The organism is Bacillus sp. DWP3-1, assembly GCF_049896565.1.
Taxonomy (GTDB): Bacteria; Bacillota; Bacilli; order Bacillales; family Bacillaceae; genus Bacillus.
The window spans coordinates 114733-172403 of the sequence record NZ_JAFCUN010000008.1 but is presented as its reverse complement, the minus strand read 5'-3'; the positions used below and the strand labels follow the sequence as shown (position 1 = coordinate 172403).

Sequence of the window (57671 nt, the reverse complement as noted above, 5' to 3'; positions counted from 1 at the left end):
TTCAGAAGATGAGAGATTGTCCTTTCTTGATTAAACGTTTGTTTAACAAAGAAAAACCAGCTGCATGCGGGCAGCTGGTCGTTGTTCACACCGTTTTTCCTTCCTCACCTGTGACGGCACGGTTCCTCTTTTTTAAATCTTCTTCAATTTCTTCAAGACTTTTCCCTTTCGTTTCAGTCACCATATATTTCACAAACAAGAAGGCGCCTACGCCGATGACCGCGTAAATGAGAAAAAGATTACTGATACCCATCGCGCTTAATAGAGCTGGGAATGTAAGCGAGATGATTAAATTCCCTGTATGAAGGAGGAAAGTAGAGACGCCTGTACCGATTCCTCTTACATGTACCGGGAACAGCTCCGGAAGCATCACCCAAACGACTGGACCCCAGCTGACAGCAAAGATGACGATGAAGAGTCCTAAACAAATAATGGTTGTCCATCCTGCAGCTGTTGACCCCTCGAAAAATCGATTGACCACTGACAGGACAATTAAACTTAGGACCATGCCAGCATTTCCAAATAAGAGCAGCGCTTTACGCCCTACACGGTCAATGATTTTAATCGCCACAAACGTCATGACGACATTCACTGCCCCAATTCCGACGGTTCCTAAAATTGCCGCTGAATTACCAAAGCCAACGCTTGTGAATGTTTTTGGTGCATAGTAAATAATTGTATTGGTTCCGATAAACTGCTGCAGAAAGGCAAGACCGACACCAGCAATTAATGCTGGGCGTACCCATGGCTCAAATAATTCCTTAAAACCGCCTTTTTCTTCACTTTCTGCCTGTTGAATATCTGAAATTTCTTCTTCAACTTCTTGCTTACTCTTTCTGAGTTTAGATAATATCTCTTTCGCACGGTCTGCCTGTCCATGGACAAACAGCCAGCGGGGACTTTCCGGCATAAACAAAATCCCACATAATAAAAGCACAGAAGGCACGACCGCAATTCCAAGCATCAGGCGCCATGCCTCTGCATCCGCTAAAGCGTAGTTCACAATATAGGCGAGAAGAATACCAAATGTGATCATGAGCTGGTTTAATGAGGACAGTGCACCTCGAGATTCCTTTGGAGCAAGTTCAGATAAATATAATGGAACAATCGTTGTCGAGCACCCGACAGCAAGCCCTAGCACAATTCGGAATAAGACCATCACTTCCGTATTCGGAGCAAGGGCTGTACCAAATCCACCGATAATAAACAAAATCGCTGCGGCGATGATGGCTTTTTTCCGCCCGAATTGGTCTGTCAGCTTTCCAGATAGAGAGGAACCGAGCATCGCCCCGATTAAAATCGAGCTGACAACAAGTCCCTCTGTAAACGCGTTTAACCCTAAATCCTCTTTCATAAATAAGATGGCGCCAGAAATGACACCTGTATCATAGCCATATAAGGCGCCGCCAAGTGCGCCGAAGAAATAAAGCCATCCATTCCGATTTTTCATGTTCATAACCCCTCTTTTGTTCTGTATGTACTGGATGTTTCTCTATGGAAAATCATTTTCCTCACTTCCTGTCATTTCAAACATTTCAATGTTTTATGACAAATATATTTCATTTGAAGTATCATTGAAACTTTTTACGATAAGGAAACGTCAATTAAGCGTTAGTGAAAAAAATGTCGCACTATATCCCGTTTTAAGGTATATTTGTTTTAGTTTGTAAGCAAAAAGAAGGACATCTTTACTATAAAAATCATAGCGAGGGTTTAAAATATATGGATCAATCAAGAAGCAAACGCAAAGGAAAAAAGCGTTTAAAGCCATGGGTGAAAGTCACTCTATTTATAGTCGGTATTCTTTTACTGACAACCGCTTCTGTCACAGGCTATGCCTACTATAAAGTGACAAGCGCTGCCAAAAAAGCGCAAGTATCTTTAGATCGCGGCGCTCAATCTGTCAAAAGGATTGAAGCATTCGATCCTGGGAAAGACAGCTTTTCTGTCTTGCTGCTTGGCATTGACAGCAGACCGGGCGAAACAGTGAAACAAGCACGAAGCGATGCAATGGTCTTAGCAACCGTCAATCGTACAAATAAAACCGTAAAATTATTAAGCATTCCAAGGGACTCATATGTGAATATTCCAGGGCATGGCTATGACAAAATTACACATGCACACGCATTTGGTGGTGCAGATTTAACCTTAAGTACAGTCGAAGATTTACTAGATATTCCGGTTGATTTTGTGATCCAAAGTAATTTCAAAGCATTTAAAGAGATCGTCAATGAACTAAACGGAGTCTCTATTAACGTCAAGGATGAATATGTGGTCAAACAGGTTCTAAAAGATACAAAGGGCAAGGTACAGCTTCAAACAGGAACTCATACACTAGACGGTGATCAAGCTCTCGCATATGTGAGAACAAGAAAGGCAGATAGTGATTTAATGCGCGGACAGCGTCAAATGGAAGTATTAAAAGCCATTTTTGATAAATCAAAATCGTTAACGTCTATTCCGTCATATGACAATATCATTGATACACTTGGTGAGAATGTCTCAACCAATCTTTCAATGAAAGAGCTAGTCGGGCTGTTCCCGCTTCTGACGTCATTGAAATCGGTCGATACCATTCAGCTTAAAGGCTCTGATTACCAGCCAAACGGGGTTTATTATTACCAATTGGATCAAAACCAGCTAAACGAAGTGAAGACTGAATTGAAGAAGCAGCTTGAATTATCATAAACAGAAAGCGTCCCTAAGGGGGCGCTTTTCTACTTGTTGACGTTGATGTAGATTTTAACCCTTTGGCTTATTCCCTTGATCATTCGGTCATTTTTGTTTAGCCTTGATAGAGAGGAACAACCATCCTATTGCTCATGAGAATGAAGGAAATCGTACATACTTTGAAGAGGCTATTGCATGCATGAAGGAGGATTTGACAGCGATGAAAAAAATGATTGCGATTGATTTAGACGGTACACTTTTAAATACAAAAAGTGAAATATCTGCTCAAAACCGGGAGGCATTGATTCGTGCGAAGGAAGCGGGATATATTGTCACCATCTGTACAGGGCGGGCGACTTTTGATGTAAAGGAACTGCTTGGCAATTTGGACATCCCCATTATTGCAGCAAACGGCGGAACCGTTCATACCGAAGGATACGAACTTTTCAGCCGTATCACACTTGACCAAGAAGCAGGAAAACGAGCGGCTAAGGCATTAGTGGAACGAAACATTTACTTTGAGGTCTATACGGACGATGCGCTCCTCTCTCCTTTTGATGGAAAAGAGAAGCTGAAAGCAGAATTTGATGTCATCAAAAGTGCGAACCCAAATGAGGATGTAGCTGATTTATGGGAAGGAGCGATGACTCAATTCAAACAATTTGGCATCAAACCAGTAGATGATATTCGCCAGATTTTTGAGTCGAATGAAGCGACCTATAAATTACTCTGCTTCTCATTTGATATGAACAAGCTACAGGAAGCACGAGATCTTCTCGCGGAAATGCCTGAGCTTTCATTGACCTCTTCTGGAAAACATATCATTGAGGTACTGCCAAAAGAGTCTGGGAAAGGACATGCTCTCAAAAAGCTCGCAGCTCATTATGGCGTAGACCGCTCACATATTTATGCGATTGGCGACAGCCCCAACGATCTATCCATGTTTGAGGAAGCAGGCCACCGCATTGCAATGGGGAATGCCGTAGATGTTATTAAAGAAAAGAGCACCTTCATCACAAAAGGCAATCATGAAGACGGTGTTGCTTACTTTATTGATCTGCTTTTACAAAATCAATTCCACGAAAAAAAGACGCTAGTCTGATCAGCGCCTAGAGAGAAGTCTAGAAGTCCGATACGAGCGTGGATCGGGCTTTTTCTTTATTTTTTGATTCTAACAGCCGTCTCATACTTATTCTTCCAGTACGTACTTGTTTTCATATTCGTAAGCACGACACCATTTGAGACGGTGACATGAATGACTTGATTTGACCCTGCATAAATCGCCGGCATCAATGACGTTCCACTAAAGAAAACGAGATCTCCCGGCTTCAGCTCCGAACGTTTCACAGGCGTACCTGTCTTGACTTGACCTGACGCATAGCGAGGCAGATCAATACCAAGCACTTCTCGATACACGTACTGTGTGAACCCTGCTGTGTCAAATCCCTCTTCTGGATTCGTCCCGCCTTTGACATAAGGAACTTCACCAATATACGTAGCGGCTTTTGAGACAACCGGATCTTCTTTTGATAATTTCAGGTCCGTTAATCGTTTCGCACCTGTCCATTTCTCGCGCCAATACGATTCAGACAAATAAGAAATCGTGACACTTTCCGAACGGCTCGCATGAATAAAACGATCGCCCCCAATATACATCCCTACATGAGAAATACCTCGCTTATATGTGTTGCTAAAAAAGACAAAATCCCCTGGACGTATATCCGCTAATGCCACTTTTTCTCCAACCATCCACTGCTGTTCAGCACTTCGAGGTAAATAAATCCCTAGTGATTTTTCAAATAAATATTGTAAAAAGCCTGAACAATCAAAGCCAACCTTAGGGTCTGCTGCACCAAATACATAAGGAATACCTAAATATTTCATCGCATCTTTCACAAGACGGTCATCAGAGATTTCCGGTGTACCGGGCAGTCGTTTGACTGCATAAAATCGGTCTGTCCAGTATTTGCTTTTGCTGACATCTGTTTTCACCACACCTTGACTGAGCGTGATGTGGATGATCTGATCGTTACCAGCGTACAACGCCACATGTGTCGGGATATCCTTTGTTTCTTCAAGGCTGCGGAAATATACAAGGTCACCGGGCTGCGCTTTGTCCCATGATACCTTTTCCCCAATCTGATACTGGTCGATCACCTTCCGCGGCAAATCAAATGCTCCTGATGTCTTGTACACATATTGAATCAATCCAGATGCGTCAAAGCCCGTTTTTGGATCGGTTCCTCCTTTATGATAAGGTGTTCCGATCAGCTTTTCCGCTTGCTCCAAAGGAGACGCTGTTTGAGCAGATACTTCTGATTGAGACATGAACATCAGCCCTACGAGCGCACACCCACCAATCAATATTTCTTTCCATTTCATGATCTTTCCCCTCCTTTCTTCTATAGTTTCGGCATGACACCTTTCATTTTACACCTTTTTTCGACAAAAAAGAGCACGCAATGCGCGCCCTCTATGCTCTTTAAAATTATTTACTTGCTTCCGTTTTTGACTGCTTTTGCTGTTCGATTTTCTGCATTTCAACCGAGATCTTTTGTTTTTCATGATCTGTGAGGCTGTCACTAAATTTAAAAGCAGACATAAAGACAAAGACTAAAATTAACGCAACAAACGGCCAGCTTGCTTTTAGGAATTTCATTTCTTCTCTTTCCCTCCGTTTTCTTTTAAGTGTTTAACTTTATCAGCGTGATCTACTTCAAAGAAAATGTGTCCGTCTTTTTCTTTCCAATCCGCATTCGTACCATTTGTCAGCATACGGATAATGGATTTTGATTCAAAAGATCCTGCTTTAACCGGAGCAGGTGTTGCTTCCTTGATGTACATTGGGACAACTTCAAATGTCGCTTTTCCATCTTCATTCAGATGATACTGAACAAGTGCAGAATCACGTGTTCTTGACCAGCCTTGGTCAAAAATAAAGTTCCCTAAGCTATAGAAGATCGCCGTACCGTTATAGACTTCCATTGGCTCAAGAACGTGCGGATGAGCACCGATAATGATATCAGCACCAGCTTTTGACATCGCTCTTGCCAATTCTCTTTGTCTATCTTTTACCTCATTGTTGTACTCCTGTCCCCAGTGAGCATGAACAACGACGATATCTGCCTTTTCAGCAGCCTGCGAGATCATCGGAATAAAGATAGATGGATCGGCTGGCAAGATACCCGCCTGGCGATTCGTTGCTTTAAAATCTTTCCCATACACATCAGTAAAACCAAGTGTAGCGATTTTGACACCATTTACTTCTTTGTACGAAATGTTCTGCTTCGCATCCTGAAGGTTACGGCCTGCGCCTGTATAATCCATGCCAGCATGTTCAAAGGCATCAATCGTATTGTTCAGCCCTTTTTCACCATAGTCTGCCGCATGGTTATTCGCAAAGTTTAATACAGAGAAATTCAAATCCTTCAATGCTTTGACAGAATCTTCGTCTGTTTTCAAATGAATATTCTTTTGTGCCGCTTGTTCTTTATCTGATGCGACTGGATGCTCAAAGTTACCTGTCACATAATCTGACACATCAAAATATGGCTTGGCGTAGCGAAAGAGATGCTGTTTTCCATAGCGGTCTGTTACTTTCTCTACGTTTCTTCCAAACATAATGTCACCGACAAACGAAGCGGTCAGGATGTTTTCTGGATTCTTTTGTACAGTTGGCACTTGTGCTTTCCCGATAAACGTAAATAGAAATGTACAAGCAATGACGATCGGTAAAGCAATCAGTACGTGTTTATTCGTCTTTTTCTTTTGGTTCTTTGTGATTTTCAGCAGCTTTTCCTGAAAGCTCAATTTTTTATTCATCATTGGACACACCTTATCTTAAAATAGATAGTAAACATACATGATGGCAAATGTTGCACCACTTAGAAGTAACGTGCTTCCAAGGGTAATCGTAAGACCCTGCTTTTGAATCGTATTTGCAATCAATCCAGGAACGATAATACCGATTCCGCGGAATTCTGCTATTTCAAATGGGACCACTGGATAGAAGAAATCAAATACAAGCTTTAAGGCGATCCCTGTAATTAGCATCGCAGCAAACTTTCTGCGTCCGTATAAAATCATAAATTTCGATAGACCAAAGCGAACGATGACATACGTAAGCAAGCTGACAGATAAGACGACTAAAATAAAGACTGGCTGGTTAAATACAAGCGCCAGATAACCTGGGACAACAAGTCCAGCTGGTACGATTCCTGTTTTTTCTGCAAAGATTAAACTAAGTAGAACACCTAAAATTAACGAGATATAAAGATCTGATCCGAACATTTTCTATATTTCCTCCTAGCTGACAAGCTGCTTAATTTTGTATTCTTGAATTTTTTCGATTAACGGTTCAGCGGCACCATGAATATTGCCGACTCCATAAACCACTCGATTATGAAGCTTTTTCTCAAGCATATTCATAATTTCTTCTGTAGATTGATATTCAAGGTTGTGTAAGTGGTCAGCCGGAATTTTCCCATCCTCATATGCCTTCACAATTGGATCTGTTGTTTCACCAATCAAGACAAGATCACTTGCTTCAATATAAGGAAGTACATCCTCCGCAAACTGGATCGTTCTATCTACACGATCCGCACGGCAGTTCATGATAATAATCGGTTCATCTGTTGGATATCCAATCTCTTTCACACGCTTCCAAATGTTCAATGTAGATGATGCGTCATTTGCCGCAAAACCATTTACAAAGTGTCCAGGTGTTTTCGCGTCCATTAATGGAAGAATTCTCATCGCTCCTGGATCAGGTGGCGCATTTAACATTCCTCTGAATGCTGTATCTTCATCAATTCCTAATGCCTGTGCAACACCAAGTGCAAGTGAGGCATTATCTGGGAAGACCATGTACTCAAATTTCCGTAAATACTCATCAGAAATCTTGGAATTATCTGCAACAATGACTTCTGTGTTGCGTTTTTTCGCAATCTCTTTAAAGAATTCCGTATATTCACTATCCGTAATAACCAAGTGTCCATTGTAAGGAATTGTCGCTGTAAAGGCTTCTGCTATTTCATCAAGTGTCGGCCCCATTACGTCCATATGATCTTCAAGAACGTTTACGATCACGCCAATATTCGCTTGAAGCAGCTCTTCCTGAAAGATAATTTGGTAATCTGGATTTACTGCCATACATTCACTGACGATGGCATTTGCTCCTCTTTCAACGGTTTCTCTCATAACTTCCTTCTGCTCACCGATATTTGGTCCTTGCGGTTTCCTTTTAATCGGTTTCTCCTCTGGCGTATCCCAATAAATCATTCTTGCATCTGTTCCCGTTGTTTTGCCGACAGTTTTATAACCTGCCTCCATTAAGATACCGGTTGTCAATCTTGTAACGGTAGACTTTCCGCGAATACCATTAATATTGACGCGCACCGGCAAGGCATCGATATTTTTCTGGTGACGCTTCTTTTCAATAAAGCCAATCCCTAACATGATGACACAGGCTATAACGATTAACCACATCGCTTATCTACATCTCCTTTTTTTATGAGTGTGATATGTAAATTCAATCAACAGTATATATGTTCAGCATAAAATCACAATCGGTATTATGTAACATAATCTTTCACTTCCTCGTATGCCAAATTCCTCTAATCAGAAGGCGGATTTGCCTAGCTCTTCTTTAAATGAAAAGGCCAAAAGGCGGACAAAAATTGGTATGAATTTCAGCTTCAATCAAGAGAAAGCGTTACCATCAAGCATCGGAAAATCTTTTGTCCTTTTCTCCCTAAATTTTTTGACAATTATTAAGATGTATTTTGAATCAATGTTTTAAAGCCCTTTAAACTCTATAACATCAGTCATATCAGCGCTTTAAATGAATAGTGCGTGTTTTGGAATGTTTTCGATTTTTGAAGGAACAGGTTAGAAAGTCATCCTCATCGGTCAGAATGCTACGCGTTGACCTATGACAAAGGTCACCTCTAAAAAAATCAAGTCATATGCTTATTTTCGGGTCACAAAAAATTGGGATAAGATGTAAACTATTGATCATTTCGGAATACCTGCTTTTTACGATATTCGCTCCTTATGACCTAAACAATGAAACATTATTCATTTGTTTTTATCAAGATTCATCATTTCTTAACATTTTTAATATGATTTTAGTTGAAAGTTGTCAATTCATGTCATGCTTTCCCCAAAGATGACGAATAAAATCAGCTTCTCCGCTTACACTAAGGTTAAAAAATCTGTGAGAGGAGGCTAAAGATGCCAAACAGCAATGAGCAAACACGGTTGCATTTTTTATCAGGCAGCTTCGAGGAAAAAATCCGAATTCTGAAAAAGACATTTCAGCAAAGCGGGGATTTTGAATACCGAGAGTTAATGGTGAATGAAACGAAATCTGTCCTGTTTTTTATTAAAACAAGAGTAGATGAAGGCAAACTAAATGATTTCATTATCGGCAACTTGTTAGGTCCTCCTGGAAAGCAGGAATATACGAAATCTCTCAGCACACTCGAAACAGGTGACTTGACGCTGATCACTGACAGTATTATTGCTGGAAGCATTGCGTTTCTTGATGAAAATTCCTCACAGATCAAATTGTTTTCTGTCGGTCAGCCGCCGCTGCGCTCTATTTCTGAACCTTCATCTGAAAGTATTATTGCTGGAGCACATGACGGATTTGTTGAAAGTCTTGATACCAACATCTACTTACTGCGTTCGCATTTAAATGATCGAAAGCTCGCCATTCAGTATCATAAGATTGGTACAAAATCTGAAACAAAGCTTGCGACTGTTTATATATCTGATATCGCTAATCAAGAAAAGGTAGAAGAGGTAAACAAACGGATTTCTTCTATTAAAGTAGACACGCTGCTAAGTCCTGGCTCTATTGTTGAGGCGATTGAGGATGATTCATTTTCTATTTTCCCGCAGCTTATTGATACAGAGCGCCCTGATAAGGTGAGATCTGCAATCCTTGAAGGGCGAATTGTGGTGATGATGGATGGCAGTCCGATGGCCATCATTCTTCCTGTCACCTTCTTTAGCTTCTTTCAATCACCTGATGATTATAATAGCCGCTGGATTCCGGCTACGTTTATCCGTGTTCTCCGCTATCTTGCCTGTATCATCGCAGTCATTTTGCCATCTTTTTATATCGCTGTCATTGGCTTTCATTATGAGGTCGTCCCAGATGAATTAGCCATAACGATGAAAAATTCAATTATCGGTATCCCATTTCCTCCTTTGATAGAAGCGATGCTAATGGAAATCACCATTGAACTCATTCGTGAGGCAGGGGTGCGTCTACCTAGACCAATTGGTCAAACCATTGGTATCGTAGGTGGTTTGGTCATTGGGGATGCTGTTGTACAAGCAGGACTCATCTCAAATGTTCTTGTCATCGTGGTCGCCGTGACCGCTGTCGCTTCCTTTGTCCTTCCATCATTTGAAATGACGGCCACCATTAGGATGCTGCGTTTCCCGCTCATGTTCATGGCATCAATGTTTGGTTTTATTGGCATTTCATTTGGATTATCCATCATTCTCATGAATTTATGCCGCCTTGAATCACTAGGGGTACCATACTTATCACCTGTTACTCCATTTAACTGGCAGGATTTAAAAGATACTGTAATCCGCCTCCCAATGTGGATGTACAAAAATCGCCCTGTTTATTTAAATCCGCAAAAGAAAAAGCAAATTGAACATTTGAGAGGATGGAAAAAGAAAAATGAAAAATAAAATATCTCCACCTCAAGCTGTCTTTTTTCTCATTCAATCTCAAATTGGTGTCGGTATTTTATCGCTCCCCCACTTTTTGATGAAAGACATGGGACACGATGGCTGGATGGCGATCATTGTCGCCTGTTTTTTTATCCAAATCATCAATACAATTTTCATTTACATCATTCATAAATATCCAGAAACATCATTCTTCCAAGCATTAATTGATGTATTTGGTCAATGGATTGGGAAATTACTGATTGCACTGTATATACTGTATTTTGCCTCCGTCTGTATTGTCGTTTTATCCATTTTCACCAGAATTATTGGTATGTGGGTTCTGCCGCTGACGCCAAACTGGGTCATCAATCTATTACTCATTACTTCCATTGTTTATATTGCGAAGGAGCAAATTACAGCCATTGTCAGGTTTAACTTTATCTTAACTCCCCTTCTCCTTTTGCTTTCCTTGCTGATGTTCTATTCATTAAAAGGGACCAATATCGATTATCTGATGCCTTTTTTTCAAACAGACATTTCTCAGTTTCAGCTTGGGCTGAAGGACGTCGTCCTATCGATGAATGGATTTGAGATGATCCTTATTCTTTCTCCCTTTATGAAAGGCACGATTAAGGAACGGTATAAAATCATGACCATTTCAAATATATGCACGACGCTTTACTACCTATTTATTACATTGATTTGTTTTATGTTTTTTAGTCCAATTGAGCTTGATGTGATTCCCAACCCTGTTCTTTACTTATTAAAAACCATTTCCTTCGGTATCATTGAGCGGACAGATTTAATTTTTCTTAGCTTCTGGGTGTTTATTATTCTTGCCACATTGAGTAACTATCTGTACTTTTGTGCAAATGGCATTTCCAGTTTACTGAAGAAAAAGGATCACAAAAAATATGTTTATTGTTTCGCCATTCTGATATATGCGTCTAGCTGTTTTTTGGCAGTCGATAACTTTCGCATTCAGCGTTTCAATGATTTTACAACGATTGCTCAGTATTCGTTCATTTACACACTTCCAGCATTCATGGCGATCGTTATCTTTATCAAACAACGTAAAAAGAAGGTGAAATCACATGCGTCATAAATATGTCCTGACTCTCCTCATGTGCGTGTCTCTCACCATGATGCCTGGCTGCTGGGATCAAAACCTATTAAAAAACATCTCCCTTGTCCTTACTTCCGCCATTGATCAAGGGGAAGATGATAACGCAAAAGTATCGATTACCTACCGAAAAGTACAACAGTCTCAAAGTATGCAGCAAGGAAGTTCAGGTACTTATTCAACCACTGTACTGACAACCAATGCTCCAACTTTACGTAAAGCGGGAACAGACTTCGGCCGAATGGTTGACCAAAAGATTGATATGTCAAAAATGAGGATTTTACTGATCGGTGATGAATTCTCTCAAAATCAACTTCTTCCCTACTTAGACATGTTCTATCGCGATCCGAAAAGTCCTTTGCTTGCCAATTTAGCCGTTGTGAAAGGCGGTTCAAGTATTGATGTGATCAACAAATTACTAAAAGAACAGCTCATTGTCAGTGACTATTTAAACAATCTCATTACAACTGCCTCAAGAGGTTCACAAGTGACCGCTGGAAATATTCAAAGCATACGCTCAAAGATGCTCCAAACAGGAGAAGACTTTACCCTGCCTTTAATTGTATTTGATCAGTCTAAACAACTAATCAAAGTAGCAGGTGTGGCTTTATTCGATAATGAGAAAAAAACTGGTGAGCTTTATGGTCAAGATGCCATGCTTCTCAATCTCATGAATAATAAAATCGGGAAATATGCAAATTTCACTAAAAAGATCAGAAATGATATGGAGTTGAAGGGAAATAACTATATTACCATCCAAGTCACCGACTTAAAACGAGATATTCGTATTCTCAATTCTGATCATCGAAACGTGACAATTGGGCTAGATTTCGAATTCAAAACAGCTGTCGTTGAATATCCGAAAGACAATTTAGATAGTACGAAAAAGATCGATGAACTAAACAAACGATTATCAGCTATTTTCACAAAGGAAGCAGAAAAAGTAATCTCTGTTTTGCAGAAATCAAACTCCGACGTGTTAAGTCTTGGAAGAAAGTATCGCGTTAAAAATTATGATGAATATGTAAAAATGAATTGGAAAACTGATTATCCAAATGTAAAAATCATCCCAAAAATCAAAGTGAATATTACAGAAACAGGGATTACTAGTTAATAAAAGGAAGATAGCATCTTTCTTTTATTTTTTTATTTTTTTAAGATTGTCATTTTAATGCTTTCATGATAATCTATCTGTGTAAACGGTTACACATTCACGAAGGGAGGCACTCCATTGGCTACAATTAAAGATGTTGCAAAAGCTGCACAAGTGTCTGTTGCCACTGTTTCACGCGTGCTTAACGATACTGGATATGTCCATACAGATACGAAAACCCGCGTGACACAAGCGATGCAGGAGCTGAACTACTTTCCCAATGAAGTGGCTAGATCCCTTTTCAAAAGAGAATCACGCTTAATCGGTTTGATTTTACCTGATATTACGAATCCCTTCTTCCCTCAGCTCGCTAGAGGCGTTGAGGACGAAATTCATGCGCATGGTTTTCGATTATTATTCGGAAACAGTGATGAAGATCGAGAGAAGGAAATGGCCTATTTACAAACCTTTAAACAAAATCAAGTGGTCGGTGTCATCGCTGTCACAAACGAACCTGAATCAGATATATACAATGATGATGAATTACCGGTTGTGTTCTTAGATCGAACCGTTCCACATGCACCTTCTGTGTTTGCAGATGCTGCAGCTGGCGGGAAAATGGCCGCAATGGAATTAATCAGACGCGGCAGCCGGCAGATCACACTGCTAAAAGGACCTGCCCACCTTCAAACAGCGAGGCAGCGATTCAAGGGCGCACTCGATGTACTGACGGAAAAAGGAGTCGACTTTCATGTGATGTCTAATGCTTCATTTTCCTTTCAAGAAGCCCGCAAGAGCGCCAAGGCTCTTTTCCAGCTGTACCCTGAAACAGATGGCATCATTGCCAGCAATGACATCGTCGCAACAGCGGTCATACACGAAGCGCTTCGGATCGGAAAAGCCATTCCAGATGATGTTCAAATCATTGGGTTTGATGATATTCCGCAAAGCGAGCTGCTCTTCCCTTCCTTATCTACGATTAGGCAGCCTGCCTATGAGATGGGAAAAGAAGCGGCACAGCTGTTAATCAAAGCGATTCAGAAACAACCTATAGATCAACCAGTTATCCAAATGCCCGTCTCTTTTATTGAACGAGAGACCACAAGAAAGGTGGATTCACAATGAGTCATATTGTCGTAGTAGGAAGCTGTTCTATGGATTTAGTCGTCACATCGGATAAACGGCCAAATGCCGGTGAAACGGTGTTAGGCGAATCATTTAAAACCGTCCCAGGGGGAAAAGGCGCCAATCAAGCAGTCGCAAGTGCCAGACTCGGTGCAGATGTATACATGGTCGGCCGAGTCGGTGATGATGCTTATGGTCAGGATATTGTCAGCAATCTACAAGATCAAGGGGTCCGCACCCCATATATGAAACCGGTTACCGAAATGGAAAGCGGCACCGCTCATATCATTTTAGCAGAAGGTGATAACAGCATTGTCGTGGTCAAAGGAGCAAATGACGAGGTCACTCCTGACTATGTTAGAGAGGCACTTTCTACAATAGATGATATTGGGATAGTTCTCGTTCAGCAGGAAATACCTGAAGAAACAGTCGAAGCTGTCTGCTCCATTTGCAGTGACAAAGAAATCCCTGTGATTTTAAACCCTGCACCTGCCCGCAAAGTATCGCAGCAGGTTTTAGACCAGGCTGCCTATATTACACCGAATGAGCACGAAGCTGTTCTCATGTTTGATGGACTCCCAATTGAAGACGCCTTGCGTCAATACCCTAACAAATTACTCATCACAGAAGGGAAAAATGGGGTTCGATTTTTTGACGGATTGAAAGAAGTGCTAGTTCCAGGCTTTCCTGTTGAAGCAGTTGATACAACAGGAGCAGGCGATACCTTTAACGGAGCCTTGGCTGTAGCAATAACAGAGGGCAAATCTCTCTATGACGCACTTGCCTATGCCAACCTTGCAGCATCAATGTCTGTCACAAAGTTCGGTGCACAAGGCGGCATGCCAACAAGAGAAGAACTGGAGAAAAAGAAATGAAAAAAAACGGCATCTTAAACAGTCATATCGCCAAGGTACTTGCTGACCTTGGTCATACAGATACAATCGTCATCGCAGACTGCGGTCTTCCTATTCCAGAAGGTCCAGTCAAAATCGACCTGGCGTTATCAATCGGCACACCGTCCTTTCAGGAGGTCACCTCTCTCCTTCTTCAGGAAATGGCGGTTGAACACATTACTGTGGCTAGTGAAATCAAAGAAGCCAATGAGCGAGATCATCTATTTCTAAAGAAAGCGTTCTCACAGCCATTACATGATGTAGACCACGAGACGTTCAAAAACATGACCAAGCAGGCAAAAGCAGTCATTCGCACGGGTGAAGCCACCCCATACGCAAACTGCATTCTTCATGCCGGTGTCATCTTTTAAAAGGAGGAGCCAGATATGAACATTGAGATGCATAACATCCATAAGGCCTTTGGAAAAAACACCGTTCTTTCCGGGGTCTCCTTTGACCTCGTCACAGGTGAGGTCCACGCGCTCATGGGCGAAAATGGCGCGGGAAAATCAACTTTAATGAACCTGCTCACAGGTCTTTATTCATTAGATCAAGGAACGATTCAAATCGACGGAAAAGAAACCGCTTTCAAAAATCCGAAGGAAGCGGAACAACACGGCATCGCCTTTATTCATCAGGAGCTCAACATATGGCCGGATATGACCGTCTTGGAAAACCTATTCATCGGGAAAGAAATCTATACGAAGTTTGGATTGCTAGACACAAAGAAAATGAAGGTTCTTGCCCAAAGCCAGCTGGACCGATTGTCTGTGAACCTCTCGCTTGATCAAGAGGCAGGCAGCTGCTCTGTTGGACAAAAACAGATGATTGAGATTGCAAAGGCATTAATGACTGATGCGAAGGTGATCATCATGGATGAGCCAACAGCAGCTCTAACAGACCGTGAGATTGAAAAGCTCTTTCAGGTCATTGAATCTCTCAAAAAAGAAGGCGTATCCATTGTCTATATTTCTCACCGTATGGAGGAAATCTTTGCGATCTGTGACCGGATTACAATCATGCGCGATGGGAAAACAGTCGATACGAAAGCCATACCTGAAACGAATTTCCATGAGGTCGTCAAAAAAATGGTCGGCCGCGAATTAACAGATCGATACCCTGAGAGATTGCCTTCTCTAGGAGATATTGTCCTTGAGGTGAAGCAAGCGACAAGAAAAGGACAATTCCATGATATCAGTTTCTCAGTCAAAGCTGGAGAAATCGTCGGTGTTGCAGGCTTAATGGGCGCTGGCAGAACCGAAATGATGCGGTCGCTGTTTGGTCTTGATCCTCTTGATCAAGGTGAAATCTGGGTCCATGGGAAAAAGGCTGTCATTAAAAAACCAAGTGATGCCGTCAAGCTCGGCATCGGCTTTATCACAGAGGATCGCAAAGATGAAGGACTCATGCTGGATGCATCCATCCGAGAAAACATTGGACTGCCAAACTTAGAAAGCTTCTCTCCAAAAGGACTGATTGATAAGAAAAACGAACAGGATTTTGTCGACCTGCTCATCAAAAGACTGACAATTAAAACGGCTTCCTCTGAAATTTCTGCTCGAAGTCTCTCTGGTGGAAATCAGCAAAAAGTCGTCATCGCCAAATGGATCGGCATCCAGCCGAAGGTCTTAATTTTAGATGAACCGACAAGAGGTGTCGATGTCGGAGCGAAACGAGAAATCTACCAGTTAATGAATGAACTGACTGATCGAGGTGTTGCCATTTTAATGGTCTCCTCTGAGCTCCCAGAAATTCTAGGGATGAGCGATCGAGTGCTTGTCATTCATGAAGGAACCATCAGCGGAGAATTAAATAAATCAGACGCAACACAAGAACGAATTATGACACTAGCTACAGGAGGGAAGTAACATGAAACCACTTACTTCAAATGGACGATTTGACAACATCATGCAAAAGCTTGGGCCATTCTTAGGACTCATCATCCTTGTCGCCATTGTTTCTATTTTAAACCCAGCCTTTTTAGAGCCATTAAACATCTTAAACTTACTGAGACAAATCTCCATTAATGCCCTCATTGCCTTTGGAATGACGTTTGTTATTTTAACCGGAGGAATTGATTTGTCTGTCGGTGCCATTTTAGCACTTTCTAGTGCTCTGACTGCCGGATTTATCGTGTCTGGTATGGACCCGATTTTAGCTATTATCGTTGGCTGTATCATCGGCGCTATTCTTGGGATGGTCAACGGTCTTTTAATTACAAAAGGAAAAATGGCTCCTTTTATCGCAACACTTGCCACGATGACCATTTTTAGAGGATTAACACTTGTTTATACAGACGGAAACCCGATTACAGGACTCGGTTCTAACTATGCCTTTCAGTTATTCGGCCGCGGGTATTTCTTAGGCATTCCTGTTCCAGCAATCACGATGCTTCTCACCTTTATCGTACTTTGGGTGCTGCTTCATAAAACACCTTTCGGCAGAAGAACGTATGCCATCGGCGGAAATGAAAAAGCTGCGCTCATTTCAGGAATCAAAGTACCGCGCGTAAAAATTATGATCTATTCACTGGCAGGTTTCATGTCTGCTTTAGCGGGTGCCATTTTGACCTCTCGCCTAAACTCAGCTCAGCCAACAGCTGGCACATCCTATGAGCTTGATGCGATTGCTGCTGTTGTACTTGGCGGGACAAGCCTGTCTGGCGGAAGAGGGCGAATTGTCGGCACACTGATCGGGGTGCTCATCATCGGTGTCTTGAACAATGGTATGAACTTACTTGGTGTATCATCATTCTATCAATCTGTTGTGAAAGGGATTGTCATCTTGATTGCAGTCCTACTAGACAGAAAGAAATCTGCTTAAGGAGGCAGCTGCTATGAAAAAATATCTCATTCTCATTCTGACTCTCTCATTATTCATGCTTTCTGCCTGCTCGCTAGAACCGCCAGAGTGGGCCAAATCAACAAAAGATGGAAAGAAAAAAGACATCAAAATCGGGCTCTCGATCTCGACCTTAAATAATCCATTTTTCGTTTCTCTCAAAAATGGTGTGACGAAAGAAGCGAAAAAGCTTGGCATCGAAGTGGTCATTGCAGATGCACAAAATGATTCAGCTAAACAAACCAGTGACGTAGAAGATTTAATTCAGCAAGGGGTTGACGCATTACTCATCAACCCAGCGGATTCATCTGCTATCTCAACCGCTGTCGAATCAGCGAATGCTTCAGATATTCCTGTCATCACATTAGACCGTTCAGCAGAAAGCGGTAAGGTAGAAGCACTGGTCGCCTCAGATAACGTCAAAGGCGGCGAAATGGCAGCTAACTTTATCATCGACAAGGTCGGTAAAGGAGCAAAAGTCGCTGAACTAGAAGGTGTACCAGGCGCTTCCGCTACACGTGAGCGCGGAAAAGGATTCCATCAAATAGCGGATAAAGATCTAAAAGTGACAGCAAAACAAGCGGCTGACTTCGACCGGACAAAAGGACTGAATGTCATGGAAAACCTCCTTCAAGGAAACCCTGACATCAAAGCCGTTTTTGCCCATAATGATGAAATGGCACTTGGCGCTCTAGAGGCGATTCAAAGCTCTGGAAAAGACATTCTCGTCGTTGGCTTTGACGGAAACGAAGATGCACTCAACTCGATCAAAGCAGGAAAACTATCTGCCACAGTCGCCCAGCAGCCAGAGCTGATCGGGAAACTGGCAGTCGGCGCTGCAAACGACGTCCTAAAAGGGAAAAAAGTAGAAAAGAACATCGCAGCTCCACTGAAACTAGAACAGAAAAAATAAACACAAAACCCCCGATAGCTCTCGGGGGTTTTTCCTATTATTCTGGTCTTTTCAGCACAAATGACGTCCCTAAATGGGCATAATCATTTCCCGCTAAACGTGCGATTGGCTTCAATTCATGAGAAGAAACATATCCTTTTTCCGCATCATAAACAGCCTCATCTAAATGCGCACACACAACCCGGCCAATGATATGATCGACTGTGATCTCCCCTTCATCATTTTGAAAGGTCAGATGTTTTTCCAGCTGACATTCAAAGCGAATGCGTGCTTCCTTGATTCCCGGCACTGAGACCACACTGCTCTTCACTTGATGAAGACCGGTGCGATTCAGCTCACTCTCTTCCTCTGGCAAAGTAGCAGCTGTTTCATTAATATCTTCAATCATCGCTTCATCACTCACATGGACAACAAATTCTTCCCTGTCGATGATATGTTTTGCTGTATCTTTCATCTCCCCTTGACGCCGTCCGATAGAAACTGCGAGGAGCGGCGGGTGTCCGCTGATGACATTAAAGAAACTAAATGGTGCGGCATTGACGACATCATCTTTAGACAGACTTGTAATAAACGCAATCGGTCGTGGAACAATAGAGCCCGATAATAATTTATATGCTTCTTTTCTTGATAGCTGATCCATTTGCAACGTAATCAATTCAGACACGCCTCCTTTTGGTGTATCGACATCATACCATACCCCTTTTTTCTATGCCTCTGATTCCGGCTCGGTGCGATGCAGGATATGGTGGACAAGATGAAATAAAGCAGGATTATGATTCTCTCGTCTATAGGAAATCGTCCATTCCGCCAGAAGCTGTTCACCTTCAATGGACCGATATACAACATCTAGATTAAATAAACGCCGGGCTGATTTTGGAATGACCGCAATACCGATACCAGCTGTGACAAGGCCAATAACCATTTGATATTCCGCTGCTTCCTGCACAATATTCGGAGAAAATCCGTACTTTTCACATAGCAGGACAAAGTGTTGATAAAGGGACGGCCATGATTCCTTTGATAAAGAAATGATCGGTTCATGCCGGATATCTTCGATCGTGACCGCCTCTTTTTTCGCCAGCGGATGATTTTTCGGAATCGCAAAAATACATTCACTTTGCTTCATCAAACGGCTGACAAGTTCTTCATGCGGAGATGTAGGATGTAAAAAACCGATATCAATCTCCCCATTTAAAAGCGCCCCTAGCTGCTGCGGAACAGAAAGCTGCTTCAGCTCAATACTGACAGAGGGATACAGCTCTCTGAATTCGCGTACAACTGGCGGCAGAATATCATACGTCGCTGTTCCAACAAACCCTATGATGATTTTCCCCAGCTCTCCTCTTGCTGTATGCCGTGCATGATCAACGGCTTTATCAAGCTGCTGCAGCACACCACGCACCTCATGTAAAAAGACCTTTCCAGCAGCTGTTAACTCCACCACTCGCTTCGACCGGTGAAACAAAGGAAACCCCAATTCTTCTTCAAACTGCTTAATTTGCTGACTAAGTGGAGGCTGTGTCATATTCAACCGTGCGGCTGCTCTGCCAAAATGCAGCTCCTCCGCTACTGTGACAAAATACTGCAAATGTCTCAGTTCCATCCTTTCACTCCTCGCGCACTTATTCGTGAAACATATTAAAACCACGTTAAACATATATTGGAAAATTTTCTTTTTGAAATGTATAGTAAATCATATCATGAAAATATATTTTCATAAAAAATTTTACTTGCCGAAAGGAGTGCGGGGTAAATGAATTCTCAAGCACAACCCCTAACAAGACGAGGAGCAGAATTGATTGTCGATACGCTGATTGCTCAAGGTGTGACCCATGTTTTTGCGATTCCAGGTGCAAAAATTGATGCCGTATTTGATGTATTAAAAGACAGAGGTCCAGAACTTGTCCTATGCAGACACGAACAAAATGCAGCCTTTATGGCAGCCGCTGTCGGCCGCTTAACCGGCAAACCAGGTGTTTGTCTCGTCACATCAGGTCCTGGCGCATCTAATTTAGCAACAGGTCTATTAACAGCCAATACAGAAGGTGACCCTGTTGTCGCAATCGCTGGAAACGTCATTCGTGCGGATCGGCTGAAACGAACACATCAATCACTCGACAATGCGGCATTATTCAAACCAGTCACAAAATACAGTGTTGAAGTACAAGACGTTCATAATATACCTGAAGCCTTAACAAATGCTTTTCGCGCGGCACAAAAGGGGCAGGCTGGAGCAGCATTTATCAGCTTTCCACAAGATGTCGTGACAGAACACACCACACAAACACCAGTGTCTGCTCACCCTTCTCCAGAACTAGGTCCTGCACCGGATGCTCTCATCAGTTCGGCCATCGCCAAAATTCAAAATGCACACTTACCTGTTGCGATTGTGGGAATGAAAGCAAGTCGTCCAGCTGCTGCAAACGCCACTAGAACATTATTGAAAACACTTGGGATTCCATTTGTCGAAACGTACCAAGGAGTCGGCGTTCTCTCAAGAGAGCTTGAGTCTCAATATGTAGGCAGAATCGGCTTATTCCGGAATCAGCCGGGGGATCTACTCATTGAACAAGCAGATGTCCTTTTGACCATCGGCTTTGATCCAATCGAATATGATCCGAAGCATTGGAATATTCAGCCGCAGCAGCGCCAGATCATCCATGTGGATGACATGCAGGCAGATATTGATCATTTTTATGAGCCAGCGCTTGAGCTTGTAGGCAATATAGCTGAAACCGTTAAACATCTAGCCCATGACAGTGTTCCACTTTCTCTATGCAAAGAACAAATTGATTTAGTCACTGAATTACAGGAGCTGTTAAGCGACATTGAAAAAGCACCAGAAAGAGACAGTCATCTATCTCACCCGCTGAATGTCATTCATACATTAAGACGCCTAATTCCTGATGACACGAAGGTCACGTGTGATATCGGATCTCACGCGATTTGGATGTCGCGTCACTTCCGCGTCTATGAGCCGAACACATTCCTGGTGAGCAACGGAATGCAAACATTAGGCGTCGCCTTACCATGGGCAATTGCGGCTTCCATACTGAATCCAGATGAAAAGATCATTTCGGTCTCAGGTGATGGCGGTTTTCTCTTCTCTGCAATGGAGCTTGAAACAGCCGTCCGCATGAAAACAAATCTCGTTCACCTTGTTTGGAATGACAGCACATACGACATGGTGGCGTTTCAGCAGGAAATGAAATATGACCGCACATCCTGCGTTGAATTCGGACAGATCGACTTAGTGAAATATGCGGAAAGCTTTGGAGCGACTGGATTACGGGTTAACTCACCTGAAGAGCTTTCAACTGTCCTTCAAAAGGGTATAAACATAGAAGGACCCGTTATTATTGATATTCCGATTGACTATCAAGACAACCCAGACCTCGCCAGTCAAAAATGGCCAGAAGTCTTTCGTGAAAAACACACATTGAACGTCAGATAAGATGTCCATACATTACATCAAAGGAGTGAGCGGATATGGGTATGATGCACCCAATGAATCAACAGAACGACACAAGACAACATGACAAACAGCAAGAGGTTTATCAAGTATCGACGATGACCTCTTTACTGGAAGCCGTATATGATGGAGATTTCTCCCTTGCACATATTCCCAAGCACGGTGATTTCGGCATTGGTACATTCAATCAATTAGATGGAGAGCTGATCGGCTTTGACGGCGCATTTTATCGACTGCGCTCGGATGGAACAGCGACACCGGTTACCGATCAAGACTATTCACCATTCTGCTCTCTAGCATTCTTTGAAACAGATATCGTTCATCGAATTGATGCAACCATGACGTCCAAAGAGCTAGAAGAAGAAATCGACCGCATTTTACCTAGTAAGAATGTTTTTTATGCGATCCGCATTGATGGATCATTCAAAAAGGTTCAAACACGTACGGTCGAAAAACAGGAAAAACCTTACGTTCCGATGGTGGAAGCAGTCAAGTCACAGCCTATTTTCGATTTCGAGGATATTCAAGGAACGATCGCTGGTTTCCGTACACCGCAGTACGCACATGGTATTGCGGTGAGTGGATATCATCTTCATTTCATTGATGATGATCGAAGTGTCGGCGGACACGTATTTGATTACACCGTTGATCAAGTGACCATCCGAATTTCTCAAAAACGTCATATGAATTTACATCTGCCAAATACGCAGGAATTCTTCCAAGCAGACATTGATCGAGCTGACCTTGCACAACAAATTGCCAGTGCGGAAAGCAGCCCAGATCAATAAAATGAAGACACCCCGTTGATTCCGGGGTGTCTTTTTATGCAAAAAGACTACTTATCACTCCATGATATTTCATTTCGTTAGTAAATTGAAATTCATTCATTCTATTCGTAATGAAATATGATAAAATACCAACAGAAGAAAGGTGGTTATACGGTGTCAAACGACTATAGCATTCCGAACCTAACATTAGATGAAAGGGATAAACAAATTTTATCCCTATTACACGAGGACGGGCGTATGTCCTATACAGATCTCGGGAAACAAGTCGGTCTTTCACGTGTAGCTGTGCAAGCCCGCATGCAGCAGCTGATTGAAGCAGGCGTCATTGAACGATTCACCACTGTGATTAACCCTGCTAAGATCGGCATTCACGTCTCTGTCTTCTTTAATGTAGAAGTGGAACCGAAATTTTTAGAAGCAGTAGCCCTTCAACTTGAGCAGGAAACAGCTGTCACAAGCCTTTATCACATGACAGGGCCAAGCAAGCTGCATATGCATGGCATTTTTCAAAATGAACAGGAAATGGAGGCATTCCTGACAAAAAAGCTATACCCGCTAGAAGGCGTCGTGAGTGTGGACTGCCAAATGCTCATTAAACGATACAAAAGCCGAATGGGCATGAAATTGTAGACAGGAGTTGAAGCACTTGCAATCATATATTGAACTCATCATCGCTATGGTGCGAACCGGTATTCTCGGTTTTGGCGGAGGCCCTTCCGTCATACCGCTCATTCGCCATGAAGCGGTGGTGAAATATCAATGGATCAATGATGACGAGTTTGGAGAAACACTCGCCATCGCCAATGCATTACCAGGTCCGATCGCGACCAAAATGTCGGCATATCTCGGCTATCGATTGAAGGGCGTATCCGGTGCAATTGTCGCAACAGCTGCTCATATTTTACCAACATGTCTCGCCATGGTGGCACTCGTCACACTTGTCAGCGTCTTAAGCTCCTCACAAATCATTCAAAATATGATTGGCGCCGTGACACCAGTTATTGCCGTCCTGCTCGGGATCATGGCATACGAGTTTGGACAAAAAACGATGAAAGGCTTTGGAATGATCTTCGGTATCGCTCTATTCCTTCTTGCCTTTATCGGACTGCAGGTGCTGTCCATTCATCCAGGAATCATTGTCATCATCTTTTTATTCTATGGCGCCTTTCATTTCAAACTGAAACAACGCTGGAATCGAACAAATAAAGAGAAAGGAGTGTCTTCATGATGCTGATTCTCTTTTTATTCTGGGCATTCTTCTTGTCCAATCTATTAGGATATGGCGGAGGGCCTGCATCCATCCCGCTCAATTATGAAGAAATCGTCAATCATTTTCATTGGATGACGAACGAAGGGTTCTCCAATATGCTTGCATTAGCCAATGCACTGCCAGGACCAATTGCTACGAAGATCGCGGCATATGTAGGCTATGACGTCATGGGCTGGCCGGGCTTTATCGTGGCACTGCTTGCAACTGTACTGCCATCAGCCATTGGATTGATTTTATTGCTCAAGTTGATTGACCGCTTTCGCCAATCCCCTGTCGTAAAAGGCATGACCTTATCCGTACAGCCCGTCATTGCGATGATGATGCTTTTATTAACATGGGAAATCGGCGGAGATGCAGTGAAAGCCATCGGCTGGACGCAATCATTCGCCATTGCCGCGATCTCCTTTTTCTTTATGACCAAATTCAAAATGCACCCCGCCTTTCTCATTGTGGCTGCCTTTTTATATGGCGGATTCATTCTGCCGCATTAAAAAAACCGATAACATGGCCTGTTATCGGTTTTCTTTTACATATAAATTGGAGAAACCGGTCTGCGCCCAATCGAATGATACTCGATCCCTGCTTGTTCTGCCGCTTCAAGCGTGTGACAGTTTCGCCCATCAAAAATAAGCGGCTGTCTCATCCATTCCTTGTAGGACGTGAGCGGAAACGTCTGAATCTCCGTCCACTCTGTTAATATACAAACTGCATGGACATCCTTTATCGCTTCTTCAATCGTTTGAGCAAACAAGACTTGATCCGGCAGTTCACGAGCGGCATGACGTGTAGCAACAGGATCATAAGCCACAAGCTCCGCGCCTAATTGATGGAGTTCATGAGCGATCGGAACCGACGGCGCCTCCCTCATATCGTCTGTATTCGGTTTAAAGGACAGGCCAAGAAGCGCAATTCGCTTCCCTTCAAGATTTGCCCCCAGTCTCTCCTGAATGCTTCGGATAAAACCAGCTCGCTGCTCATTGTTTACTTTAATGACAGCCTTTAGCAGCTCAAAATCGTGGGACACATGCCCTGCGATTTGGACAAGTGCATTTGTATCCTTTGGAAAACAAGAACCTCCGTAGCCAATCCCCGCCTTGAGAAACGAAGAACCGATCCGCTGATCGAGCCCCATTCCCCGCGCAACCCATTCAACATCAGCACCTGTTTTTTCACAAATGGAAGCAATCTCATTCATAAAGCTGATTTTAGTCGCAAGAAAAGCATTTGATGCATACTTGATCATTTCGGCACTTTTTCGGTCTGTTTTGACCACTGGCAGGTGGAAATCAGCATACATCTCCTCTAGCTGGTCTAATACGGCTTTTGTTTCAGCCCCAATGACAAGCCGATCTGCCCTCAAAGTATCTGAAATGGCAGAGCCTTCCCGTAAAAATTCTGGGTTAGATGCAATAGATAACGGCTCATTCCGTCCTAATTCTTGATGTATCATCTGATCGATTTGATCACCCGTTCCGACAGGCACCGTACTTTTCACCACAAGAACCGCACCTGATTTCGCTTTTGTGCCCATCTCCTTTGCAGCCCGAAACACATACTGTAAATCAGCTTGGCCGTCTGCCTGCTGCGGGGTGCCGACCGCAATCATTAACACATCAGCCCGCGGGTAGGCTGCCGCTCCATTTATGTAAAATTGAATTCGTCCTTGCTCAAGATTGCGTTTCAGCAATTCTTTTAATCCTGGCTCATACATTGGTGGATGTCCTTGTTTCAGCTGCATGACCTTTTTCCGGTCAATATCAATACACGCCACATTGTGCCCTGCCTCCGCTAAACACACACCTGTGACCAGCCCCACATATCCACAGCCTGCAATTGCAATATTCATGACACCATCAGCTCCCCATACGCCTTATGCTTGTAATGACATCGTATGCCGGGAGCTTTCGTTCCATTCATAAAAGCATACAAAAACCCCCTGCCATCACTAGCAGGGGGTCACTTTTATGAAACAAGACCATTTCGAATATGAGCAATCAGATTTTCAAGCATTTCTTTTGTGGTGACATCATTTGAATTCTCACCAATATCATGAGCGTACATCAAAATTTTTAAAAACTCTTCTTGATTTAAACCCTTATTGTCCATGTCTGTATCCTTTCGATTCCACTAATTTCATTATTATATGCTGTATGGTTGGTTTATGCAATACTCTAATACATCATTCGACAGCTTTTGAAATTTATGACCATTTTCATGAAAAACTTTTTTATAAATCACCATTGAGCTATAATAAAAGAATTGGAATCTTTTACTTGGTTAGGAGCGGATCAAATGCTTCAGCACAACATCAACGAAGAAGAAATCAAACAAACAGCCGAACAGCTCAAAGAACTTCTTCCTGCAACAGATGAAAACAAACAACTCATCAAAAAAGCATTGATTACTTATAGACAGGACAGTGTATATCGTCTCAAGCAAGAATCTGATACGGAATGGTCAGCTTATGTACATGATGTCGTGGCAGCAAGAGTCCACCTTCATGTGCTGTTTCCTGTGAGAAGCAGCTGCTCATGTCCGGCAGATGGACTTTGTAAACACATTCTCGCTGTCTTCTTTTCGCTATACGCTCAAGTAGAGAGTGTGACCGGATTTACAGAAAATTGGTCAGAAAAGGATGAATTACAACGTAGCAAAGAATTGATTCGCCAGCACTTCCAAGTGAAGCGCCCAGACGAACAATCACTCCAAAGCTGGCTGAATTTTTTCCAAGAGGAATTTAACCTCTGGCTGAAACGGACACCAAAGCACCAGCAAACACCGCAGCATTTGTATTACGGCTATTTATCAATCCTAAAAAAACACGCACCTCATTCACCTGAATTCAAGAGTTTGTATGCGATTCATACCTCAATCGATGTGTGGTTAAGGATTCATCAATTGATCGACCTCGACCGGCTTGATGCCGAGAAGGATTTTTATTCCATGAATCCATATGTAGAACAGCTCATGAACACCATTTTCGATTCAGTGGATCACTTGAAGACATACGCCCTTTCCTTTTCCCTCGATCCGTTTCTTGAAAACACACCAACTGCCGTTCGGGCACTTCTTCAAATAAACGGACCTTTCCAGCATGAACGAGTAGCGGTCTTTATGGAGATTTGGGGCACCATATTAAATAGAGGGAAATGGGTTAAAAAAGAAACAGAATTACTGAAGAACGCTCAGCAGCAAGAACAAACGGTTGAACGTACCATCGGGCTGATGCACATGGATTATTTACAGAAAGAAGACGAAAGCCTCTTTCAGCAATTACAGCTGCTCAATGCAGATATGCTGCCAAATGTGCTCAATTGGCTGAAGGATCTCACAAACCGCAAGGACTGGAAGCGGCTCAAGCTCTGGTATCATGAGATCACCTATATTTTAGAGGAATATTGCCAGCTCGACCTTTCCTATAGAGAACTGCGAGGAGCCGTCAGTGATTTCTTCTTTTATTTAGACGCATACTTTAAGCAGACGAAGGATCATCATTTATATGAACGCTACCTCCAAATCTGCATGCCCTATGCGTTTACTGAATATAGTCAGCTATTATATGCACAGCAGCGTTATGCAGAATGGATTGAGATTCACAGCCTTGTTGGTTTCTCCATCAGTGAACTGGAGAAGGATCTGATCAAACAAATTGCAAAAGAGGAGCCTGAAGCGCTCATTCCATCGTACCACCGTGAAATCTCACTGCTTCTCGATCAAAAGAATCGAAGTGCTTATCGAGAATCTGTGAAAATGCTAAAAAAACTACGCACCCTTTATCATAAAACGAAAAAAACCGCGATTTGGGAAAGATATGTCAAGCAGCTGCAGGATTCAACGAAACGGCTGCGTGCGTTCCAAGAGGAAATGAAGAAAGGAAAATTAATTGATGACACGCCATAAACAAATTGTCATTCATGCAGAACAAACAGAAGATTTCTCTTTCACCATTTCAGCGCAAGCAGAGGACGGACACCCTGTTCCACTTAATGAAATGAAGAGGCAGCTTTTCCAATGGCACGCATCGTCTTTTTACGGAACATTTTTAGAAGATGTGAGCTTTATTGGCACACCTGCCTTCCTGTTAAGCCCTTGGATGACCGTTGAATTGTTAGGAAAAAATTCATTTAATACCTTTAGTCATGTGACATTAACGGATGAAACGGAACCACTGATGAAGACAGCCTCCACCATTTACGAATTCATCGAGGACGAAGATTTCATTCCCGATTACGAGGCGTGGACAGAAGGTGTGCTTCGGTTTAAAGACAAAGAAGGACTATTAGATGGCTATACGGCTGATTGGTTCTCCTTTGCCGTACAGGATTACATTCAATATGATGATGCCTTGCAGCACAAATGGAACCGCATGACAGCACAATCGCCTGCGCTCTCATCCTTCCAAGGACACTTTTTAGATGAGCAGGATTTCTTGGAGACGATTGGCTGGATTGATGACGAGACGCCTTTCACTGTCGGCTTGCGCTTAAATGAACCGGATTTCGACGGAGATGATTGGAAAATCGAATTGTTTTTGCGTGATAAGAAAAACAGCGACCTTCACTTTTTTGAGGGTATCCGTTCATTGAAAAGGTCTTGGCATCCGTATCAAGATAAAATCTCAAGAGAGCTGGAGCGATTCAGTCAAATTGTACCTTGGCTCTCTTTCACATCTGGCACCACGCTCATGTCAGAAGACGAAGCATGGCTCTTCCTGTCTGAAGCAAGTGAAACACTTGTGAATATGGGCATTGAGATCCTGCTCCCATCGTGGTGGCAAATCGTCAAAGAAAGCACCATGATGCTAAAAGCAAGGATTTCCTCTACCCCGCGAGGCGAGTCGCATGTCGGAATGGATGCCTTGATGGACTTTAATTGGCGCTTTGCTACAAACGGCATCGAGCTGACAGAAGATGAGTTCAACGAGCTTGTCCAAAGTAAACGGCGCCTTGTCAACATTCGAGGGCAATGGATCAAAATCGATCCAACCTTCATCCAGCAAATGAAAAAATGGATGGAGCGCGCCGAAAATGAAGGGCTGCACATGTCTGATATTTTGTCACGCGAGCTGGCAGATCAAGAAGCATCCTCTGAATCGATACCAGAACTGCTAGACAGCTCAGCATTTGCACATATTCAATTTGAACTTTCGTCTCAATTAAGAGGACTTGTCCATCAGTTAAATGATACGCATGAGCTGCCTTCCTACGAAATGAGTGAGTCCTTCAAAGGCACACTAAGGCCGTATCAGCAGCATGGTGTCAACTGGCTGTTATTTTTAAGATCTCATGGATTCGGGGCTTGTTTAGCAGATGATATGGGCCTTGGAAAAACGATTCAAATGATTGCGTATTTCACATATCTGAAAGAGCAGAAGCAAAATGCCGCTCCATCTCTCATCATTGCGCCGACCTCTGTTTTAGGAAACTGGCAGCGAGAGCTTGAAACCTTCGCACCACATTTGAATGTCGCTCTGCATTACGGGCCATCGCGCCCTCAAGGGGAACACTTTACAAAGGCATACGAGTCAACAGATATTGTCCTGACGTCTTATGGACTCTCACATTCTGATCGTGATGAATTAACGTCAGCAAAGTGGGATACGATTTGTTTAGACGAAGCCCAAAACATCAAAAACGCCCATACGAAACAATCGAGAGCGATCAGACAGCTCAAAGGGCAGCATCACATTGCCCTTAGCGGGACACCTATGGAAAACCGTTTGACAGAGCTTTGGTCCATTTTCGACTTCGTCAACAAAGGATATCTCGGCAGCCTGACGAGCTTTCATAAGAAGTTCGTCCTGCCGATTGAAAAAGACCGTGATGAAAAAAGAATTGAACAGCTGCAGCAGCTGATAAAGCCCTTCCTATTAAGAAGAACAAAGCAAGATGAAGAGGTCGCCCTGAACCTGCCTGAGAAACTCGAAGAAAAAGAATTCATTCCGCTATCCGCTGAGCAGGCTTCTTTATATGAACAGCTCGTGAAGGATACATTCGAACACATGGCTTCGTTAACAGGAATGCAGCGGAAAGCCATTATTTTAAGTATGCTCGGCAGACTCAAACAGATTTGCGATCACCCGGCTCTCTATTTAAAAGAGAGTGGAACAGATGTGAAACTGCTGAAACGTTCATTAAAAATGGATAAACTCGCAGAGCTGTTAAAAGCAATACATGAGCAAGGAGAAAGCTGCCTCATCTTTACGCAGTATATTGGAATGGGGAACATGATCAAGCAGCTGGCGGAAAAGATGTTTGGAGAACCAGTTCAATTTTTAAATGGCAGTCTGTCAAAACAGGAGCGGGATAAAATGGTGGATCGCTTCCAGAAGAAAGAATTCAACATCTTAATTCTCTCTTTAAAAGCAGGAGGAACAGGACTTAACCTAACTGCCGCAAACCATGTCATTCACTACGACAGATGGTGGAATCCTGCTGTGGAAAACCAAGCGACAGACCGTGCTTATCGGATCGGACAAAAACGATTTGTTCACGTCCATAAGATGATCACAACGGGCACGATTGAGGAAAAAATCGATCAAATGCTCGAAACAAAACAAACGTTAAATGATCAAATTATCCAAAGTGAAAGTTGGATTACTGAGCTATCGACGAACGAACTAGAAGATTTATTCACATTAAGTGCGGCCGCTCAATCATCTTAATCCCAGCAAAAAGAGGACTTTTCTCAAACATGATGAAAAGTCCTCTTTTTTCATTTCATATGAACATAGGTTAAATGTGCAGCTTTTTCAATGCAGATTTCACGTTCATATACGTATTCAATTCACGGAAGTCCTCTCTCATTTCTCCCATTTTCATCGCAAGATTCGGTTTAATTCCTGTCACAATGAGTTCAGTACCAGTCATTAAAATTAAATCGTTCAGCTTAAAAATTGCATCTGCCACAAATGAATCCACTTCTAATAAACCAGACAGATCGACAATAAAATAATCGTCCTTGGATTGAGAGATATAGGTGGAGACTGTTGAGATAATTTTATGAAATCTTGGCGCTGTTAACGTACCAATGATCGGTAACACAGAAATACCATCTTTCACAGGAACAATTGGAACAGAAATATTCAGCACTTCATCAATCGATTGCTCAAGAAGCTCCTGCTGTTCCTTCTCTTTCGTGACATCTTTTTGCAGACCAACGAAATAAAGACGTTTTCCTTCATTTTCGTCAATCCAAAGAGGAGCCACACTTAGCTCATTCCAAAACATCTGTCCAGATTTTTTATAATTTTTCAGCTGAACAGTGACAGCTTCTTTGTTCTCAATAGCTGTTCTAATTTGATTGAGAGCGATTTGCTCGGTTTCATTTCCTTGAAGGAAACGACAATTCTTCCCCAATACCTCGGGTTCTTGATAGCCTGTCATATCTAAAAAGCCCTTGTTCACATATATTAAAGGATTATCAGGTAAAGACGGGTCCGTCACCGTCAGGCCAACCTGAGTATAATCTAAGGCTTCCTTGATTAAATGCAGATTTTCGGACTTATAAGATTCCAGCGCCATTCGTTTACTCTCCTTAATTTCTTACAAGCGGGTTATGTTCATAATTAAATTATATGATGTTCCACATCAGGTGTAAATAGAAGTAGTTCTGAATTCCTCTTTTGTAGAATGCGCTTTATCCTATGTGATTTATACAACGACATCCGATTCATCTATTTCAAAAGGTGTCGAATCATATGCGCCACACCATGTTCATCATTTGTTAACGTGACATGATCAGCGATTTCCTTCATATCCTGTCTCGCATTGCCCATCGCAACCCCAACACCAGCTGCTAGAAGCATCGATTCGTCATTTAAACTGTCTCCTACAGCCGCTGTCTGGCTTAAAGGAATACCAAGTCGTTCTGCCAGCCTTGTTAATGCCTGCCCTTTAGATGCTTCCTTTGAACCAATTTCAAAGTTATGATCGGCTGAACTAACCATTGTGACATCTGAATCATCACCAAACATATCCCATCCTGCCTTCAATCTGTCTTCAAAGAAAGAGAAACCTAAGATATTGTAGAATGAAAGCTTTCGATCCTCACGGAACAATTCTTTATATGTATCAATATAAGAAAAACCTGACTGACTGTATTGAACTTCTGCCGCTTGTTTTAAAATATTTCGATCCGTTTTTGGATTAGCACTTTTTAAGCGGTCCATTTCAATCGCAAGAAGCTCTCTGCCGCGATTCGGTGTGAAAATGGCTTCGTTTGTAAAAACTTCATAATAATAGTCACGTTCTTCAAGCCATGACAATATATGTTTGGCCTTTTCTTCGTGTAAAACAGCTGAATGGTACACTTGTCCAGCCGGATCATGAATCACAGCTCCATTGGCACTAATCACCCATGTATTCATACCAAGCTGATCAAAAATAGACCTCACATCAAAATACGCTCTTCCTGTTGAAACGACAACTTCCATTCCATTCGCCGCTGCTTCCTTTAATGCCTGCTCATTTTCCCGACTCACTTTGTGTTCACTGTTCAATAAAGTTCCGTCTAAATCCGTTGCGATCAATTGAATGTTTGTCATCGTTCTCTCCTTTTTGTCTCCATTTTCGGCTATCATACTGCTGATAAAATCCATCATCATTATGAAATGAGTATCCACTATTTGCAAGAGGTGATCGGTTTATCAGTGAATAAAAGGGTACCCGGCCACGCTACATGACCGGATACACACAAGGGGATTTACAGGGGACACATGACCTATACAAAGAAGCTATGGTTCTATTACGCAGTGTTCTTATGCACAAGGCAGCGTCTATCAGCTTTAGCTAGAGGGGGGCTGTCAGATGCTAGACGTTACCTTTTGTTTCAAACCGTACCTCCTTTCCTTTCAACTGCCCTTAGTCTACTGAGAAAGGTCGTATGTGACAAAACATGAAAATGACAAAATGATCTCTCAAATTCTCTATTTCCTCTTTAATTTCTGTTTTTTACCGCTTGAGTATAAAACATCATCTTGTTTTGTTTGATGAAAAACTTATTTTTCATAAATTGATAAAAAACGTCTGAATGAATCCAATTACTAGAAGGCATGTGAATATAATCAGAACCGTCCCACGCAAACCAATAAAAACAAAGCTGTCCGTCATGAATTGACAATTGAAATTCAAAGCAGTCCATTTGATCCTCGGTGACGTATTGAAACGTGAGTGACTCGCCTTCTTCCATGTACACATCACAAAATGAAAGAATGTCTCCCCACGAATAAACGCGAATTGTGCTCTTTGCCTTCTCCTCGCCAATATGTATGTTTCGCAATTGATAGGACTCCATAAAACATCTCCTTTCACTCATATGCAGCTCGTTCTAAGCAGGCAGCGGTTTCATTTATAAAGATGTTGTATGCTATAATAATACTTACGAATAATGAACGCTTGTGAGGTGATAAATATGAAAACCTTTAGGCTGATTGATTTAAAAATCGAACTTGATCCAAAGCAAGATAAAATGTCCAGCATTCCCCTTCGTGACGGTTTAATCATTAATAAAGAAGATGGTGAAAATCACTGGATGATCGAGGCACTCATTCCAAAGAAACATAGACAGGTGTTTGAGGTGCTTTTTCAGCAGCACACTGAAGTGAAGATTCTTGTGACAATCACAAAAGAAAACAACCGCCCTGTTCATCTATCTGTCCAAGTCAAAAACATTGTTGCTTTAGAAGAAAACATTTCTGTGCTGCTCGATGGTAAAATGATTACAAACCGTTACAGAACAGAAACCGAAGAAGTACTAAAAGACCTCGTCAAAGAGGGGCTTTCCGGAGAAAAACTGCTGGATGCATTTAAACAAAACACATAAAAAAGAGCGGGATTAGCCGCTCTTAGATTGCTGACAAAGGGCTAAAATGAATCTTATTTTAGCCCTTTGTCTTCCTTTCAGCGTGATAGAAAACCTTTGAAGTCTAGAAAGGGCGAGCACCGGAGCACAGACCTGCGGGCGAATGCGAAGGTTTGCCTACACGCTGAGAGCGGGATTAGCCGCTCTTTTTCTATTGCACATCTTTCGATTGGCTTTGATTTTTCAATAGATCTCTAATTTCAGTTAGTAAAACTTCCGTTTGATCCGGCGTTTCTACAACCTCTTCTTCCTCTACCTTTTTCCGTTTTAATTTATTCAAATAACGAATAAAGATAAAAATGGAAAACGAGATAATCAAGAAATCAATCACTGTTTGAATGAAGCTCCCATATAAAATTTGAGCAGATCCGATCTTAATAGATAGACTGCTAAAATCATGTCCCCCAATAATAATACCGACGAGCGGCATGATCAAATCATTCACAAGAGAAGTGACAATTTTGCCAAATGCTCCCCCAATGATGACACCTACAGCCAAGTCAATGACATTTCCCTTGACTGCAAATTCTCTAAATTCTTTCAGCATCTTTTATCACCTTCATCTTTTTTTGTCTAATATGACGTTTTTTTGTCAAAAATGCAAGTCCTGATCCGTTCAGGCTGGTCGTTTCCATATAAAAAGCGATTCATCCTTGATGAACCGCCAGGCAAATCATGATACTTTAGGACCGATAGAAAATGTTAGTTCTGCTTCACATGCAACTTCGCCATCTACTGTAGCTACTGCTTTTCCTTTTGCAACCGGACCTCGGAGACGCGTCACTTCTACCTCTAAACGAAGCTGATCGCCAGGCTTCACCTGTCTTTTGAAACGGCAGCCGTCAATTCCTGCAAACAAACCAATTTTCCCTTTGTTTTCTTCTTTACCTAACATAATCACCCCAAACACCTGTGCAAGTGCTTCTACAATAAGCACACCCGGCATGACTGGGTATCCTGGGAAATGACCATTAAAAAATTCTTCGTTCACTGTGACATTTTTAATCCCAACCGCTCTTTTCTCTCCCTCAACCTCTAAAATACGGTCGACCAATAAGAATGGATAACGGTGTGGAATAATGTCTTGAATTTGCTGAGCATCAAGCATATCTTGATCTCTCCTTTTTTCTATATCGATGATCTTCATTTGATTCCTATAGAAGTATATTATGAATGCTCGTATTTTTCAACGTCCGCTCTGCATATATGGTAAAAAATAGAATATATCATTACCTATTGTCATCAAATATAATCCACACTACACTCATTGTTTTTTCACAAATATGGTAATATATATTACATCATTGATTGAATAAGAGGGTAAAAATGAATTTTATGAGTGATAAATCCATTAAAAAACTTCTCCATTCGTGGTATACAATGCTGAAGCATCGACATTTTTCGAAGGCTGAAGAAATCAAAACAACTCTATTAAAGCATAAACGTAAAATATCAAAAAAACAGGAACTCTATTTACATTATCAGCTGATGCTTTTTCGCCATCAGCTCTGGATGAATCAGACAGAGGACCTAGAAAAAATCAAACATGAACTGATGCAGCACAAAGATGATATGAACGAAGAACTGGCCTATTACTTTTACTTCTTTCTAGGGCTCTACGAAGCTTTAAACAGCGATCAAAATGATGCGATCTACTATCTCGAAAAGGCGGAAGAACGCCTGTCATTCCTTAACGATGAGCTGGAGGAAGCAGAGTTCCATTTCCGAACAAGTGGTGTTTATTATAACAACCGCTATTCGTTGTTATCAATTCGTCATGTTCAAAAAGCCATGGATATCTTTGCAAAGCATGGGGATGATCATAGCCTCTATCGTTGTAAAATTGTGCTCGGCCTTAATTATAGCGATCAAAAAAAATATGAGGAAGCAGAAGCTATTTTTATTGAGATCATCGAATACGTGAAAATCATTGATGATCAAGAATTGCTCGGTATCGTTTATTATGACGCTGGCTTTATTCAGTCGAGACAAAATCGTCACAAGAAAGCGCTGGAATACTTTAAAAAAGCACTTCGTCTCCCAGCATACCGGAAGTCCGCACACTCCTATATATCGTGCCTCTACGAAACGGTGCGTTCTTGTTATAAAGAAAATTTAACCGATGAAGGAATGAAGTATATTCAAAAAGGATTAAAAGAAGCCGTTGTTTCTCAGTTTGATATTTTAAGAATCAAGTTCCAAATCTTATTTCTTCTCTACAGCCAAACGCCAAAGGCAGATGAGCAGATCGCAAGGCTCGTCACATGTCTTGAACGAAAAGAAGCTTGGATTGATCTTGAGGATCTGCTTGCCGATGTCTCAGATTTTTATAAAAAAAAGGGCGACTTTGAGCGAGCCGCCTTTTTTATCATGAGAGGCTGATGTCAACCTGCTCATTATCGAATTGTATTCACTAATCCAAGCATCTGATCACCCATCGTAATCGTTCTTGAGTTCATCTGATAGGAGCGCTGTGTTGTCATGAGATCTGTTAATTCTTTAGACATGTCCACATTCGACGTTTCAAGTGCACCTTGCTGAAGTTGAATCGCTTGGCGGTTTGCTCCATTTAGTGCCGTTAATGCACCTTGATAAGTACCGTCAACTGAGAACAAATTATCTCCTTCAGAGACAAGTGCTGAAGAGTTATTGACTTGTACAACACCTAGATTCACTTGCTGATTCGGTTGATTATCTCTTGAAATGGCTGTCAGACGTCCATTTTTATCAATTGAAATATCACGGAAATTCGCATTTAAGACGATTTCATTTCCGTTTTCATCAAGAATCGGATGGCCTTCGCTAGTGACAAGCTGCACTTGATTACGATTATTGCCTGGCTGTAAGTAAAGAGAACCATCTCTTGTATAACGGATATTACCGCCGACATTGACCTGCATATACTGAGATGGCGCTCCAAATGCAACATCAAGATCACGGCCTGTTTCTTTAATCGAGCCTTGCAGCGAGTTAATGGACGCATTGACCATCGTACCCGTACCAAGCCTTAGTCCATCAGGTGTCAGACGACTGTTTGCCACCTGCGCATTTTTTTCATCCACCTGGTTGAACTGTTGTCTGATCAGCTCTGAGAAACGGGTATTTTTCGCACGGTACCCTGTTGTTTCACTGTTCGCGATGTTATTACTGATAATATCAAGCTGCTTTTGCACTTCGTTCATTGATACAGCTGCATTGATCATCGTTCTAAGCATGAGAATCCTCCTTTCTTTGTCATTTCTTGATTAGTACACTCTGCCAATTTCATTTACTGCTTTTTCTAAGCTTTTATCATACGCCTGAACCACTTTTTGGTTTGTTTCAAATGCTCGATAGGCGGTTGTCATTTCTGTATATGATTTTGTCACATCCACGTTCGACAGCTCCGATACACCTTGACTTAACGTATAGGACATTTGACCGTTATTGACTGCGCTTGGCAGGGGCTGGTTATCAGCTGTACGGTATAAATCATTTCCTTCTCTCGCTAAGTTCCTTGTATCCATCGCAACACGTACATCAATTTGCCCGAGATTTTGTCCATTTTCACTCACAGTTCCATCTGCGTTCACTTTGAAATTCTCACTCTGAACCGTGATTGGCTGACCTGTCACAGAAAGAAGGGCACGCCCATTGATAGTCAACTGATTTTGTGCGTTCATTGTAATTGAGCTGCTTTTCGTATAACGAACGCCTTCTGGGGTATTGACCGCATAAAAGAGCGCTGATTTCTGATTGGTCTCCGGATTGATCGGCACATTATTTTCGACTAGTGCTACATCCGTTGTTTGATCTGTTGTTTTTAAAGTTCCTTGTGTAAATTGAGGGATTAGTTCCTGCATATATGTTCCCGTATTAATGCCGCCAATCGGCGTTTGCTGCGGAACACTAAAACCTTTTCCTGAGGAAGTTTGAAAACGTCCTGACTCCATTCGGCTTAGCAGCATTTCTGGAAATGCCCGCATGGTCCCCTCATCCGCTTTATATCCTGGCGTATTCGCATTTGCGATATTATTTGAAAGCATTTCTGTCCGCCGCTCTTGAGCGATCATGGCAGATGTTGCGGTGTATAGTCCTTTTAACACGTGCTCACCTCATTAAAATTCTTTCACATGACCTAAACACAATCTTCTATGAAATATATCGGCATATTTGCAGGGTTCTTTAATAAAAATCCCCCATTCTTTCGAAAAAGAATGAGGGACATCATTAGCTGAGTTTACGCTTTGGCAGCTTGTCCATATTATCAAGCATGACGCCAGTACCAACAGCTACACAATCCATCGGATTCTCGGCAACGAAAACTGGTACTTTCAGCTCTTCTGCAAGCAATTGATCAAGCCCGTTTAGAAGAGCTCCGCCACCTGTAATGATGACGCCGCGATCAATAATATCAGCTGATAATTCAGGCGGTGTTCTCTCAAGAACTTGCTTCGCAGCCTGAACAATCGCAGATACAGATTCACGCAATGCTTCTTCTACTTCTTTGCTTGTGACGGTAATCGTTCTTGGTAATCCTGTCACCATGTCTCGTCCACGAATTGAAATCTCTTCGTGACGTGCGTCTGGGAATACCGTTGCAACTTGGATCTTAATATCCTCAGCCGTGCGTTCACCGATCAACAGCTTGTACTCTTTTTTAATGTAGTTGAGAATTTCCAGATCAAATTTGTCTCCAGCCATTTTAATAGAAGAGGCGGTTACAATGTCACCCATTGAGATGACAGCGATATCTGTCGTTCCGCCTCCAATATCTACGACCATGTTTCCACTTGGCTGAAAAATATCCATACCAGCACCAATAGCTGCTACTTTTGGCTCTTCTTCAAGAAATACATGCTTACCGCCGCTTTTTTCAGCAGCTTCTTTGATCGCCTTCTGCTCAACAGATGTAATGTTTGTCGGGCAGCAGATGAGCATACGCGGCTTAGAGAACAGCCCTTTCACATTTAATGAATTAATAAAATGCTTGAGCATCGCTTCAGTTACTTCAAAATCAGCGATTACGCCATCTTTTAATGGACGAATCGCAACAATATTCCCAGGCGTACGTCCAACCATACGTCTAGCCTCTTCTCCAACAGCCAAAACTTTCCCGCTGTTTTTGTCAAGAGCTACAACAGATGGTTCATTTAACACAATTCCTTTTCCTTTGACATGAATCAGTACATTGGCAGTACCAAGATCAATTCCAATATCCCTAGCAAACATCTATATATATCCTCCTTGAAAATCTGTTTCCATAGCAAATACCACATTCTGCCCTAATTATATATTCTATCATAATTTGCAGAAAAAAAGATATTTCTTTACAAAAGTCTTTACAAAATTTGTGGTTAGAAACTACCGATATGAGGAAGATATATATGTCATGTTTATGAACAAAGAACTAAGCTTACTGTTTCACAGGCTCGCCTTCTAAAATTTCTTCTTTTTTATACTTTAATTTAGTGGCTTCTCCTCCTCGCAAGTGGCGGATTGATTTATGATAATCCAGTATCTCCTTCACTTCATTAGCCAGATCTGGATTAATTTCTGGCAGTCTTTCTGTTAGATCCTTGTGTACAGTACTTTTAGAGACTCCAAATTCTTTCGCAATTACACGAACGGTTTTCTTTGTCTCCACGATATACTTTCCTATCTTGATTGTTCGCTCTTTGATGTAATCGTGCACACCACTCGACCTCCCTAAAATGGATGTGAGAAGTGTGAAATGAGATCCGTATCAATATTATCCATTTTCAGGGGCGCTTGTTCGTCTTAATTTCTCATCCATTAGGTAGTAAATGCCAAACACGATCCCTCACCTCAAACACTCTCTTTGTCAGGTTTGTAACAGTGTATTAGCATTGCATAGGGAATATGCTAAAAATGAAGATGGGACAAGGGATTTATCAGAAAATGCAATCATTTCGAGTGGCGAAAATTTTCACTTTACAAGAATGGGTCGAGCACGTAAAATAGGAAAGGTGATTTTATTTACCTAGCTAAATATTTAAAAAAAGGTGAGCATATGGATACGTTAAATAGAGAGTGTTTACATCAAATACACCAAAGCGCCAGGTTGCTGTCTAAAAAGGCGAACGAAGCGCTTGTTGCTTATGACTTGTACATGTCCCAATGGACTGTACTTTTTTGTTTGGATACATTCGGCCCGAAAACCCAAAAAGACATTTGGACATATTTGAACGTCGAAGCCCCAACCATTACCCGAACCGTAACCCGTCTAGAAGCTAATGGCTGGGTGAAACGTGTACAAGGAAAAGACAAACGTGAAAATCTGATCGTGATGACAGATGATGCTAAGGCCCGATTTGAAGAAATCAAACGTACGATGGAACAATTTGAAGAAGAATGTCTTTCAGATTTCACCCACGAAGAAAAACAACTCCTCCATACACTTTTACACAAATTATCAACTGAATAGGAAGTGACATACATCATGAACGAACGCATTTGGACAAGAGACTTTATCATGATTGTCCTGGTGAATTTATTTACGTTCACCTCTTTTTATGCCCTTTTGACCTTGCTGCCTATTTACACAATGGATGAACTAAATGGAACAGAATCACAGGGTGGCCTTCTTGTGACGGTTTTCTTATTGTCTGCTATTGTGACAAGACCGTTTTCTGGAGCCATTATTGAGAAATTCGGCAAAAAACGGATGGCGATTTTCTCGTCAACGGCATTTGCCTTACTCACTTATTTATACATTCCGATTGATCAATTCCATACGCTTCTCATGCTGCGTTTCGTACAGGGCATCTTTTTTAGCATTTTGACGACAGTAGCCAGTGCCATTGCGGCAGATATGATCCCGAAACATAAACGCGGGGAAGGACTCGGCTACTTTGTCATGTCTATGAACCTTGCTGTGGTTATCGGTCCATTTATTGCATTGAATCAAGTAGGAAAAGTAGGATTCCATTCCTTATTCCTTCTCTTTTCCATTATCGTTACCATCGGTGCCGCTTTTACGATGCTGATCAGACAGCCAGAGCTTGAAGATGGGGGTAGTGTCGTCTTTCGATTTACTTTTTCTCATCTGTTTGAAAAAGGTGCATTAAAAACAGCGGCAGTCGGCATCATTATTTCCTTCTGTTATTCGCCGATCATTTCATTTATTTCAGTCTATGCCAATTCCCTTCACTTGATGGGGGCAAGCAGTTATTTCTTTATTGTGTTTGCGGCAGCAATGCTTGGATCACGTCCTTTTACAGGCAGACTTTTTGACCGAGTAGGACCTCACATTGTGATCTATCCTTCGATCGCTCTTTTTGCGATTGGTTTATGGATGCTGACAGCTACACATTCAGCTACAATGCTTCTTTTATCAGGTGGTGTCATTGGACTTGGCTATGGATCGCTAGTGCCATGTTTACAAACACTTGCCATTCAGCACTCACCAGCTCACCGTACAGGCTATGCGACGGCTACTTTCTTCACTTTATATGATACGGGGATTGCTGCTGGCTCATTTGTATTTGGTTTTCTTGTCAGCTTCACCGACTTTTCAAATGTATATCTCATTGCAGGTATTGTTGTCTTGCTCAGTATGATTGTTTTTTATTGGAGCGAACGAAAGCCCCAAGAAGCAAAAGCACAGAAGGTCTCCCTATCAGAATAGGATACTATTTTAAACTTCATCGGAAACATGCTAAAATATAGGATATTTCAAATAGACGATTATTTGAAAAATAGTTGGCATTAAGCGAAGGTATAGGTGATGTTTTGAATTACGAATTGTTTAAAGTCATACACGGGATGGCTCATCATTCTGAGTTTTTAGATCAGGCCATGATTTTCATTACGAAAAAGGCCATTCTTGTGTATGCCCTTGTCTTATTGATTTGCTGGTTTTTAGGTAATCACAAATTTAAGAAGCATGTCTTCTTTTCGGGTGTAACGGGTATCGCGGCACTTATCGTCAATTTTGCGATTACACTGTTTCATTATGAGGAGCGGCCGTTTGTGGCGCATAAAGTCGACACACTCATTCCGCACTCAGCAGACGCTTCCTTCCCAAGTGACCATACAACAGGTGCACTGGCTCTTTCACTTGCCATTCGATCTCGTAATAAAAAGCTTGGCAACATCTTGCTCGTCTTTGGATTACTCACAGGATTCTCCCGCATCTGGGTCGGTCACCATTATCCATTAGATGTCTTAGGCAGCTTAGTCGTATCGATCGTGGTTGTCTTTATCATGAATAAATTATGGAAGTTCTTTGACTCTCCAATTGACCGCATTGTCACTTTCTATGAGACAATTGTAGGGAAAATATTCAGAAGGAAGCAAAAGGATCAGGGCTCTGACCTGTCTAACTCTTAAGCGGCTTGCGATAATGTGATGAAGAATCTTCTTCCACTTATCGCGCCGCTTTTTTTATTGGCTGTCCTCCTCTGACCTTGTTCGAAAAATAAAGACTGACACCGATGCCGGTAAGGGAAATCATGATCAACGTCCAGCCTAACTGCTCAAAATGAGGACCAGCAATTTCATCCCCAAACAGCATACCGAGGACAGCAGACGACAGAATGGAACCAAGGTAACGGCATGTTTGAAAAAGCCCAGAGGACGTGCCAATCATATGCTGAGGACTTGCCTTGAGCATCGCAGCTTGCAGCGCAACATTCCCAATCCCGTAACTCAGTCCAAGCAGCGCTAGAACCACCCCTTTTCCCCATAATGGTGCCGGAATAAAAAAGAAGGTCATCGCAGACGCTCCAGCCAGCATCAATACCGCACTGGCTAATACTGGATGACGTTCATCCCCGCGATCCACCCACTTTCCTGTTAGCGGCGACACAATGATGCTCACCCCAGACATGCACAGCATAAAAAGACCCGTCATTTCCACACGCCAGCCTAATTCATCCTGGAAATAGCTCGGCAAACCAAAGAAAAGACAATAGAAAAATATATTTAAAATGATAAATTGCACATACACAAGTGACAGCCGCTGCTCCTGTCTGAACATTCGAATTTGAATAAACGGTTCATCCACCTGATACTCCCACCAGATAAAAGCGCCTGCACTCACGAGACAAAGAATCCCCTGTACATATTGAATCCCATCACCTAGTGATAATAAAAACGAAAGCAGAAGGACAATACAAATTGTAAAAAGAAGCATCCCTGGCAAATCGAGCTTCCGTACCGTTTCACCTATACAAAGCTTTCTCTTTTTCTGCTCCTTTGGAAACAAAGTTAGTCCAAGAAAGAAGCTGATCAAAATAAAAGGCAGGTTCACTAAAAAGATAGCCGGCCAGCCGCCGATTGTCATCAAAAAGCCGCCAAGCGTCGGTCCAAGTGCCGTCATCGCCGAAGCAAAAATGGACAATACCGCTAACGCCGAAGCCTGCTTTTCCTGAATATGATCCCGAATGAGTCCGACACCAGAAGGATAAATGGCACTGCTCCCAATCGCCTGCAGCAGCCGGATCACAATCAGCACTGCAAACGTTGGGGCAAACGGCGCACAGATGGCTGACACCGCCACAAGACCTAGCCCGAATAAAAATAATGTTCTCCGGCTCATCACATGATCCCCAATCCGGCCGCTCACCGGCTGCGTCACCGCACTTGCTAAATAAAAAGACGAAATAAGCCAAGATACAGTCGTAAATGACAAACCGAATTCATGCTGAATTTGATGCAAGGCCAAAGAAATCATCGAGGAATTCAGTGGATTTAACATCGTTCCAAAGGCAATAGCAGTTAAAAAAACCTTTCGGCTGTCTCTCCACTTGTTCATACACCGACCCCCTTTTTGTGATCTGGCATGTTTTTTGCCAATCCTTCCGTTATTATGAGATTCATTTCCCTTTTTTACCCTAATCAATTCAAGTTCTCTCTCGGAAAAGCAAGACATACATTTTAAAAAGGGCGAGTGTTGGAAAAACACATATAAAATTGAGAATATGAGGAACAAATGGTAAGATGCTACACATATTTAAAAGCCTACTTTCTCCTTATATGGAGAACGGCTGAAAAGGAGGAGAAGCTTATTATTAAAAAAAGACGGTTTTGGGTCCCAGCCCTTTTCTCGGTTGCAGTATTACTTCTGTCTTCGTGTGGTTCAAATGAGACAAATGGGAACGGAGATAAACGTAATTCTACAGCGAAAGGGTCGCCAATTTTGGAGGATGGAAAATTTATATTTGCAGCATCAGGTGAATTTCACCCGTTTAGTTACATGGATGGAAATCAGATGTCAGGCTTTGATATCGATGTAGGCAATGCGATTAGTGACAAACTAGGCCTCGAGCCTATACAGAAAAAATATAAATTCGCAGGCATCGTCGAAGGTGTGAAAGCAGGAAAATTTGATGCGGCAGTTGCAAGTCATACCATCAATGAGGAACGAAAAAAACACGTCCTTTTATCTAAGCCCTATTACTACTCTGGTCCGCAAATTTTCACAAGACCTGGAGCAGACATTCAACATGCTGATGACTTAAAAGACAAAGAAATCGCTGTATCAAAAGGCTCGTCCTACGCTGATATTGCAAAGGAACATAGCGGGCAGGAACCAAAATATTACGACAGTGATGTAGTCGCTTTAGAAGCACTGGCCAACGGAAAACACGATGCAGTCGTGACGGATTTCGCCACAGGTGCAGAAGCCATGAAGAAAAAATTAAAAATCGAAGCGCAGGAAAGACTCGGACAAAGTGAGCAGGCAATCGCTGTATCTAAAGAAAATGAACAGCTCATAAAAGAGATCAACGATGCGATTGACGCACTAAAAAAAGACGGAACATTAAGACAAATTAGCGAGAAATACTTTGACGAAGACATCACGGTCAAACAAAATTAAAACCACGATTGTGCGCCTTTCTTAGGCGCACTTTCTTCAAATGGAGATGATTGTTTTGCCTACTCTATCACATTTTTTTCAGACGCTGATTGATTCTAGAGGTATTTTTTTAGAAGGAATGCTGCTCACCTTACAGCTCACTGTGATCAGCATCTTCATCGGCATGTTCATCGGACTCTTCTTTGCTTTATTGAAAATATCACGCGTGGCTGTCTTCGGTTATATCGCCAACGCCTATATCTTCCTTGTACGCGGAACACCACTGATTGTTCAAATTTTCATCCTATATTTTGGACTGACCGAATTAAATATCCCCGACTTCTGGGCTGCTTCCATTGCGCTCGCCTTTCATAATGGAGCATATATAGCAGAAATATTCAGAGGCGCCATCCAATCGATCGATCAGGGGCAAAAAGAGGCAGGACGCTCTCTTGGCATGGGACGTTTCCTAACAATGAGACGCATCATTCTCCCGCAAGCAATGCGGCGCGCACTCCCCCCTCTTGGCAACCAGTTCATTATCGGCTTAAAAGATTCATCACTCGCCGCCTTTATCAGCGTCAATGAACTATTTAACGTCGCCACGACCCAAGGCTCCAACAGCTTTGACAATATGACCTATTTACTTGTTGTAGCCGTCTATTACTTAGTTCTTGTCCTGCTGTTAACATTCGCTGTCCAAACCTTTGAGAAGAAACTATCAGTCAGTGACCATTAGGAGGAGAAGCATGACAGAATCAAAGGAACTCATTCGTGTTGAAAAACTCAATAAATACTTCGGAGAGCTGCATGTTTTAAAGGATATCGATCTCACCGTTTATGAAAATGATGTGGTCGTCTTAATTGGTGCCAGTGGCTCTGGAAAAAGCACCCTGCTCCGCTGTTTGAACTTTTTAGAAATAAAAAATGATGGCCAGATCATCATTGATGGGAATCCAGTACATCCAAAACGAGATCAATTAAACGAGATGAGGCAAAAAATAGGCATGGTGTTTCAGCATTTTAATCTCTTCCCGCATAAAACTGTGCTTGAAAACATCATCGAAGCGCCTGTCATGGTGAGAAAAACAAAAAAGGCTCAAGCTTTATCAGAAGCCAACGTCCTGTTGGAAAAGGTCGGACTTGCGGATAAGGCCAACGTATATCCTTCTAAATTATCAGGTGGTCAAAAGCAGCGTGTGGCCATTGCAAGAGCTCTCGCCATGAAGCCAGATGTCATGTTATTTGACGAACCTACGTCGGCCCTCGATCCAGAGCTTGTAGGCGAGGTACTGCAAACAATGAAAAGTCTCGCAAAAGAAGGCATGACGATGGTCATTGTCACACATGAAATGGGCTTTGCGAAAGAAGTCGCCGATCGTGTCGTCTATATGCACGAAGGCCGCATCGTCGAAGAAGGCATCCCATCAGAATTGTTCGATTCTCCTCAAGAGGAACGAACCAAGCTGTTTCTCAGCTCCATTTTATAGGTCAAACGCCCTTTATCTTTGGTGCTCAATGCACGTTTTTTCTCTTTTTTTACGAACTTTTCATCCATTTATATTGAATATAACCAAAAACTATGTAAGATTAACTTACACGGTTATGTTATATATGACTTTTCTCTCTATAATGAAGAATTAAGAAATCAATTAATTCTGAATGATTCAGGGGGAATGCAGCATGCAAATGGGTGATACAGTATTTATGTTCTTCTGCGCACTACTCGTGTGGTTAATGACACCGGGTTTAGCCTTATTCTACGGAGGACTCGTGAGAAGTAAAAACGTCTTAAGCACAACCATGCACAGCTTAACTTCACTAGCAATCGTCTCCATCGTATGGATCATGTTTGGCTATTCCTTGGCTTTTGCGCCAGGCAATGCATGGATCGGAGGCTTAGACTGGATTGGACTAAAAGGCGTTGGCTTTGAACCTGGTTCCTACAGTGAGACCATTCCACATTCATTGTTCATGATGTTCCAAATGACCTTTGCCGTCTTAACAACAGCCATCATCTCAGGTGCCTTTGCTGAACGAATTCGCTACTCAGCGGTCGTCGTGTTTACACTCCTTTGGGTCACATTTGTATACGCGCCAGTCGCACACTGGGTATGGGGCGGCGGTTGGATTGGCGAAATGGGTGCACTTGACTTCGCTGGAGGAAACGTGGTTCACATTTCATCTGGTGTTGCGGGTCTAGTCGTGGCGATTGTGCTCGGGAAGCGTAAAGAAGCAGCAAACTCTTCTCCTCATAATTTGATCTACACCCTTCTTGGCGGAGCTGTCATTTGGTTTGGATGGTTTGGCTTTAACGTTGGAAGTGCCCTTACATTAGACAGTGTCGCGATGTATGCCTTTATTAACACTAATACAGCTGCTGCTGCAGGAATCATCGGCTGGCTGTTAGTAGAGTGGATGATCAACAAAAAGCCGACCATGCTCGGCGCGATTTCTGGAGCCATCGCAGGTCTTGTCGCGATTACACCTGCCGCAGGTTTTGTCACCCCATTTGCTTCTATTATCATCGGAATCATCGGCGGGATCGTGTGTTTCTGGGGAGTCTTCTCACTCAAAGCCAAATTTGGCTATGATGATGCACTGGATGCATTCGGGCTTCACGGAATTGGCGGGACTTGGGGAGGTATTGCAACTGGACTTTTCGCAACAACCTCTGTCAATGACGGCGGAGCCAATGGCTTATTTTACGGAGATGCCAGCTTACTTTGGAAGCAAGTAGTCGCTATTGTTGCCACCTACGCCTTTGTAGCCGTTGTGACATACGTGATCATCAAAGTGGTCAATCTCTTCTTCAAGCTTCGTGCAACCGAAGAAGAAGAATCAGTGGGCCTTGATTTAACCATGCACGGTGAAAAAGCCTATCAAGATTAAAGAAAAAGGGGTGTCTCGATGAGCAAAATGTATAAAGTGGAGATTGTCACACGTCCAGCCAATTTTGAAACATTAAAGGTGGAGCTTGGAAAGATTGGTGTCACCTCAATTACCTTTTCGAATGTGCACGGCTGCGGCCTACAAAAGGGACATACAGAGCTATACCGCGGCGTCAAAAAGGAAAGCAATGTGTACGAACGATTAAAGATTGAAATCGTCCTAAGCAAAGTACCTGTCGAACTGGTCGTAGAAACAGCTCAAAAGGTACTTCGTACAGGCGAACCAGGGGATGGGAAAATTTTTATATATGAGATAGAAAATACAATCAACATTCGGACAGGTGAAGAAGGACCTGCCGCCCTATAAACCATCCTCCGCCAAGTGCGGGGGATTTTTTTAAGACAGAAAAAAACCTCTGCATAATTCATACACAGAGGTTGCAAGGCTTTAAGATTGTTTTGTTTCTTCAGATTGACTGCTGTCTTTAGAGGAATCAGAAGACTTTTCTTGATCAGAGGATTTCCCCTTCTCATCAGACTTTTCTTCAGATTTTTCTCCAGCAGGCTCTTTGGCCTTATCTTCACCAGCAGGTTCATTCGTTTTTTCATCAGCTTTTGGCTGAGCAGGTTCTTTTGCTTCTTCCGTCACTTCTTGCGCGGCCTTTTCAATAGTCGAAACAGGCTTGTCAATGAAGCTAAGTGGATTAAGCGCTAAACCTTCCATACGAATTTCAAAATGCACATGGTTGCCGCTTTCAGCACCATAAAGATTTTTACCAGAAGCACCGATGACATCATTCTGCTTCACTTCATCGCCTTCTTTGACACTCACTTGTGACAACGATTGATAAACAGTCGATAATCCATCTTCATGTTCAATTTCAACGACGTGACCGAGAACTGGATCTTTTTTCGCTTGAACCACTGTTCCACTAAGAGCAGCTGTGACATCAAACACTTTGCCATCTTTATCTGCAAGATCAATACCTTTGCTCAAGGTATAGGTGTTATTATAGTTTACAAGTGCTGCTTCTTTTTCTTTTTGATCAGCATCTGCTTCATAGAACTTTTTCACGACAGAAACATTATCAGAATTCTGGACCGGCATTGCAACATTTTCAATTGGCTTTCCAACTTCAACGGCATCATCACGCTGTTCTTGCCCTGTTTGATTTCCATCAGATAGTTGGTCTTTCACATCTTTTGATACAGCTTGGTACCAAAGAACGGCTGTTAACACGACCGCTGCGCTGACCAAGTAAATAGCAGGGAATACCCAGCGCTTACGGAAAAATTGCTGAACTTTTGTGATTTTGGAAGTACGTTTCTTTTCTTCCTCTCTCATTTTTCATCACCTCAGCAACATTCTGAACACTTTTCAAAAAATATATACACACGAAATCATTTTTCTTTTTATTTTGCGCAATCGCACCAATAATATGTATGATGAATGAAAAAAAGATGGGGGACTTTATTGTGAAAACTTTCAACCGCATAGCAACAGAAGATGATCTCAAAGCGATCGTTGATATTTACAATTCAACCATTGCTTCAAGAGAAGTAACCGCCGACACAGAACCAGTTTCAGTTGAAGACCGCCGGCAATGGTTTTTGAATCATACAGAGAAAAGACCTCTCTATGTGAAAACAGATGAGGATGGACATATCTACGGCTGGCTCAGCTTTGAAACGTTTTACGGAAGACCTGCATACAACGGGACCGTTGAAATGAGTATTTACTTAAACCAAGACGATCGAGGGAAAGGCTTAGGGTCACTTTTCTTACAAGAGGCCATTGAGTTGGCACCTTCATTAGGCATTCGAACGTTACTTGCCTTTATTTTCGGGCACAACGAAGCCAGCATTCGATTATTTAAAAAGCACGGCTTTGAGACATGGGGTCACCTGCCACGTATCGCAGAAATGGACGGCAGCAGGTACGATTTAGATATTCTAGGAAAAGAATTATAAAACGAGCGTCTCTCCAACAAAGAGACGCTTTTTTATGAAGCATGTAACAGCTGTTCAAATTGTTTCGCATTTTGAAGAGATTTTCTTTGCAGGATGATGCCATGTTCATCCATCAGAATCGCTTGCGGAACAACAGTTACCCCATACAGCTCCATGATTTGCGAAGAGCGCACATACACAGCTTGATCAGGCAGCAATTGAAGAAGCGATGCATCATCTCCTTGTTCATCTCCATTGATCAAAATGAATTGAGTATCGTCGCTAGAGATGCGCTGCTTCATATCAGACAAAATGCTTTTGCATGTCATACAAGTAGAGTTCACAAATAACAGCATCACGGCTCTTCCGCTCTGCAAATATTCCTTTAAAATGACCTTATCCCCTAAATGTGTATAGCTTCGAAATAACGGCGCCGCATCACCAACATCCGCTTCCTTTAATTCAATCCCATCAAGGTTTTTGATTTTATTCATAAATTTTCCGATAAAGCGGGCAAGCAAAAACACCACAGCCAGCTGAGCAATGACAATGAATAACACAATAATCAGTAGAATATCTGTCATTTCACTTGGTCTCCTTCTATAAATGATTCAAATTGATTCCACTTTCTTTTGAACATCATGATGTCTTTTCCCACCGCTATAATGAAACAGACAGCCACTGCAATCAGAAAACAAATAATGTGAAATTGCCATGGAATTGTTTCTACATAGGAATGCACATAAAACAAGCCAATCACAAGAGCCAGCATCGACACATTACGAATCACAATTCCCCAGTGAAGACGGTCATTTTCAAGTAAACCTCCACAGCCGCATGAAATGTTACGATGTCCTCTCAATAAATTGAAAGTGACCGCTCCAGTATAGGTACATAAAAGTGCTGTAAGACCAATCGCAGGTACAAGAGACATGTTCCATACGAACAATAGACCAGTACAAGCCAATTCAATAGTCAAAAACAAATAAAACATTGGCGCCGTGAGCGCAGAAGGCAGCATCCGATAAGCATTCATCTGTTGCATATGCGCCGTTTGTTTTCTCACTTTATCAAGCCATGCACCTGCAAAGATGATTCCTAAGAAATAGACACCTATAAAATAAAAGACACTCACCTTACGCCATCTCCTTTTGTTGAAATAGTTGAGATTGTGCCTCATAAAGCCTTTTGTACTCTCCACCTAGCGCCATCAGCTCTTCATGGTTCCCTTCTTCAACGAAAGCACCATCTTTCATCACGATAATGCGGTCTGCTAAGCGGGCCGCTCCCATACGGTGTGTGATAAACAAGACCCCTTGATCCTGCGTATGATCGAATAGCTTTCGAATGAGTGAAATCTCCGATAGCGGATCAAGAGCAGAAGTCGGTTCATCTAAAATGATAAAATCACTTTCTCTAAAGAAGGTTCTCGCCATCGCAAGCTTTTGCCATTGTCCGCCAGACAGTTCATGACCTTCTTCAAAAAACCGGCCAAGCTGCGCATCGTATGTTTCTTCCATTTGATGAATTCTTTTCTCTATGCCTGCTTGCCGCGCAGCTGACACCATGCGCACTTCCTCATCTATTTCGTCGATACGGCCAAATCCAATGTTTTCTTTCACAGTAAATTCGTACTTCATAAAATCTTGAAAAAGGACAGCCATTCTCGCATGATATGATTTTTTATAAATGGTCGAAATAGACTCACCATTGACCTTTTGCATATTCGGCTTGTCTGGATCATATAAACCGGTCAAACATTTAATCAAGGTCGTCTTACCTGATCCGTTATCCCCCACCAATGCAATGCGTTCACCTTTATTGATATGAAAATGTATATGCTCAATAGCAGGCATTTTCATATTCGGATAGGTAAAAGAGAGGTTTTCTAGCGTAATGGACTGAATACACTCAATCCTCCGAAGCGATGCCCCTTTCTCTGTCTGTTCATCAATTTCTTCTTCTCTCTTTTGAAAAGTTCTCATTTCATCAATATAGAGACTCGTTTCATATAAACTAGAACATTCCCTCGTTAAGTCCTGAAAACCACTTTGAATATTTTGCACAGCTTGCAGCACAGCGACAAACGTACCCGCTGCTAATTTTTTTTGAAAGATAAGAAAGACAATAAAAAGACCGCAGCACACATAGGCAAATGTCATAAGCAATCCGCCCGCCATCTCCCAGCGAACCTGCCGTTTTAGTAATTTATATTTTTCATCTGCACTTTTTACATAATGACCTTTCCATTTTTGAAGAAGATAATGTCCTATTCCATATAAACGGATTTCCTTCAATGAATCTCGCTGTGCAACAAGGTCGGACACATACATTTCTCTTCGATCGTTAGCAGTTAACATGCGGTTTAGTTGATACCGTGCGCCTCCAAAGAAGAGCTCAATCCACAAGACAGGCAGGGTAAATAAGATCAGAATGACCGCCAAACCCCAATGGATACCGATCATATAAATGAGAAGTGATACAACAGTAATCAATGCGCTCATGATTGTAAAAATACTTCTAACCATACTCAGAACATGCTGATGACTGTTCATCACACGTTGACTTTCATTATAAAAAGACGGATGTTCAAATGTAATATATGGCAGCCTGATTGCCTTTTGAAGCAATTCACCCTTCAAATGCAAACCAATCAAATTTGTCGCTTTTTGCTGACTAAGTTGAAGAATGAATTGAAGCCCATATCCTAAAACCACAATGACCATTTGCAACCCAAATAACCTTAAGACCTTTTGAATGTCTCCTGAAGAAGTCATGAATAAAATAATTTCATTAATCAATGTTTGAATAATCCAGACACTAGCCAAAGGCATAAAACCAACGATCACTTGGATCAATAGAGTTAACAGAAGATATGATCGACTTCTTTTCCAAGTATAGGAGATTGCATATAAACAATGGTTCACTGTACTCATCAAACGCTCCACCTTACACCATTTAGTATAATTGACATATTTTTGATATTTATATTATGATAGCTCTGCGTAACTTCATTCTGAGAGGACGATAACGATGAATTCAATCTTACTTTTACAGCTCACTCTTATTCTTTGCAGTCTTTTATTGACGATCGGAATCATCATCTATTTAAAACACCAGATGGAATTAATCATCTTACCGATCCAGCATGTCGGACAAAAACTTGTTCATCCGCTAATTGAAAAACCATCACCTATTCAAATGAATGATTTGCTGCAAACCAATCACAAGCAACAGCTGCTTATATTCACTGACACAGCATGTCCGCACTGCATCCCATCACTGGAACAATTCCTAGAAACGAAAAGGCAGCGTCAATTAGACATTTCTTTTAGTATTTTGCTAAAGAATGGGCAAGAAGAGGATCAAGAATTATATCGTGATAGCCAAACCATCATGCAAGTTATCTCAGTGGACGAACAAATGATAGGCGCCTTCCAGATTGAAGAGTTTCCATATTACATCATGGTAGAAGAAGATGAAACAATCTCATATGCAGCCCCTTTTCCGGATGGTCTTTATTCAAGGATTCCTGCAAAATAAAGATAAATGAGGCATGTGAAGACAACAAACACACGCCTCGTTTTTTTATTGGTGTGGATCTGCCTGAACATCCTGATCCTTTTCCCTTGCGGCAATTTCACCTGCTTCACTTGAAGCTGCCGCTTGTTCCTCAGCTTGTTCAAACTCACTGCGAGCCTCATTTGAAATGTCTACTTGGTCATCATGCTGATTCACAGTAACAGACGAAGAAGACGATTCTTTTTGAACCTCTTTCTCTAGTTCCTTTAATTTAGACACATGAAGCTCTAAATCTTTTCCTTGCTGAACTAGAGTCAGTTGTTGAAATAATGCCTTTCTCTCTTCTGAAGAATGGTCGCCTTGAACAATTTTCGCAGCTTGGTTTAAAAAAGAATTTGATGTTTGACCCGCTTGACGACTGTTTGACGTCTGCACAGCATTTGTTAAAAATGAAATTGAAGATATGCTCATGCGTTCACATCCTATTAAATAAAATCCTTGAATTTAGCAGCCACATCTAACGCGTTCTTGGCTAGTACATATCTCACCTGTATCACGATCCACGTAGTAACGGAAAGTTCCAACACCTTGAAGGAAACAAGTTGGCGCTGATTTACATGAAGTGACTAATTTTTGTAAAATACATCTTGAAGCTGCAGGTTGAACATTGGTCATTTTGTTTAAGAAACGATCTAACATATGAATTCCACCTTCCAATTTTTATGGTAATACAACACAATAATAACCAATTACAAGACAACTAACAACATATTTTGATAAATTTACTAATTATTTTTAACTACTGATCTTATTTATGACATAAATTGTCGTTAAAATTTATAGTAAATGTTACTTTTTTCTTATTTGAAGATAATTTATTTATCCATAAATAGTAAAGTGAAGATAGAAATATTTTTTAATTGCTCTACATTCACTCTTCCTAAAGTACTACTTGCTCAAGTATGATAAAGAGTGAATACATAAAGGAGTGAACACCATTGCAACAAACTGAGAAAATCATTCAATCTCTTCATTCGATCACAAAGTGGGGAAAAGTTGGTAGTATATTTCTCTATATTTCAGGCGGCCTAGCTATTCTTATTGGTTTTTGGCTTGTTCTTCCTGCTGCCCTTGGCGTCTTCCTCATTATGATGGGAATCCATGTACAAAAATCTGTAAACGCAGCTGAACAATTAATTCAAGCTCCTGATACTTCTTATGAAGAGTTATTAGAACAATATGCTAAGATGATGAAAATGCAGACGCTATTTGCCATATCAAGTATTGTCACAGTCATTCTCTCATTCATCGCCATTATCTTGATGCTGATATTAGGTGGCCTAGCCTTTCTTCAAGAAATTCCTAGTGACGTCCAGCAATACGAAGGTGAATACGAACAAGAGCTTGGTGACTTTTATTAATGGAGAGGGGTATCAATGAACATTCGATACCCCTTTTGTTTGATCATTTGGCATTATTCATCCTACTAAGCTTGACATTCCGCCTTGATCATTTTAAAATACAAATCGTAACCATTACGAATTAAAGGAGGATCCTATTACTGATGCGCGTAAAAATTACCTTAGCCTGTACTGAAACGGGTGACAGAAACTATATCACAACAAAGAATAAAAGAACGAACCCGGACCGACTGGAGTTAAAAAAATATTCTCCTCGGCTAAAGAAATATACCCTTCATAGAGAAACAAAATAATTTTTTAGATTTTAAATCGTAATCATTACTTTTTAAGTGAGGCGGAAATCAAAATGAGTATGGTTAAAAGGACAGAAAGAAATGAATAAGCGAATACCTGTTACAGTATTAAGCGGTTTTTTAGGAGCAGGAAAAACAACAATATTAAATCATGTCCTACAAAATCGTAAAGGGTTAAAAGTAGCTGTAATTGTCAATGACATGAGCGAAATTAACATTGATGCAGAACTAGTCAAACAAGGCGGTGAGCTCTCTCGATCAGATGAGAAACTAGTTGAATTGTCTAATGGTTGTATTTGCTGCACATTAAGAGAAGATTTGTTAATCGAAGTAGAGCGCCTGTGTAAAACTGGTCATATTGATTATATTGTCATTGAGTCAACAGGTATTAGTGAACCAATTCCAGTCGCGCAAACTTTCTCTTATATTGATGAAGAAATGGGAATAGATTTGACACGCTTTTGCCGGTTAGACACGATGGTCACTGTTGTAGATGCGAATCGTTTCTGGACCGACTTCCAGTCAGGAGAAAGTTTATTAGACCGTAAACAAGCCGTTTCCGATGATGACGAACGAGAAATTTCCGATTTACTTATTGATCAAATTGAATTTTGTGACGTACTGATTATAAATAAATGTGATCTAGTATCAAACTCAGAATTAGATCGACTTGAGCGCGTGCTGACCACACTTCAACCAGAAGCATCTATCATCAGAACCTCAAAAGGTAAAGTACAGCCAAGTGACATTTTGAATACTGGTTTATTTGACTTTGAAAAATCCAGTGCTTCTGCTGGCTGGATCAAAGAAATCAACGCCGGGCATTCTCAGCATACGCCGGAAACAGAAGAATACCAAATCTCATCTTTTGTTTATGAAAGAAGACTCCCCTTCCATACTGGCAGGTTAAATAATTGGTTAGATCAGATGCCAGAGCAAATAGTTCGCGCTAAAGGATTTACATGGCTTGCCACACATCATGATTTAACCATTTTAATTTCACAGGCCGGAAAATCTGTTGCGATTGAACCAATTGCATACTGGATTGCTGCCTTGCCTGAGCAAGATAAGGCACGGATATTAAAGCAAGAACCAGAGCTTCTTGAAGAGTGGGACGCAGAATTTGGTGATCGGCATACAAAACTTGTGTTTATCGGCGTAGATTTGCCTAAAGCAGATATCATTCGCACACTAGATCAATGCTTACTCACACCTGAAGAATTTGATCAAGATTGGACTACATTTGAAGACCCCTTTCAATGGAAAATCCAACATTAAAAAAGGAGGGTTTTAAGTGGCAAAGAAATCTAAGATTGCTAAAGAAAAAAAGCGGCAGCAGCTTGTATTGAAATATGCAGAATTAAGAAAAGAGTTAAAAGAAAAAGGTGACTATGAAGCTTTACGGAAATTACCTAGAGACTCTTCCCCTACCCGTTTAAAAAACCGCTGTGAATTAACCGGCCGCCCTAGAGGTTACTTACGAAAATTTAAAATGTCTAGAATTGCTTTTCGTGAGCTTGCCTATAAGGGCCACATCCCAGGAGTAAAAAAATCGAGCTGGTAAAGATTGAGTTGATCTTATCACAGCTCTCATAAAAGTAAAGTAGCAAAAAATGTTTAAAATTCTATTTTCCAGGAATTTCTAAACCTTTTTGAGCTACAAAATAACATTTTAAAAACCAGCAGAGTTTCTGCTGGTTTTTTATAATGACTGGATTCATAAGATGAATAGACCTATTTCAAAAAAAGATTGTCAACAATGATTATGACTTTTTCTCTTCTTTTCAAAAATACATGATCATGATACTTTGTTGTCACTACCCACCGATGTATGACATTTCAACTTTTTTCTGATCTTTCTTCTGTTCTCTCTCGGCTGAATATTGATCATGTCTATTCGACCATAGTTCCTTCAATATATTCTTTATATCTTCATTATCTTTAGCCGAGCGAATCACCCGTTTCAGATCAAAACCCGACGATGCAAAAAGACATGTAAACAATTCACCGCGAGCAGAAAGCCTCGCTCTGTTACATGTTCCACAAAAAGCATCTGAAACAGAAGAAATAATGCCTATCTCTCCTGAACCATCTTTATAAAAGAATCGGTTGGCTACTTCACCTGGATATTGAGGAGGTTCTGGTTTGATAGGAAATGTTGAATCAATTAGACCAATGATCTCTTTCTTTGTCATGACATGCTCTAGATTCCATTTGTTCGTATTTCCAACATCCATAAACTCGATAAATCTGAGAACATGTCCTTCTTCTTTAAAGTAAGCTGCCATTGGTAAAACATCCTGATCATTCACACCTTTTTGAACAACCATATTGATCTTAATAGCAAGTCCAGCTTTTTTTGCAGCCTCAATCCCATCAAACACTTTTTGGATAGAAATATTCCTTCCGTTCATTTGCATAAAACGATCAGGATTTAATGAATCCAAACTAATGGTGACTCTCTGAAGACCTGCTTTCTTTAACTTATCAGCATATAAAGGTAAAAGCGTTCCATTGGTTGTCATAGCAATGTCTTCGATTCCTGGAATTTTTGAGAGCTTTTCTATTAAGATAGGCAAATCTTTTCGCATTAAAGGTTCACCACCCGTGATGCGTATTTTCGCCACACCTAAGTCCTTTGCAAAAAGGGTAGCAAGCTGTTCAATTTCTTCGAAACTAAGCAGTTCTTCTTTATTCAAAAAAGGATAATCTGGTCCAAAAATTTCAGCAGGCATACAGTACGTACATCTAAAGTTACAGCGATCTGTTACTGATATTCTTAAATCGCGCAATGGTCGATGTCTCTTATCCAATATACTGTCCATACTTTGCCTCCTATTCTGTAATACGCTGATGGTGAGTGTAGATATTAAAAGATTTTCCTCTGACGAATCCAACTGTCGTGATATTTAATTCTTCTGCCATATTAAGCGCCAGCTCAGTAGGTGCTGATTTTGAGATGACGATCGACACTCCTAGTTTTGCTGCCTTCAATAAAACTTCTGACGATATCCGGCCGCTAAACACAAGGATTTTATCTCTA

The 57671-nt window shown here is 41.6% G+C and carries 61 protein-coding genes (1 of these 61 running past the window's edge); 34 read left to right on the top strand and 27 right to left on the bottom strand.

Annotated elements, in window-relative coordinates:
- Window positions 1-85 precede the first annotated feature (85 nt).
- Complete coding sequence (locus ACP7A0_RS17405; protein WP_095285705.1) at window positions 86-1450, bottom strand: sugar porter family MFS transporter; 1365 nt, start codon at window positions 1448-1450, stop codon at window positions 86-88.
- A gap of 272 nt (window positions 1451-1722) precedes the next feature.
- On the opposite strand from ACP7A0_RS17405, the gene ACP7A0_RS17400 reads away from it, so the two are divergent.
- Together ACP7A0_RS17400 and ACP7A0_RS17395 are read left to right on the top strand one after the other, a co-directional pair.
- The gene (locus tag ACP7A0_RS17400) at window positions 1723-2688 is read left to right on the top strand and encodes an LCP family protein (protein ID WP_034660205.1); all 966 of its coding nucleotides are present in this window, start codon (window positions 1723-1725) and stop codon (window positions 2686-2688) included.
- 202 nt (window positions 2689-2890) lie between these two features.
- The gene (locus ACP7A0_RS17395; protein ID WP_181185424.1) at window positions 2891-3772 is read left to right on the top strand and encodes a Cof-type HAD-IIB family hydrolase; all 882 of its coding nucleotides are present in this window, start codon (window positions 2891-2893) and stop codon (window positions 3770-3772) included.
- A 56-nt stretch (window positions 3773-3828) separates the two neighbouring features.
- Here ACP7A0_RS17395 and ACP7A0_RS17390 read toward each other — a convergent pair whose 3' ends face one another.
- From ACP7A0_RS17390 to pgsB, 5 genes are all read right to left on the bottom strand, one after another.
- On the bottom strand, window positions 3829-5052 hold the full coding sequence (locus tag ACP7A0_RS17390) for a C40 family peptidase (RefSeq protein WP_426005869.1): 1224 nt from the start codon (window positions 5050-5052) through the stop codon (window positions 3829-3831).
- 106 nt (window positions 5053-5158) lie between these two features.
- Window positions 5159-5329, bottom strand: coding sequence for a hypothetical protein (locus ACP7A0_RS17385; RefSeq protein ID WP_003213661.1), 171 nt, complete (start codon window positions 5327-5329; stop codon window positions 5159-5161).
- A complete protein-coding gene (locus tag ACP7A0_RS17380) occupies window positions 5326-6492 on the bottom strand; it encodes a CapA family protein (RefSeq protein WP_426005867.1) in 1167 nt (388 codons plus the stop codon). Before ACP7A0_RS17380 ends, ACP7A0_RS17385 begins: the two co-directional genes overlap by 4 nt.
- An 18-nt stretch (window positions 6493-6510) precedes the next feature.
- Window positions 6511-6960: a poly-gamma-glutamate biosynthesis protein PgsC gene (gene pgsC / locus ACP7A0_RS17375; protein WP_012011488.1), complete on the bottom strand. Its 450-nt coding sequence runs from the start codon at window positions 6958-6960 to the stop codon at window positions 6511-6513.
- Between the two features lie 15 nt (window positions 6961-6975).
- The gene (gene pgsB / locus ACP7A0_RS17370) at window positions 6976-8157 is read right to left on the bottom strand and encodes a poly-gamma-glutamate synthase PgsB (RefSeq protein WP_034660210.1); all 1182 of its coding nucleotides are present in this window, start codon (window positions 8155-8157) and stop codon (window positions 6976-6978) included.
- 747 nt (window positions 8158-8904) lie between these two features.
- Here pgsB and ACP7A0_RS17365 point away from each other — a divergent pair.
- The 9 genes from ACP7A0_RS17365 to rbsB all read left to right on the top strand — a co-directional run bounded on the left by ACP7A0_RS17365 (window position 8905) and on the right by rbsB (window position 18356).
- Window positions 8905-10386: a spore germination protein gene (locus tag ACP7A0_RS17365; RefSeq protein ID WP_066031637.1), complete on the top strand. Its 1482-nt coding sequence runs from the start codon at window positions 8905-8907 to the stop codon at window positions 10384-10386.
- Window positions 10376-11473, top strand: coding sequence for a GerAB/ArcD/ProY family transporter (locus tag ACP7A0_RS17360; RefSeq protein WP_060597449.1), 1098 nt, complete (start codon window positions 10376-10378; stop codon window positions 11471-11473). Before ACP7A0_RS17365 ends, ACP7A0_RS17360 begins: the two co-directional genes overlap by 11 nt.
- A complete protein-coding gene (locus tag ACP7A0_RS17355; protein ID WP_066031636.1) occupies window positions 11463-12605 on the top strand; it encodes a Ger(x)C family spore germination protein in 1143 nt (380 codons plus the stop codon). The genes ACP7A0_RS17360 and ACP7A0_RS17355 overlap by 11 nt, the downstream gene beginning before the upstream one ends.
- A gap of 117 nt (window positions 12606-12722) precedes the next feature.
- A complete protein-coding gene (locus ACP7A0_RS17350; protein WP_060597451.1) occupies window positions 12723-13709 on the top strand; it encodes a LacI family DNA-binding transcriptional regulator in 987 nt (328 codons plus the stop codon).
- Entirely contained in the window at window positions 13706-14584 is an 879-nt protein-coding gene (rbsK, locus tag ACP7A0_RS17345; protein ID WP_106061467.1) for a ribokinase, read from the top strand. Before ACP7A0_RS17350 ends, rbsK begins: the two co-directional genes overlap by 4 nt.
- Entirely contained in the window at window positions 14581-14973 is a 393-nt protein-coding gene (gene rbsD, locus ACP7A0_RS17340) for a D-ribose pyranase (protein ID WP_060597455.1), read from the top strand. Before rbsK ends, rbsD begins: the two co-directional genes overlap by 4 nt.
- A gap of 15 nt (window positions 14974-14988) precedes the next feature.
- Entirely contained in the window at window positions 14989-16470 is a 1482-nt protein-coding gene (locus tag ACP7A0_RS17335; RefSeq protein WP_106036455.1) for a sugar ABC transporter ATP-binding protein, read from the top strand.
- 1 nt (window position 16471) lies between these two features.
- Window positions 16472-17425 carry a ribose ABC transporter permease RbsC gene (gene rbsC, locus ACP7A0_RS17330; RefSeq protein ID WP_003215300.1) on the top strand — a complete coding sequence of 318 codons (954 nt, stop codon included), beginning with the start codon at window positions 16472-16474 and terminating at the stop codon, window positions 17423-17425.
- Between the two features lie 13 nt (window positions 17426-17438).
- On the top strand, window positions 17439-18356 hold the full coding sequence (gene rbsB / locus ACP7A0_RS17325; protein WP_095285700.1) for a ribose ABC transporter substrate-binding protein RbsB: 918 nt from the start codon (window positions 17439-17441) through the stop codon (window positions 18354-18356).
- Window positions 18357-18393: 37 nt separating this feature from the next.
- Here rbsB and ACP7A0_RS17320 read toward each other — a convergent pair whose 3' ends face one another.
- Entirely contained in the window at window positions 18394-19011 is a 618-nt protein-coding gene (locus tag ACP7A0_RS17320; RefSeq protein WP_426005861.1) for a flavin reductase family protein, read from the bottom strand.
- Window positions 19012-19062: 51 nt separating this feature from the next.
- Window positions 19063-19959 (bottom strand): acetoin biosynthesis transcriptional regulator AlsR, encoded by an 897-nt coding sequence (gene alsR / locus ACP7A0_RS17315; RefSeq protein WP_060597460.1) that lies wholly within the window; start codon window positions 19957-19959, stop codon window positions 19063-19065.
- A gap of 150 nt (window positions 19960-20109) precedes the next feature.
- Here alsR and alsS point away from each other — a divergent pair, with 150 nt between their 5' ends.
- From alsS to ACP7A0_RS17290, 5 genes are all read left to right on the top strand, one after another.
- On the top strand, window positions 20110-21810 hold the full coding sequence (gene alsS / locus ACP7A0_RS17310; RefSeq protein WP_106030595.1) for an acetolactate synthase AlsS: 1701 nt from the start codon (window positions 20110-20112) through the stop codon (window positions 21808-21810).
- Between the two features lie 35 nt (window positions 21811-21845).
- On the top strand, window positions 21846-22616 hold the full coding sequence (gene budA, locus ACP7A0_RS17305) for an acetolactate decarboxylase (RefSeq protein WP_060597462.1): 771 nt from the start codon (window positions 21846-21848) through the stop codon (window positions 22614-22616).
- 153 nt (window positions 22617-22769) lie between these two features.
- A complete protein-coding gene (locus ACP7A0_RS17300) occupies window positions 22770-23246 on the top strand; it encodes an Lrp/AsnC family transcriptional regulator (RefSeq protein ID WP_106030597.1) in 477 nt (158 codons plus the stop codon).
- A 7-nt stretch (window positions 23247-23253) separates the two neighbouring features.
- Window positions 23254-23844, top strand: coding sequence for a chromate transporter (locus tag ACP7A0_RS17295; protein WP_181185423.1), 591 nt, complete (start codon window positions 23254-23256; stop codon window positions 23842-23844).
- A complete protein-coding gene (locus ACP7A0_RS17290; RefSeq protein WP_060597737.1) occupies window positions 23844-24377 on the top strand; it encodes a chromate transporter in 534 nt (177 codons plus the stop codon). Before ACP7A0_RS17295 ends, ACP7A0_RS17290 begins: the two co-directional genes overlap by 1 nt.
- 35 nt (window positions 24378-24412) lie before the next feature.
- Here the strand turns inward: ACP7A0_RS17290 and ACP7A0_RS17285 are convergent, their stop codons facing one another.
- Window positions 24413-25732: a UDP-glucose dehydrogenase family protein gene (locus ACP7A0_RS17285; protein WP_066031633.1), complete on the bottom strand. Its 1320-nt coding sequence runs from the start codon at window positions 25730-25732 to the stop codon at window positions 24413-24415.
- A gap of 116 nt (window positions 25733-25848) precedes the next feature.
- Window positions 25849-25992: a hypothetical protein gene (locus ACP7A0_RS17280; RefSeq protein ID WP_003214884.1), complete on the bottom strand. Its 144-nt coding sequence runs from the start codon at window positions 25990-25992 to the stop codon at window positions 25849-25851.
- 186 nt (window positions 25993-26178) lie between these two features.
- Here ACP7A0_RS17280 and ACP7A0_RS17275 point away from each other — a divergent pair, with 186 nt between their 5' ends.
- Window positions 26179-27786 carry an SWIM zinc finger family protein gene (locus tag ACP7A0_RS17275; protein ID WP_060597465.1) on the top strand — a complete coding sequence of 536 codons (1608 nt, stop codon included), beginning with the start codon at window positions 26179-26181 and terminating at the stop codon, window positions 27784-27786.
- The gene (locus tag ACP7A0_RS17270; RefSeq protein ID WP_106030599.1) at window positions 27773-30550 is read left to right on the top strand and encodes a DEAD/DEAH box helicase; all 2778 of its coding nucleotides are present in this window, start codon (window positions 27773-27775) and stop codon (window positions 30548-30550) included. The genes ACP7A0_RS17275 and ACP7A0_RS17270 overlap by 14 nt, the downstream gene beginning before the upstream one ends.
- A 70-nt stretch (window positions 30551-30620) precedes the next feature.
- Here the strand turns inward: ACP7A0_RS17270 and ACP7A0_RS17265 are convergent, their stop codons facing one another.
- From ACP7A0_RS17265 to ACP7A0_RS17255, 3 genes are all read right to left on the bottom strand, one after another.
- Entirely contained in the window at window positions 30621-31409 is a 789-nt protein-coding gene (locus ACP7A0_RS17265) for a PAS domain-containing protein (RefSeq protein ID WP_034660232.1), read from the bottom strand.
- 152 nt (window positions 31410-31561) lie between these two features.
- Window positions 31562-32422, bottom strand: coding sequence for a Cof-type HAD-IIB family hydrolase (locus ACP7A0_RS17260; protein ID WP_216454710.1), 861 nt, complete (start codon window positions 32420-32422; stop codon window positions 31562-31564).
- Between the two features lie 401 nt (window positions 32423-32823).
- Window positions 32824-33180 (bottom strand): hypothetical protein, encoded by a 357-nt coding sequence (locus ACP7A0_RS17255; protein ID WP_106030601.1) that lies wholly within the window; start codon window positions 33178-33180, stop codon window positions 32824-32826.
- A gap of 117 nt (window positions 33181-33297) precedes the next feature.
- Between ACP7A0_RS17255 and ACP7A0_RS17250 the strand changes: the two genes are divergently transcribed.
- Window positions 33298-33708 (top strand): YwpF-like family protein, encoded by a 411-nt coding sequence (locus tag ACP7A0_RS17250; protein ID WP_003215215.1) that lies wholly within the window; start codon window positions 33298-33300, stop codon window positions 33706-33708.
- Between the two features lie 190 nt (window positions 33709-33898).
- Here the strand turns inward: ACP7A0_RS17250 and mscL are convergent, their stop codons facing one another.
- The gene (mscL, locus tag ACP7A0_RS17245; protein ID WP_034660234.1) at window positions 33899-34294 is read right to left on the bottom strand and encodes a large conductance mechanosensitive channel protein MscL; all 396 of its coding nucleotides are present in this window, start codon (window positions 34292-34294) and stop codon (window positions 33899-33901) included.
- A 126-nt stretch (window positions 34295-34420) separates the two neighbouring features.
- Complete coding sequence (fabZ, locus tag ACP7A0_RS17240) at window positions 34421-34855, bottom strand: 3-hydroxyacyl-ACP dehydratase FabZ (RefSeq protein WP_012011512.1); 435 nt, start codon at window positions 34853-34855, stop codon at window positions 34421-34423.
- Between the two features lie 218 nt (window positions 34856-35073).
- On the opposite strand from fabZ, the gene ACP7A0_RS17235 reads away from it, so the two are divergent.
- Window positions 35074-36129, top strand: coding sequence for a tetratricopeptide repeat protein (locus ACP7A0_RS17235; RefSeq protein ID WP_060597469.1), 1056 nt, complete (start codon window positions 35074-35076; stop codon window positions 36127-36129).
- Between the two features lie 14 nt (window positions 36130-36143).
- Here the strand turns inward: ACP7A0_RS17235 and ACP7A0_RS17230 are convergent, their stop codons facing one another.
- The 4 genes from ACP7A0_RS17230 to spoIIID form a co-directional block, all read right to left on the bottom strand.
- Window positions 36144-36962: a flagellar hook-basal body protein gene (locus ACP7A0_RS17230; protein ID WP_003215031.1), complete on the bottom strand. Its 819-nt coding sequence runs from the start codon at window positions 36960-36962 to the stop codon at window positions 36144-36146.
- Window positions 36963-36992: 30 nt separating this feature from the next.
- Window positions 36993-37832, bottom strand: a complete 840-nt coding sequence (locus ACP7A0_RS17225) for a flagellar hook-basal body protein (RefSeq protein ID WP_003215293.1) — start codon at window positions 37830-37832, stop codon at window positions 36993-36995.
- Between the two features lie 124 nt (window positions 37833-37956).
- Window positions 37957-38958 (bottom strand): cell shape-determining protein Mbl, encoded by a 1002-nt coding sequence (gene mbl, locus ACP7A0_RS17220; protein WP_012011515.1) that lies wholly within the window; start codon window positions 38956-38958, stop codon window positions 37957-37959.
- Window positions 38959-39142: 184 nt separating this feature from the next.
- On the bottom strand, window positions 39143-39421 hold the full coding sequence (gene spoIIID / locus ACP7A0_RS17215) for a sporulation transcriptional regulator SpoIIID (RefSeq protein WP_008343327.1): 279 nt from the start codon (window positions 39419-39421) through the stop codon (window positions 39143-39145).
- A gap of 339 nt (window positions 39422-39760) precedes the next feature.
- On the opposite strand from spoIIID, the gene ACP7A0_RS17210 reads away from it, so the two are divergent.
- From ACP7A0_RS17210 to ACP7A0_RS17200, 3 genes are all read left to right on the top strand, one after another.
- Window positions 39761-40174, top strand: a complete 414-nt coding sequence (locus tag ACP7A0_RS17210; protein ID WP_060597470.1) for a MarR family winged helix-turn-helix transcriptional regulator — start codon at window positions 39761-39763, stop codon at window positions 40172-40174.
- A 15-nt stretch (window positions 40175-40189) separates the two neighbouring features.
- A complete protein-coding gene (locus ACP7A0_RS17205; RefSeq protein ID WP_426005852.1) occupies window positions 40190-41377 on the top strand; it encodes an MFS transporter in 1188 nt (395 codons plus the stop codon).
- A 104-nt stretch (window positions 41378-41481) separates the two neighbouring features.
- Entirely contained in the window at window positions 41482-42081 is a 600-nt protein-coding gene (locus tag ACP7A0_RS17200) for an undecaprenyl-diphosphatase (protein ID WP_034660243.1), read from the top strand.
- A gap of 37 nt (window positions 42082-42118) precedes the next feature.
- Here the strand turns inward: ACP7A0_RS17200 and ACP7A0_RS17195 are convergent, their stop codons facing one another.
- Entirely contained in the window at window positions 42119-43507 is a 1389-nt protein-coding gene (locus ACP7A0_RS17195) for an MFS transporter (protein WP_426005850.1), read from the bottom strand.
- A 177-nt stretch (window positions 43508-43684) separates the two neighbouring features.
- On the opposite strand from ACP7A0_RS17195, the gene ACP7A0_RS17190 reads away from it, so the two are divergent.
- The 5 genes from ACP7A0_RS17190 (at window position 43685) to ACP7A0_RS17170 (ending at window position 47809) form a co-directional block, all read left to right on the top strand.
- Window positions 43685-44572, top strand: coding sequence for a transporter substrate-binding domain-containing protein (locus ACP7A0_RS17190; protein ID WP_106030602.1), 888 nt, complete (start codon window positions 43685-43687; stop codon window positions 44570-44572).
- A gap of 40 nt (window positions 44573-44612) precedes the next feature.
- The gene (locus ACP7A0_RS17185) at window positions 44613-45290 is read left to right on the top strand and encodes an amino acid ABC transporter permease (RefSeq protein ID WP_078061638.1); all 678 of its coding nucleotides are present in this window, start codon (window positions 44613-44615) and stop codon (window positions 45288-45290) included.
- Between the two features lie 10 nt (window positions 45291-45300).
- A complete protein-coding gene (locus tag ACP7A0_RS17180) occupies window positions 45301-46041 on the top strand; it encodes an amino acid ABC transporter ATP-binding protein (protein WP_426005847.1) in 741 nt (246 codons plus the stop codon).
- 193 nt (window positions 46042-46234) lie between these two features.
- The gene (locus tag ACP7A0_RS17175; protein WP_066031626.1) at window positions 46235-47443 is read left to right on the top strand and encodes an ammonium transporter; all 1209 of its coding nucleotides are present in this window, start codon (window positions 46235-46237) and stop codon (window positions 47441-47443) included.
- An 18-nt stretch (window positions 47444-47461) separates the two neighbouring features.
- Window positions 47462-47809, top strand: coding sequence for a P-II family nitrogen regulator (locus tag ACP7A0_RS17170; RefSeq protein ID WP_034660252.1), 348 nt, complete (start codon window positions 47462-47464; stop codon window positions 47807-47809).
- A gap of 81 nt (window positions 47810-47890) precedes the next feature.
- Here the strand turns inward: ACP7A0_RS17170 and ACP7A0_RS17165 are convergent, their stop codons facing one another.
- Entirely contained in the window at window positions 47891-48787 is an 897-nt protein-coding gene (locus ACP7A0_RS17165; protein WP_426005844.1) for a peptidoglycan DD-metalloendopeptidase family protein, read from the bottom strand.
- Between the two features lie 116 nt (window positions 48788-48903).
- Here ACP7A0_RS17165 and ACP7A0_RS17160 point away from each other — a divergent pair, with 116 nt between their 5' ends.
- Window positions 48904-49413, top strand: a complete 510-nt coding sequence (locus tag ACP7A0_RS17160; RefSeq protein ID WP_189318229.1) for a GNAT family N-acetyltransferase — start codon at window positions 48904-48906, stop codon at window positions 49411-49413.
- A gap of 32 nt (window positions 49414-49445) precedes the next feature.
- Here ACP7A0_RS17160 and ACP7A0_RS17155 read toward each other — a convergent pair whose 3' ends face one another.
- From ACP7A0_RS17155 to ACP7A0_RS17145, 3 genes are read right to left on the bottom strand one after another with little or no spacing between them, the layout of a single operon-like run.
- A complete protein-coding gene (locus ACP7A0_RS17155; RefSeq protein ID WP_426005842.1) occupies window positions 49446-49976 on the bottom strand; it encodes a TlpA family protein disulfide reductase in 531 nt (176 codons plus the stop codon).
- Window positions 49973-50527, bottom strand: coding sequence for a MauE/DoxX family redox-associated membrane protein (locus tag ACP7A0_RS17150; protein WP_106030606.1), 555 nt, complete (start codon window positions 50525-50527; stop codon window positions 49973-49975). The genes ACP7A0_RS17155 and ACP7A0_RS17150 overlap by 4 nt, the downstream gene beginning before the upstream one ends.
- Before the next feature lies 1 nt (window position 50528).
- Complete coding sequence (locus ACP7A0_RS17145; protein WP_106030607.1) at window positions 50529-52328, bottom strand: ABC transporter ATP-binding protein; 1800 nt, start codon at window positions 52326-52328, stop codon at window positions 50529-50531.
- Window positions 52329-52425: 97 nt separating this feature from the next.
- On the opposite strand from ACP7A0_RS17145, the gene ACP7A0_RS17140 reads away from it, so the two are divergent.
- A complete protein-coding gene (locus ACP7A0_RS17140) occupies window positions 52426-52935 on the top strand; it encodes a thiol:disulfide interchange protein (protein ID WP_106030608.1) in 510 nt (169 codons plus the stop codon).
- Window positions 52936-52980: 45 nt separating this feature from the next.
- Here ACP7A0_RS17140 and ACP7A0_RS17135 read toward each other — a convergent pair whose 3' ends face one another.
- Window positions 52981-53385: a hypothetical protein gene (locus ACP7A0_RS17135; protein ID WP_426005839.1), complete on the bottom strand. Its 405-nt coding sequence runs from the start codon at window positions 53383-53385 to the stop codon at window positions 52981-52983.
- A 527-nt stretch (window positions 53386-53912) separates the two neighbouring features.
- Here ACP7A0_RS17135 and ACP7A0_RS17130 point away from each other — a divergent pair.
- From ACP7A0_RS17130 to rpsN, 4 genes are all read left to right on the top strand, one after another.
- A complete protein-coding gene (locus ACP7A0_RS17130) occupies window positions 53913-54335 on the top strand; it encodes a DUF5362 family protein (protein WP_034660265.1) in 423 nt (140 codons plus the stop codon).
- A 143-nt stretch (window positions 54336-54478) separates the two neighbouring features.
- Window positions 54479-54628: a 50S ribosomal protein L33 gene (rpmG, locus tag ACP7A0_RS17125; RefSeq protein ID WP_003214771.1), complete on the top strand. Its 150-nt coding sequence runs from the start codon at window positions 54479-54481 to the stop codon at window positions 54626-54628.
- An 81-nt stretch (window positions 54629-54709) separates the two neighbouring features.
- Window positions 54710-55906 (top strand): GTP-binding protein, encoded by a 1197-nt coding sequence (locus tag ACP7A0_RS17120; protein WP_106030733.1) that lies wholly within the window; start codon window positions 54710-54712, stop codon window positions 55904-55906.
- A gap of 16 nt (window positions 55907-55922) precedes the next feature.
- Window positions 55923-56192, top strand: coding sequence for a 30S ribosomal protein S14 (gene rpsN, locus ACP7A0_RS17115; protein WP_025093900.1), 270 nt, complete (start codon window positions 55923-55925; stop codon window positions 56190-56192).
- 253 nt (window positions 56193-56445) lie between these two features.
- On the opposite strand, the gene moaA is transcribed toward rpsN, so the two are convergent.
- Together moaA and fdhD are read right to left on the bottom strand one after the other, a co-directional pair.
- On the bottom strand, window positions 56446-57453 hold the full coding sequence (gene moaA / locus ACP7A0_RS17110) for a GTP 3',8-cyclase MoaA (protein WP_106048114.1): 1008 nt from the start codon (window positions 57451-57453) through the stop codon (window positions 56446-56448).
- Window positions 57454-57463: 10 nt separating this feature from the next.
- A protein-coding gene (fdhD, locus tag ACP7A0_RS17105) for a formate dehydrogenase accessory sulfurtransferase FdhD (protein WP_106030610.1) crosses the window boundary here: on the bottom strand, window positions 57464-57671 show its final stretch. It continues 581 nt past the right edge of the window; 208 of the gene's 789 nt are visible here — the last part of the coding sequence; its start codon lies off the right edge, out of view — the gene reads right to left on this strand; it ends in the stop codon at window positions 57464-57466.

Bases quoted from the DNA above. Each gene is read 5' to 3' on its own strand.
- ACP7A0_RS17405 (WP_095285705.1), bottom strand. From the start codon at position 1,450: ATGAAAAATCGGAATGGATGGCTTTATTTCTTCGGCGCACTTGGCGGC.
- ACP7A0_RS17400 (WP_034660205.1), top strand. From the start codon at position 1,723: ATGGATCAATCAAGAAGCAAACGCAAAGGAAAAAAGCGTTTAAAGCCA.
- ACP7A0_RS17395 (WP_181185424.1), top strand. From the start codon at position 2,891: ATGAAAAAAATGATTGCGATTGATTTAGACGGTACACTTTTAAATACA.
- ACP7A0_RS17390 (WP_426005869.1), bottom strand. From the start codon at position 5,052: ATGAAATGGAAAGAAATATTGATTGGTGGGTGTGCGCTCGTAGGGCTG.
- ACP7A0_RS17385 (WP_003213661.1), bottom strand. From the start codon at position 5,329: ATGAAATTCCTAAAAGCAAGCTGGCCGTTTGTTGCGTTAATTTTAGTC.
- ACP7A0_RS17380 (WP_426005867.1), bottom strand. From the start codon at position 6,492: ATGAATAAAAAATTGAGCTTTCAGGAAAAGCTGCTGAAAATCACAAAG.
- pgsC (WP_012011488.1), bottom strand. From the start codon at position 6,960: ATGTTCGGATCAGATCTTTATATCTCGTTAATTTTAGGTGTTCTACTT.
- pgsB (WP_034660210.1), bottom strand. From the start codon at position 8,157: ATGTGGTTAATCGTTATAGCCTGTGTCATCATGTTAGGGATTGGCTTT.
- ACP7A0_RS17365 (WP_066031637.1), top strand. From the start codon at position 8,905: ATGCCAAACAGCAATGAGCAAACACGGTTGCATTTTTTATCAGGCAGC.
- ACP7A0_RS17360 (WP_060597449.1), top strand. From the start codon at position 10,376: ATGAAAAATAAAATATCTCCACCTCAAGCTGTCTTTTTTCTCATTCAA.
- ACP7A0_RS17355 (WP_066031636.1), top strand. From the start codon at position 11,463: ATGCGTCATAAATATGTCCTGACTCTCCTCATGTGCGTGTCTCTCACC.
- rbsK (WP_106061467.1), top strand. From the start codon at position 13,706: ATGAGTCATATTGTCGTAGTAGGAAGCTGTTCTATGGATTTAGTCGTC.
- rbsD (WP_060597455.1), top strand. From the start codon at position 14,581: ATGAAAAAAAACGGCATCTTAAACAGTCATATCGCCAAGGTACTTGCT.
- ACP7A0_RS17335 (WP_106036455.1), top strand. From the start codon at position 14,989: ATGAACATTGAGATGCATAACATCCATAAGGCCTTTGGAAAAAACACC.
- rbsC (WP_003215300.1), top strand. From the start codon at position 16,472: ATGAAACCACTTACTTCAAATGGACGATTTGACAACATCATGCAAAAG.
- rbsB (WP_095285700.1), top strand. From the start codon at position 17,439: ATGAAAAAATATCTCATTCTCATTCTGACTCTCTCATTATTCATGCTT.
- alsR (WP_060597460.1), bottom strand. From the start codon at position 19,959: ATGGAACTGAGACATTTGCAGTATTTTGTCACAGTAGCGGAGGAGCTG.
- alsS (WP_106030595.1), top strand. From the start codon at position 20,110: ATGAATTCTCAAGCACAACCCCTAACAAGACGAGGAGCAGAATTGATT.
- budA (WP_060597462.1), top strand. From the start codon at position 21,846: ATGGGTATGATGCACCCAATGAATCAACAGAACGACACAAGACAACAT.
- ACP7A0_RS17290 (WP_060597737.1), top strand. From the start codon at position 23,844: ATGCTGATTCTCTTTTTATTCTGGGCATTCTTCTTGTCCAATCTATTA.
- ACP7A0_RS17285 (WP_066031633.1), bottom strand. From the start codon at position 25,732: ATGAATATTGCAATTGCAGGCTGTGGATATGTGGGGCTGGTCACAGGT.
- ACP7A0_RS17280 (WP_003214884.1), bottom strand. From the start codon at position 25,992: ATGGACAATAAGGGTTTAAATCAAGAAGAGTTTTTAAAAATTTTGATG.
- ACP7A0_RS17275 (WP_060597465.1), top strand. From the start codon at position 26,179: ATGCTTCAGCACAACATCAACGAAGAAGAAATCAAACAAACAGCCGAA.
- ACP7A0_RS17270 (WP_106030599.1), top strand. From the start codon at position 27,773: ATGACACGCCATAAACAAATTGTCATTCATGCAGAACAAACAGAAGAT.
- ACP7A0_RS17265 (WP_034660232.1), bottom strand. From the start codon at position 31,409: ATGGCGCTGGAATCTTATAAGTCCGAAAATCTGCATTTAATCAAGGAA.
- ACP7A0_RS17255 (WP_106030601.1), bottom strand. From the start codon at position 33,180: ATGGAGTCCTATCAATTGCGAAACATACATATTGGCGAGGAGAAGGCA.
- ACP7A0_RS17250 (WP_003215215.1), top strand. From the start codon at position 33,298: ATGAAAACCTTTAGGCTGATTGATTTAAAAATCGAACTTGATCCAAAG.
- mscL (WP_034660234.1), bottom strand. From the start codon at position 34,294: ATGCTGAAAGAATTTAGAGAATTTGCAGTCAAGGGAAATGTCATTGAC.
- fabZ (WP_012011512.1), bottom strand. From the start codon at position 34,855: ATGCTTGATGCTCAGCAAATTCAAGACATTATTCCACACCGTTATCCA.
- ACP7A0_RS17235 (WP_060597469.1), top strand. From the start codon at position 35,074: ATGAATTTTATGAGTGATAAATCCATTAAAAAACTTCTCCATTCGTGG.
- ACP7A0_RS17230 (WP_003215031.1), bottom strand. From the start codon at position 36,962: ATGCTTAGAACGATGATCAATGCAGCTGTATCAATGAACGAAGTGCAA.
- mbl (WP_012011515.1), bottom strand. From the start codon at position 38,958: ATGTTTGCTAGGGATATTGGAATTGATCTTGGTACTGCCAATGTACTG.
- ACP7A0_RS17210 (WP_060597470.1), top strand. From the start codon at position 39,761: ATGGATACGTTAAATAGAGAGTGTTTACATCAAATACACCAAAGCGCC.
- ACP7A0_RS17205 (WP_426005852.1), top strand. From the start codon at position 40,190: ATGAACGAACGCATTTGGACAAGAGACTTTATCATGATTGTCCTGGTG.
- ACP7A0_RS17195 (WP_426005850.1), bottom strand. From the start codon at position 43,507: ATGAACAAGTGGAGAGACAGCCGAAAGGTTTTTTTAACTGCTATTGCC.
- ACP7A0_RS17190 (WP_106030602.1), top strand. From the start codon at position 43,685: ATGGTAAGATGCTACACATATTTAAAAGCCTACTTTCTCCTTATATGG.
- ACP7A0_RS17185 (WP_078061638.1), top strand. From the start codon at position 44,613: ATGGAGATGATTGTTTTGCCTACTCTATCACATTTTTTTCAGACGCTG.
- ACP7A0_RS17180 (WP_426005847.1), top strand. From the start codon at position 45,301: ATGACAGAATCAAAGGAACTCATTCGTGTTGAAAAACTCAATAAATAC.
- ACP7A0_RS17175 (WP_066031626.1), top strand. From the start codon at position 46,235: ATGCAAATGGGTGATACAGTATTTATGTTCTTCTGCGCACTACTCGTG.
- ACP7A0_RS17170 (WP_034660252.1), top strand. From the start codon at position 47,462: ATGAGCAAAATGTATAAAGTGGAGATTGTCACACGTCCAGCCAATTTT.
- ACP7A0_RS17165 (WP_426005844.1), bottom strand. From the start codon at position 48,787: ATGAGAGAGGAAGAAAAGAAACGTACTTCCAAAATCACAAAAGTTCAG.
- ACP7A0_RS17160 (WP_189318229.1), top strand. From the start codon at position 48,904: ATGGGGGACTTTATTGTGAAAACTTTCAACCGCATAGCAACAGAAGAT.
- ACP7A0_RS17155 (WP_426005842.1), bottom strand. From the start codon at position 49,976: ATGACAGATATTCTACTGATTATTGTGTTATTCATTGTCATTGCTCAG.
- ACP7A0_RS17145 (WP_106030607.1), bottom strand. From the start codon at position 52,328: ATGAGTACAGTGAACCATTGTTTATATGCAATCTCCTATACTTGGAAA.
- ACP7A0_RS17140 (WP_106030608.1), top strand. From the start codon at position 52,426: ATGAATTCAATCTTACTTTTACAGCTCACTCTTATTCTTTGCAGTCTT.
- ACP7A0_RS17135 (WP_426005839.1), bottom strand. From the start codon at position 53,385: ATGAGCATATCTTCAATTTCATTTTTAACAAATGCTGTGCAGACGTCA.
- rpmG (WP_003214771.1), top strand. From the start codon at position 54,479: ATGCGCGTAAAAATTACCTTAGCCTGTACTGAAACGGGTGACAGAAAC.
- ACP7A0_RS17120 (WP_106030733.1), top strand. From the start codon at position 54,710: ATGAATAAGCGAATACCTGTTACAGTATTAAGCGGTTTTTTAGGAGCA.
- moaA (WP_106048114.1), bottom strand. From the start codon at position 57,453: ATGGACAGTATATTGGATAAGAGACATCGACCATTGCGCGATTTAAGA.